Below are 44,118 nucleotides of genomic sequence, written 5' to 3'. Positions count from 1 at the left end.
CTTCCTCCTTGTACAGGCGGTAGACACGCTTGTGATTGACCCGCCAGCCTTCGCGGCGCAGTAGGACGAAGATGCGCCAGAACCCATAGCGCACCCGGCTGCTGGCGATCTCATGCATGCGGGCCTTCAGAGGCATATCCATCATGCGGGGTTTAGGCTTTTGATACCACCCGGAGCGGCACTGCTGGCACACCGCGCAGGCTCGAACGATGCTCATGCGGTACGACTCGATCAGGTGCCCAATGCGTTTCTGTTCGGCCTGACTGGCACGCCGATCAACCGTGCCGACCGCAACACCTTCTATGCCTTTGGCGCCGAGGAAGACGAGAAAGGCTACATGAGCCGGTACGGCTTTGAGGAGTCAATCCGCGACGGGGCCACGCTAAAGCTGCACTTCGAGCCCAGACTGATTGACCTGCACATCGACAAGGCGGCGCTTGATGCCGCGTACAAAGACCTGACCGGCGGCCTCTCTGATCTGGACAAGGATAACCTCGCCAAGACCGCCGCCAAGATGGCCGTGTTGGTGAAGACGCTCGAGCGCATCCGCAAGATCTGCGAGGACATCGTCGAGCACTTCCAGACCAAGGTGGAGCCCAACGGCTTTAAGGGGCAGATTGTCACCTTCGACCGGGAATCCTGTCTGCTATTCAAGGCCGAGTTGGACAAGCTGCTGCCGCCCGAGGCCACGGACATCGTCATGTCGGTGCAGGCGGCGGACAAGAAGGAACATCCAGAGTACGCGCAGCCGTCCAGCGGCCACGGCAAGCTGATCTGGCATTCGCTGGGCGCCAAGACGATCGAGCTGATCCACCAGAACGTGCATGTCGATGCCGTGCGGGACGATCTCGACACCCTGGTGCTGGACGCCGACCTGCTGGAGGCCGTTCTCTCGAACCCCGACCCAAAGGAGGCTAAGGAGATCGAGATCAAGCTCAAGCGCAGGCTGCGCGGGCACGGCGGCCACCCCAAATTCAAGAAGCTGTCGGAACGGCTTGATGCGCTGAAGGACCGCTTCGAGTCCGGTCAGATCAACAGCGTCGAGTTTCTGAAACAGCTGCTGGAGATCGCCAAGGAGACCCTGCAAGCTGAGAAGGAGGTCCCGCCCGAAGAGGACGAGGATCGCGGCAAGGCCGCGCTCACCGAGCTATTCAACGAGGTCAAAACTTCTGAGACGCCCATCATGGTTGAACGCGTGGTCACGGACATCGACGAGATTGTGCGCCTCGTCCGATTCCCAGGCTGGCAAGGCACCAAGGCCGGTGAGCGTGAGGTCAAGAAGGCCCTACGAAAGGCTCTCTTCAAATACAAGCTGCACGCGGATGGGGAGCTGTTTGAGAACGCTTATAGCTACATTCGACAGTATTACTGAGATGATAGGAAATGCAGCACAGATTCTAAATCTCATGTGGGTATGGTGAAAAGGGAGAATGACACCACTGTGTGTCACATTGCAGCATGTGTCCTAACGCATTGTTTACATAATATTTGACGCTGTGAAAACGCAAGATGACCACTGTTTCAACGTATTGATGACAGGAGCATCACAAGTTGATTCCATGATTTTGCCCCGTTATCAACAATATTTGAAGATGGACGCGGCGACGATTTCTCCTGTCCCCACGGCAGTTCACACATTCTTTGTGCTGCTGTGCCAGAGCACAAAGAATGTGGCCGCTGCGCTGGATTTCGGTAGAAATCAGAGGCTGCGGCTTGGAGACAATCGAATGACAGATGCGTCCATCCTCTCTAATTGGCATCGAGTTGCGGCCACGTGCCGCGCATGGTGTCGCCAAGCAAAAAATATCCAACAGCGTGTTGGACATTTTGTGTTCGTGGCTACTATGTATGCCGACACAAAATATCCATCAAAGGAGCCCATCCATACGTTCCAGCGAAGTTGACACCAATATGCTCAAGGCGGCGGTCTACGATCAGATCGATCCGAAAATCACGCCTGTGTTTGAGGAACTATTGGTGCAGGAGCGTAAGCTCCCCATCAAAACCAGTCCCCCTGCTGCTACCATAACCACACCCAAGCAACACCACCCCCGTCATGAAACTCGCCACCTGGAACGTCAACTCCCTCAATGTCCGGCTGGGACACGTGATCGCCTGGCTGCAGGCCAACCCGGTCGACGTGCTCTGCCTGCAGGAACTGAAGCTGCCGGACGAGAAATTTCCCCACGAGGCGCTGGCTCAGATCGGCTACTACGCCTGCTGGGCGGGGCAAAAGACCTACAACGGGGTGGCGATCCTGAGCCGTTCGCCGCTGCAGGCGGTGCAACGCAACATCCCGGGATACGACGACCCACAGCAACGGATCATCGCCGCCACACTTCCGGGGCCGGACGGGGCACCGCTGCGGGTGATCAGCGCCTACTGCCCGAATGGCCAGATGGTGGGCAGCGATAAATACGCCTACAAGCTGGACTGGTTCAACGCGCTGCAGGACTGGCTGCAGGCCGAGATGACACAACATCCGGACCTGGTGATCCTGGGGGACTACAACGTGGCCCCGACGGATGCAGACGTCTACGACCCCGAGGCCTGGGTGGGTTCCATCCTGGTATCGGAACCCGAACGGGATGCGTTTCACGGGTTGCTGCACCTGGGGCTGCAGGATACCTTCCGTCTGTTCGACCAGGCGCCGAAATCCTTCAGCTGGTGGGATTACCGCCAGATGAGTTTCCGCCGCAACGCGGGCGTGCGCATCGACCACATCCTGGCGTCTACCGATCTTTCGGGTCAATGCACGGCCTGCGTGATCGACAAGATTCCGCGCGGTTGGGAAAAGCCGTCGGATCACGCACCGGTGGTGGCGGATTTCATCGCCCGGTAAGCCGCTCGTCCGGGATGAAAGACCCCCTGAGCGGTGTCTATAATGTTGCATTGAACAAATCCACGAACCTCATGTCATTGGATAGCCGCCTGATTGCCCTGCTGGACCGGGGCATGGTGCTCGACATCACGATCGAGGACCTGCCCTTCCGGGTCTACGTGGCGCAGCGCGACGCCGACGTGCAACAGGTCGCCGATCTGGTCCCGGCTGAACAGTTCCAGGGGCCGGGCGAAGTCCACGTCGCTGCCATCCATGACAGTGACGATGCGGCCCAGCAGGTCCAGGACGTGCTCTTCAACCTGAACCCGGGCGACGCGCTGGTGTTTCTGTGCACGGGCCTACGGGCCTACGCCGAGACGCTGGCGGTGTTTGGTCAGACTCCCCAGCCAGAGGCCCATTCCTGATGACCACGGACGCTGTGCCGCACGCCGGCAATATCTTCATGGTGGTAGCCCCCAGCGGGGCCGGAAAATCCACTCTGGTGAACGCGCTGCTGGAACACGACGCCAGCCTGATGCTGTCGATTTCCTGCACGACGCGTCCGCCGCGTCCGGGCGAGCGCGACCAGGTCAATTATCGATTCGTATCTGTGGATGCCTTCCAGGCGCTGCGCGAGCGCGGCGACATGCTGGAATGGGCGGAAGTCCACGGCAATTTCTACGGTACACCGCGCGACCGAGTGGCGCAGGCCGTCCAGGGCGGCCAGGACATCATCCTGGAAATCGACTGGCAAGGCGCCCGCCAGGTGCGGCAGCATTATCCGCAAGCCGTCGGCATCTTCATCCTGCCGCCGTCGATCGAGGCACTGGCAGCCCGGCTGAAAAAACGCGGGCAGGATTCACCCCAGGTCATCGCGCGCCGGCTGCTGGCGGCGGGCGGCGAGATGGCCCATGCCTCGGATTGCGAATATGTTATTATTAATCAAGAATTTAGCGCTGCGCTGACGCAGTTGCAGCACATCGTTGCCGCTGTGCGACTGCGTTATACCGCTCAATCGATCCGACATGCCGATCTTTTCATGCAGCTTGGCATCCGGAAGCCCATCTCAACCGTTTCCTGATCAGGTAACCCCATGGCACGCATTACCGTAGAAGACTGCCTCAAGCGAGTCCCCAACCGATTCGACCTGACCCTGGTGGCCACATATCGCGCCCGCGAACTGGCCCAGGGTCATGAAGCCCGCATCCAGAGCCACAATAAACCGACGGTGACCGCACTGCGCGAGATCGCCCAGGGCCAAGTCGGCGTGGAGATGCTGCGCAAGGTCCCGACCTGATCTGGGGGGGCCATGGCGTTTCCAGGTCTTCGGGGTGCATCTTCCGGACTGCTGGCCGTCCTGCGCAAGGGCCCCCGGCTGCACCGGCGCAGATCGCACCCGGCGCCTGCCGCTCCCATTGAAACGCCGTTTGTTCCCATCGCCTCGCTGGCGGGGCTGAACAAGATCATCTCGGGTTACCTGTCCCCACAGGACGTGGCGCGTGTCCGCGAGGCCTATCGCTTCGCCGACAACGCTCACCTGGGGCAATTCCGCGAAAGCGGCGAACCCTACATCTCACACCCCATCGCGGTGGCCGAGATCTGTGCGGGCTGGAAGCTGGACGCCGACTCGCTCATGGCAGCGCTGCTGCACGATGTCATCGAAGACCAGCACGTTCCCAAGCAGGACCTCGCCGAAAAATTCGGCGGCGAGGTCGCCGACATCGTCGACGGGCTGACCAAGCTGGAACGGCTGGAGTACGCGACCAAGGCAGAACAACAGGCGGAATCGTTCCGCAAGATGCTGCTGGCCATGGCGCGCGACGTGCGCGTCATCCTGATCAAGCTGGCCGACCGTCTGCACAACATGCGCACACTTGAGGCCGTCAACCCCGAAAAGCGCGGGCGCGTGGCGCGCGAGACGCTGGACATCTACACGCCGATTGCACACCGGCTGGGCCTGAATGCGCTGTTCCGCGAACTGCAGGACCGCTGCTTCAAGGCAATCTTCCCCAACCGCTACACGGTGCTCTACAAGGCCATGATGGCCGCACGCGGCAATCGGCGCGAGGTGATCTCGCGCATCGCCGAGGCGGTGCGTGCCGCGCTGCCGGCGGCCGGCATCGACGCGGAGGTCTCGGGCCGGGAAAAATCGCTCTACAGCATCTACAAGAAGATGGTGGAGCAAAAGAAATCGTTTTCGGACGTGCTGGATATCTACGGTTTTCGGGTCGTGGTCCACACGCTGCCGGAATGCTATCTGGCCATGGGGACACTGCACCAGCTCTACCGGCCGGTCCCGGGCAAGTTCAAGGATTACATCGCGATCCCCAAGATCAATGGCTATCAATCGTTGCATACGACGCTGATCGGACCCTACGGCACGCCGGTGGAATTCCAGTTCCGCACCCGCGACATGGATCACATGGCCGAAGAAGGCGTGGCCTCGCATTGGCTGTACAAGGAAGACGGCACCTCGCTGAACGACCTGCAAAAGCGCACGCACCAGTGGCTGCAGTCGTTGCTCGACATCCAGAGCCAGACGGGGGATTCGGGTGAATTCCTGGAACACGTGAAGGTCGACCTGTTCCCCGACGCGGTGTATGTGTTCACCCCCCAAGGAAAGATCCTGTCGCTGCCACGCGGCGCCACGCCGGTGGACTTCGCCTACGCCATCCATACGGACGTGGGAAACCATGCGGTCGCCAGCAAGATCAACGGGGATTTCTCACCGCTGCGAGCCGAGCTGCACAGCGGCGATGCGGTGGAAATCATCACGTCCACCGCATCACGCCCCAGCGCCCAGTGGCTGAACTACGTCCGGACCGGCCGCGCACGGTCGGAAATCCGCCACTACCTGCGCACCGAACGCTACGAGGAATCAGTTGCTTTCGGGCGCCGGCTGCTGAACCAGGCCTTCGATCAGCTTGGCATCGTCTACCCCGCCGACGACGACCCGCAATGGGACCGGATGTCCAAGGGCTCTGCGGGCGCATCGCGGACCGAAATCCTGGCCGACATCGGCCTGGGCAAACGCCTGGCCGCCATCGTGGCCCGGCGCTTCTCGCCGGAAAACGACATGCTGGAAACCACCGCCATGGCGGTGGATGAATACAACTCGGCGACCAGCGCGCCGGTCGTGATCCACGGCAACGAGGGACAGGCGGTCCAGCTCGCGCCCTGCTGCGGGCCCTTACCCGGCGACGCCATCATCGGCGGAATTCGCCTGGGGCACGGCCTGGTGGTGCACATGGCGGACTGCCCCGTGGCCCAGCGCCAGCGGGCCAAGGAACCAGAACGCTGGATCCCTGTGGTGTGGGACACGACCACCGCCCGCCACCTGACCACGCGGCTGGATCTGACGGTGCTGAACGAGCGCGGGGTGCTGGGTCGATTGGCCGCTGAAATCACCGAGGCCGACTCCAACATCGTGCAACTCACCATGCCCGACGAGGCCTCCGCGACGGCGCTATTGCACGTGACCGTTCAGGTCGACAGCCGCAAGCACCTGGCCCAGGTGATCCGCAGCATCCGCCACGTTCCCCAAGTCCAGAAGATCACACGGGGTAAGTCCGTCTGAAAATAGCCCCTGCGGGCTATTTTCTGTGCGGACTTACCGGAACCGCTTGCAAGCGGTTCCGTGGGCCCACCACCACGGCTACATGTCCAGATGGCCCGGGCTATTTTCTGTGCGGACTTACCGGAACCGCCTGCAAGCGGTTCCGTGGGTCCACCACCACGGCTACATGTCCAGATGGCCCGGGCCATCTTCGGTGTGAACTTGCCAGAACCACTTGAAAGCGATTCCGCAGGCGTAGGCCATCAGCTCCCCGTACTCCCCTCGATCAGCTTGTGACCCTCGTCCGTGATGCGGACCTTCAGCTGGCTGCGCAAATCGGCCAGCAGCGCCTGCTCTTCGGCGGCCCCCCAGACCTGCGCCAATTGTGCGCCCAGCCCGTTCAGGGCCGGCTTGTCGGTCGTGCCCGGCTGTATATGGTCCACCCGGACGATGGAATAGGCCGTCGGCAACGCTACGCCGTCGTACATCGGCAGCTTGAAGCCAGACACCGAGAAAGCCGCGTCCAGGATGGGCTTGCCCAGGCCTTTGGGGTCCATGCGGCTGACCGTGACCGCCGGCTGAAAGCCCTCAGCTGATGCCTCGTTCTGCAAGCTGGCGAGCGATTTCTTGCCCGCAGCCACGGCGGCCGCCAGCGACCGCTCGTTGAGCAGCTCGGTGCGGATATGGGCATCGACCTGCGCCAGCGCCGGCACATGCGAGGGCGTGAGCTTGTCGACGCGTACCACGACCATCGTGTCGGGCGAGATCTCGATCACGCCCGAATTCTGCTTGTCGTTCAGTACCTGAGCGCTGAACAGGGCCTGGCGCACCCGCGCATCGCCCAGAACAGCCGCGTCCTTGCTGGCCGAAGCCGACTGCGGCCCAGCCTCGTCAGCGGCCAGCAGACGGTCACGCGCGATACCGCTGGCGTGGCGCACCTGCAGACCCAGTTGCTTGGCCGCCGGATCCAGGCTGCTGGCATTGTCATAGACCAGGCTGGTGAGCTTGGTGGCCATGTCGGCAAACCGGTCGGCAGCAAGCTGGCGATGGACTTCGTCTTCAACCCTGGGTCGGGCTTCCGCGAATGTCTCGCCCTTCTCGGGCTGAGCCTCGTTGACAAAGAAAATATGGTAGCCATCGGGGCCCTTGACCGGGTCGGAAATCTCGCCCTGCTTGAGCCCGAAGACGACCTGCTCCATGGCAAGTGGCAGCGTCCCACGCTGGATCCAGCCCAGCTTGCCGCCCTCGCGGGCCGTCCCGGCATCCTGCGATTCTTTGCTGGCGAGATCAGCGAACCGGGAAGGCTCGGCCTTCGCCCGGCGATCGATGTCCTGGGCCTTCGCAAGCGCCGCCTTGACGATCTCGTCGGTCGCGCCCGACGGCACCTTGATCAGAATATGGCTCAGGTTCACGCGGGCCGGCACGACGTAGCGGGACTTGTTCTGCTCGTAGTAGCCTTTCAGCTGCGACTCGGTGATGGCGGGCACGCTGGCCATTGCCGCAGCCTCGTCCAGAACCAGGTAGTCGGCAGCGACCTCGTCGGGCAGACGCAATTCTTTCTGGTGGCCGTCGTACCAGGTCTTGACGTCATCGGGCGTGATCTTCACGTCCGAACGATAGTCCGAAGCCTGAAAGACCCTGAGGGCGATGGTGCGCTCCTCGGTCAAGGCACGCTTCAGATAGTCCAGCACCGGCGTGGGCAGGCTGACCGAGCTGCCCACTGGGCCAAGCACCGTGGTCAGCGCCAATTCCGCCCGCTGTCCGGCTTCGAAATCACGCGGGCTCAGGCCAGATTGCGCCAGCACCTGGTGGTAGCGGTCCGGAGAGAACTGCCCCTCTACTTGAAGCTGGGGCATGGAGGAAATCGCCCGCCGCAACGTGCTGTCCGACACGCTGAAGTGCTCGCGGGCCGCCACGGCCATCTGCACCTTGCGATCAACGAGCTGACCCAGCAGGGCCTGGCGCGCCTGGGGGTTGTCGAGCAACGCCGGGTCAAACCGCCCCTGGCTGCTTTCCTGCATCTGCTGGAGCTGATTGCGTTGCGCCTGTGTGAATTCTTCCTTGGTCACCGACAGGCGGCCCACCTGGACGACATCGGGGTCCGACGTGACAAAGGAATAGCCGCTGACGCCCAAAAACACGAAGGACGGCACGACAAAAATCAGAAGCAGCAACTGCATCAAGCGGTTGTGCGTGCGGATGAATTCGAACATAAGCGGATCACCTGCTGAGGATCGCAGCCGCAAGCCGCGGCCACCAGCCGGCGACCTTCATCGCCCGGGCTGGCCGAAATTTTTAGTAGCGTGAAATGGAACGCAGTTTAACACTGTGGCGCCGTGCCCATGCAAAACCGCCGCCAGGCGCGCAACGCACTAAAATGCAGGCTGACTTCCAACGGATCCGGGCCACTGGCCAGGATGAACCCCATGTCATCACGACAAGCCGCCTGGCCCTGGCCCGCTTTCATCGCCCATCGGGGCGGTGGAACCTTTGCGCCGGAAAACACGCTGGCCTCGATGCGCATGGGTGCGCGGAAGGGCTTTCGCATGGTGGAATTCGACGTCAAGCTGAGCCAGGACGGCGTCCTGTTCCTGATGCACGACGATACGGTGGACCGCACCTCGAACGGCCACGGATCGGCCTCGGACCTGAGCTGGAAGGCGATTTCGGAACTGGATTTCAGCGGATCGCACGGGCCGGACTTCGCCGGAGAACCTGCGCCCACCCTGCACGCAGTCGCCCGCTGCACACGCGCGCTGGGCGTACACAGCAACATCGAAATCAAGCCCACCACGGGCTTCGATACCGAGACGGGCCGGGCCGTCGCCTTGGCCGCCGCGGCACTCTGGCAGGGGGCCACCCTGCCACCGCTGCTGTCGTCATTCTCCGAGACCGCGCTGGAAGCAGCCCGCAGCGCAGCGCCGGACCTGCCGCGCGCCCTGCTCATCGGGGGCCCGGTGCCCGCCGACTGGCAGGCGCGCATGCGTGGCCTGGGGTGCCTGGGCGTGAACATCGACACCAAGCATGCCGACCGGGCCGTGGTCGAAGACATCCTCGGCAACGGGGCCACACTGGCCGTCTGGACCGTCAATGATGCGCGCCGCGCGCGAGAGCTCTTCGATTGGGGCTGCCAGGCCGTCTTCACGGACGCGCTGGACGATGTGCGTGCGGACGCTTCGGGCCTGACTGGCTGAGCCCGCATGTTCAGCTACCGACACGCCTTTCACGCCGGCAACCACGCAGACGTGCTGAAGCACGCCATCCTGGTGCAGATTCTGGATTACTACAATCGCAAGGACACTCCCTACTGGGTGGTGGATACCCACGCGGGCGGCGGGCTATACGCACTGAATGGAGAATGGGCCGGTACGACCGACGAAGTCAGCACCGGGCTGGATCGCCTGCTCGGCGAGGCTTCACCACCGGAACTGATTGCCCGCTACCTGCAGGCGATTGCGGACTTCAACCCCAGCGGCCGCGTGGATGTCTACCCCGGCTCGCCGTGTCTGGCGCTTCATGCCATGCGAGCACAGGACCGCCTGCGGCTCTTCGAGCTGCACCCTACCGAAAGTCAGGTGCTGGCCGACGCCCTGGCGCACCAGGGGCGCGCAGCGCAGCGCCAGATCCAGATTGCACAGGAAGACGGCTTTCACGGTCTGCTGCGGCTGCTGCCGCCCCCGCCGCGCCGGGGCGTGATCCTCATCGACCCCTCGTACGAGGACAAACAGGATTACCGCCACGTCCTGCAGGCGCTGCGCGAAGGCCTGCAACGATTCTCCCAGGGGTGCTACCTCATCTGGTACCCCCAGGTACAGCGCTTGCAGGCGCATGAAATGGTCCGCTCGTTGGAACGCTTCCCGGTCCAATGGTTGCACGCCAGCCTGACGGTGTGCAAGCCCGCCGCGGAAGGGCTGGGCATGCATGGGAGCGGCATGTTCATCGTCAACCCGCCCTGGACGCTGCGGCCCGAACTGGAGGCCGCCCTGCCATGGCTGGCGAAAAGACTGGGCCAGGACGATCACGCACGGTTTACGCTGACCTGGAGCAGCGATTCAGTCGCCCGCCCCGCGAATACCACCGCAGCCAGCCAGCGGCCAGAGCGTCAGAACCGCTCGCCCTCGCGCAAGTAACGCCACTGTCCGACGGGCAGGTCGCCCAGGACCACGCGGCCCATGCGCACGCGCTTCAGGCCCACAACCTTCAGGCCGACCTGCTCGCACATGCGGCGGATCTGCCGCTTGCGGCCCTCGTGCAGGACGAAATGCAGCTGGTCGTGATTGAGCCAGTCCACCTGCGCCTGGCGCAGTTCGTGGCCATCCAGGGACAGGCCATGATTGAGCAGCGCCAGCCCGCGCGGGGTGAGACTGCCTTCGACCCGCACCAGGTATTCCTTTTCAATCGACGAATCCTCGCCGATGAGCTGGCGGGCCACGCGCCCGTCCTGGGTCAGCACCAGCAGACCTTGGGAATCGATGTCCAGGCGCCCTGCCGGCGCCAGGCCGCGCAGCTGGGACGGGTCGAAGGCGCGGCCGGCCGACTGCGGGTGATATAGGGTCTGCCCCTGAATCAACGAGGCCGCGACCCGGTAGCCGCGATCAGTCTGGTGCGACGCGTAGCCCACGGGCTTGTTCAGGATGAGCGTGACTTTGTCGGTCTGGCGACGCGCCGCCTGGCGCTCCAGCGTGATGCGGGCACTGGGCAGCGCCTTGGTGCCAAGCTCCTGGACGATCTGGCCATCCACCCGCACCCAGCCGCGCTCGATGTAAGCGTCGGCCTCACGGCGGGAGCACAGACCGCGCTGGGCCATGAGTTTCGAAATACGGACGGGTTCCAGCGACTGGGATGCCGGGTTCGTCCGCGGACGAGGTTGCACTGGACGAGACACTACAGGGCATCCGGGCCGGTTTCGCCTGTGCGGATGCGGATTGCCTGCAGCACCGGCGTGACGAAGATCTTGCCGTCGCCGATTTTACCTGTGCGGGCCGCCCGGATGATGGCTTCGATCATGATCTCGGTGCGATCCGCCGGCACCACCAGGTCGATGCGGATTTTGGGCAGGAAATCCACCACATATTCCGCACCCCGATACAATTCGGTGTGGCCCTTCTGGCGGCCAAAACCCTTGACCTCCGTCACCGTCAGGCCGTTGGCCCCCAGTTCGGACAGAGCTTCGCGGACCTCGTCGAGCTTGAACGGTTTGACGATGGCAGTGATCTGCTGCATGTCGGGCTGGGCCATGGTGTGCTGGTTCCGCTGAAAGCTTTTAATATAGCGCAGGTCCGGACGGCCCATTGGGCCGCTCCTTTATAATTTCGCCACTATGTCCCAAACACCTCCCTCCCACAATCAGTTCGACAACAAATCCCAGGCCTGGTCCGCGCGTTTTTCCGAGCCGGTCTCCGATCTGGTCAAACGCTACACGGCGTCCGTAGGCTTTGACCAGCGCATGGCGGCCTTCGACATCCAGGGATCTCTGGCACACGCAGACATGCTGGCCGCCGTCGGGGTCATCAGTGGCGACGACCTGGCGGCCATCCAGCGCGGCATGGCACAGATCCAGGACGAAATCGAACAGGGCCATTTCACTTGGTCGCTGGATCTGGAAGACGTACACCTGAACATCGAGAAGCGGCTGGTGGAGCTGATCGGCGACGCCGGCAAGCGGCTGCACACAGGCCGCTCACGCAACGATCAGGTCGCCACCGACATCCGCCTGTGGCTGCGCCACCAGATCGATTTGTGCACCGGGCTGCTGCAGGCGCTGCGCCGGCGGTTGGCCGAGCTGGCGCTGGAACACGCCGACACCATTCTGCCCGGATTCACGCATCTGCAGGTCGCCCAGCCCGTCACCTTCGGCCACCACCTGCTCGCCTACGCGGAAATGTTCGGGCGCGATGCCGAACGGATGGCCGACTGCCGCCACCGCGTCAACCGCCTGCCGCTGGGCGCGGCCGCGCTGGCCGGGACCAGCTACCCCATCGATCGCGAACGCGTGGCGCGCACGCTGGGTTTCGACGGCGTGTGCCGCAACTCGCTGGATGCCGTCTCGGACCGCGATTTCGCCATCGAATTCTGCGCCGATTCGGCGCTCATCATGATGCACGTTTCGCGGATGTCCGAGGAACTCGTCCTGTGGATGAACCCACGCGTGGGCTTCATCGATCTGGCCGACCGTTTCTGCACTGGCAGCTCCATCATGCCGCAGAAAAAGAACCCCGACGTGCCAGAACTCGCCCGCGGCAAAACCGGGCGGGTTTACGGGCACCTGATGGCGCTGCTCACGCTGATGAAGGGCCAGCCGCTGGCCTACAACAAGGACAACCAGGAAGACAAGGAAGGCCTGTTCGACACAGCCGACACCATCCGCGACACGCTGACCATCTTCGCGGACATGATGGGCGGCATCCGGGTCAGGCCCGATGCCATGCGCGCGGCCGCGCTGCAGGGCTATGCGACGGCCACGGATCTGGCCGACTACCTGGTGAAGCGTGGCTTGCCCTTCCGCGATGCGCACGAGACGGTGGCGCTGGCCGTCCGGTCCTGCGAGCAGCGCGGCTGCGACCTGGCGGATCTGTCGCTGGCCGAGCTGCAGGCCTTCCACCCGGACATCGCTGCCGACGTCTTCCAGGTCCTGACGCTGGAAGGCTCCGTCGCCGCCCGCAAGCACATCGGTGGCACGGCACCAGAGCGCGTGCGCATCGAAGCGCAGCGCATCCTGGACGAGACGCACTAAGGCTCGAAGACCGCTATCGACTCCACGTGCGCGGTGTGAGGGAACATGTTGACGGCCCCAGCGGCCTTCAGGGTCCAGCCGCCCACGTGATGCAGCAGCCCTGCATCGCGGGCCAGCGTGGCGGGATTGCAGGACACATACACCACCCGGCGCGGTCGCTCGTCCGGCGCCAGCTCAGCCAGCGCCTGGGCGACAGCCAGGGCACCCTCGCGTGGCGGATCGATCAACATGCGGTCGAAATGACCCAGGCCACGCAGCCAGCCGGCATCCACCTCGAACAGGTTGAGCTCAGCGAAGGAAGTCCGGTCTCCCAGGCCCTGGCGCTCCGCGTCTTCGCGGGCCCGCGCGACCAGCGTGGGGCTGCCTTCGATGCCCACGACCTCGTGCGCCCGGGTGGCCAGCGGCAGGCTGAAGTTCCCCAAGCCGCAGAACAGATCAGCAACCCGGTCGTCGGGCTGTACATCCAGCAGGGTCAGGGCCCACGCAATCAGCGCCCGGTTGATGTCCGGATTGACCTGGGTGAAGTCGGTCGGGCGGTAATGCATGCGCAAGCCATAGGCGGGCAGCGCATAGGCCAGCGCATCGCGCTGTGCGGGATCCAGCGGATGGGCGGAATCCGGACCCTGTGGCTGCAACCACCAGACAATGTCGTGCTGCAGGCCAAAGGCGCGCAGACGCTCGATGTCCGTGCCGGTCAGCGGCTCCAGATGCCGGAGGCAGAACACGGTCGCTTCATCGCCAACCGCCACTTCGATCTGCGGCATCCGGTCCGGCCGCGACAGGCTCTCGATCAGGCGGCGCAGCGGCATGAGCAGCGCCGAGACGTGCGGCGGCAGCACCAGACACTGATGAATGTCGGCCACATAGCTGCTCGCGCGCTCGCGGAAGCCCACCAGAACGCCGCCCTTTTTGGGTACCATGCGCACCGACAGGCGCGCCCGGTGCCGGTAGCCCGTCACAGGCCCCTGCAGCGCAGGAAGGATCTGGCAAGGCGGGACCTTGGCGATATGTTCCAGCGCGTCCTCCAGTGCCCGCTGCTTGATGGCCATCTGGGCCACGGGATCCAGATGCTGCATCGCGCAGCCGCCACAGACGCCGAAGTGCGGACAGGGTGGCACCGTGCGCTGCGCCGAGGCGCGCAGCACGCGCTCGGTGACGGCCTTGTCGTAGGAAGGCTTGCGCCGGGTGAGCCGCGCCACAACCCGCTCGCCCGGCAGTGCACCCTCGACGAACACGACCTTGCCGTCGTGGTGAGCAATGCCCTGTCCTTGCAGATCCAGCGACTCGATGTCCAGAGTAACCAGTTTGGGATCACTCATGACGCCAGGCAGCCAGGAATTCCTTCCAGTGAGGGGCGTCGATCGCCACGAGCGTATCCCGGACCAGGGACAGCTCGGACTGGTAAGCGGCCTGGTCCAGCTCGCCCTTGATCAGGCGATACCGGCAATACAGCAGCCAGGTATTGACCACGTCGGTTTCGCAATAATTGCGCACATGTTCGCGGTCTCCGGCATGCCAGGTCTTCCAGACCTGGTCGCCATGAATGTCGAGCTTGCCGGGGAAGCCGCACAGCTTCGCAAGCTGGTCCAGCGGCGCATTGGCGCGCCCGTTGAACTTCGCCAGCACGTCCATCAGGTCCACATGGCGCGTATGGTAGCGGTTCAGATAATTGTTGAAACGGAAGTCGCGATCGTCTTCGCCCGTATCCCAGTAGCGCGGCGCCGCAACGCCGTGAATCAGGCTGCGGTAGTGCAGGACCGGCAGATCGAAACCCGACCCATTCCAGCTCACCAGCGTGGGGGTGTAGTGGCCGATGGTCTTGAAAAACCCGGAAATCAGCGCTTCTTCGGGGTCGTCGGCCTGGCCCAGCGTGCGCACACGAAAGCCCTGGTCGTCGCGGAACACGCAGCCGACCACGGCGATCTTCTGCAAGTGCAGCGGCAGGAAATCATTGCCGTGGGTCTCGCGCCGCTCGGCCAGGGCCGCCTCGATGACAGTCTCGTCGTCCTTCCCCTGCCATTCCGGATTGAGACGGCGCAGGCCGTCCGCGTCCGGGATGGTCTCCAGATCAAAGACCAGCGTGGGAATCATCGCGGTGGCAGGTAGGACAAGGGATTGACCGGCGTACCACGGCGGCGGATCTCAAAGTGAAGGCGTGGTGACGTCGTATCGGTCTGGCCGATGGTGGCGATCTTCGCACCCTTTTTCACGGTTGCCCCCGTCTTCACCAGCAGCGTGTGATTGTGCGCATAGGCCGTGATGAAGCCATTGGTGTGCCCCAGCAGAATCAGGTTGCCCAGGCCCCGCACGCCATTGCCGGCGTACATGACCTTCCCATCGGCGGCCGCCAGAACCGGCGAACCGGTGTTGCCTTCGATGTCGATGCCCTTGGTGCTGGTGTTGAAGCCCTGGATGATCTTGCCCGTCGCGGGCCAGCCCCAGGAGATCAAATTCGCGTCGCTGGCATGGGAGGCGGAGGTGGAGGCCGGCTCTGATGCGGCGGCGTGGTTGCCCTCGCTGGCGCTGGCGGCGGGCAGGCTTGGAGGAGTCACGGGTACCGGCGTGGCGACAGCGGCCGATGCACTTCCCGAGGAGGCCGGGGCGCCGCCCTCCAGACGCAGGGTCTGGCCAATCGAAAGCTGGCTGGGGTTCGTGATGTTGTTCAGTTCGGACAGCCGTGCCACCGACAGGCCGTGCTCCTGGGCGATCTTGTAGAGCGTATCACCCGCCCGCACGGTGTAGGTGCCATGAGCTGCGGCCGAGGCGCTGGCCGGCGACGTACCGCTGGACTGGTCGCTGACGGGCGCGCGGGAAGAGCGCGACGCGCAGCCCGCAAGCACGGCGGTGGACAGCAAGACAGCCAACAGCAGAATGCGCCCAACGCGGCGATGGGTGTAAATGAACGGGCCTTCTGTCACCAGCGTCCCAACGAGCATGTGGTTCTCCTACTTAGAGCTGCGTGCCGGGACGCAGCGGTACGAATCGGACATCCTGAAGCTCCACGCGCTGCCAGGAAGCCTGGGAGGTACGCTCGATCAGGATCAGTCTCTGGTGCGTCGAGCCTTCGGGCGCGATCAGGCGCGCGCCGATCGCCAACTGATGCAACAAAGCTTCTGGGATTTTAACGCCCGCAGCCGCGACGACAATGCCATCGAACGGCGCATGGTGTTCCAGCCCCAACATGCCGTCGCCAAAGGTCAGCCGCACGCGGGTTTTGAAGCGCCCCTGGGCCAGGTTCATGCGGGCCTGCTCGTACAGGCCGCGAACCCTTTCGATGGCAAAGACCTCCCGCACGAACTGGGCCAGCACGGCGGCCTGGTAGCCGCAGCCCGCGCCAATCTCCAGAACACGCTGGGGGTTGCGGCCCACAGACATCAGCGACAGCATATGCGCCACAACCCAGGGCTGCGAGATCGTCTGTCCATAGCCGATGGGCAGCGCGGCATCTTCGTAGGCTCGGCTGGCCAGCCCCTGGTCTACGAACAGGTGGCGGGGCACCGCCTGCATCGCCGCCAGCACACGTTCGTCGTCGATACCCTGCTCGCGCAGCCGGCTCACCATCTGCGCCCGCAAGCGTTCGGAGTTCAGACCAAGGTTCATGGCCAGCGCAGCCGTCGGACGGCCGGCGGCCTCGGGCAGAACGAAGGGCTTGGGCCCGTGGATGCGTGTATTGCTGTTGGCAGGCGAATACCCGGGTCCCGGCGAGGATCCCCAGACCGTTGCCCGGGGCCGCCGCTTCGGGTCCAGCGGGTGGCGCGGCTTGTCCGATCCCATCAGGCATCCATCCAGCGCGACACGGCCGCCGTCTGAGTGTGATCGGTCAGATCCAGATTCAGGGGGGTCATGGACACGGCACGCGCCTCAATCGCGCCAAAGTCGGTTTCCGGCCCGCCATCCAGGGCATGCCCGACCGGACCGATCCAGTAAACCGCATCACCATACGGAGTGGTGCTACGGATCACCGGCTCCGCAGGGTGCCGCCGGCCCAGCCGCGTGGTCCGGAAGCCGGTCAGATCGCGATAGGGAACCGCGGGAATATTGACATTCAGAAGCAGCGGCCCCACCCAGGGGCGGGCACGGAAGCGGTCAACCAGCTCGCGCGCAACCTGCACCGCGCAGTCCAGATGCTTCCAATCCCGCTGCACCAGCGAAAACGCCATCGACGGAATGCCGAAGAGATAGCCCTCGGTGGCAGCGGCGACCGTGCCGGAATACAGAGTATCTTCGCCCATGTTGGCGCCATTGTTGATGCCCGACACCAGCAGGTCGGGGCGGAAATCCAGCAGCCCATGCAAGGCCACATGCACGCAATCCGACGGAGTGCCATTAATGTAATGGAAGCCATTGGGCGCCTGACGCACATAGAGCGGCCGGCGCAACGTCAGCGAATTCGAGGCCCCGCTGCTATTGGTCTCAGGCGCCACGACGGTGACCTCACCCAGCGGCCGCAAGGCGGCCGCCAGAGCCTCGATCCCAGCCGCGGTGTAACCGTCATCATTGGACACCAGGATGCGCATACCCCAATTTTCACCATTCGAACCCAGATGATGCGAATTGTACCCGGCGAATCAAGCGCCTTGCGGGCGATGCTATAGAATGTCCCCCAACCTCCCGATCCTTGCTCACCCATGCTGCAGTCATTCCCGTTCGCTGGCATCGTGCTTGCCCTGCTCGTTGGCTATCTCCTGGGTTCCATCCCCTTCGCGGTGGTGATCAGCCGCCTGATGGGGCTGAGCGACCCGCGCACTTTCGGCTCCGGCAACCCGGGTGCCACCAACGTCCTGCGCAGCGGCAACAAGCTTGCAGCCGTGCTGACGCTGATCGGTGACACGGCCAAGGGCTGGGTGGCGGTGGCGCTGGCCGCATGGGCCGTTTCCGCAAATTACCTGCCGCCCTCGGCCATCCCGCTGGCCGGCCTGGGCGCCTTCCTGGGCCACCTGTACCCGCTGTTCCTGAAGTTCCGCGGCGGCAAGGGCGTGGCGACCTCGCTGGGGGTGCTGCTGGGGCTGCAGCCGTGGCTTGCACTGGCCACCGTGACTACATGGCTGATCGTGGCCGTCGCCATGCGCTACTCATCGTTGGCGGCGATCATGGCTGCAATTTTCGCGCCCTTTTACTATATTCTCGGGGGCGACGTAGCCTGGCGGGTGGACCCAGTCACCGCCACGGTCATCACCGCCATCAGCGTGCTGATCCTGACACGCCACAGGGCCAACATCACACGGCTGCTGGCCGGCAAAGAAAGCCGCATCGGCGCAAAAAAGCAGGCCCAACCGGGACATTCCGCGAAGAAGCACTGAAGTCGCGCTGCGGCGGTATCCAGCCGTCAGGCGATGCAGACGTCCTGCAGGTCCCAGCGTGGGCGAACTCCGAACTCGGGTCGCTTGAAGTCCTGCAGATCTACCAGCCCCGCGCGCACCCGCTGCACGGCCGCCCAGGCGATCATCGCGCCATTGTCGGTGCACAGCGACAGCGGCGGGAAATAGACCCGCCCGCCCATCGCGGCCAGCGCGGTCTGCAGGCGGCTTCGCAGGCGCTGATTCGCCCCCACCCCGCCGGCCACCACCAGTGTCCTGAGCCCAGTCTGGCGCAGCGCCTGGAGGGCCTTGGTGGCCAGCACATCCACAATGGCCGCTTCGGTCGCGGCCGCCAGATCGGCCCGCGCCGCAGGATCGGCCGCACGGCCCGAGGCATCTAGCGCCCGCATCCGTGTAAGCACTGCCGTCTTCAGGCCGCTGAAGCTGAAATCCAGGTTGCCGCTATGCAACATGGGGCGCGGCAGATCATAGGCAGCCGGATTGCCCGATTGTGCCAGGCGCGAAAGCTCAGGCCCGCCAGGGTAGCTCAGGCCCAGGAGCTTCGCGCTCTTGTCGAACGCCTCGCCGGCTGCGTCGTCCAGCGTCTCGCCCAGCAGCTCGTAGCGCCCGACGCCGGCGACGCGCATGAGCTGCGTATGCCCGCCCGACACCAGCAAGGCGACGAAGGGAAAGTCGGGCGCCTCGTCAGCCAGTTGCGGAGACAGCAAATGGCCCTCGAGGTGATGAATGGGAATGGCTGGCAACCCCAGGGACCAGGCAAAGGATTTGGCGAAACTGGCCCCGACCAGAAGCGCGCCCGCCAGTCCCGGCCCCGCTGTGTAGGCGACGGCCCCCAGATCGCCGGGCTTTACCCCGGCCTGCGCCATGACCTCGCGGGTCAGCGGGACGATGCGCCGGATGTGGTCGCGCGAAGCCAGTTCAGGGACCACCCCACCATATTCGCGGTGCATGGCAATCTGGCTGTGCAAAGCGTGTGCAATCAGTCCGCGATCGGTGCCCGCAATCGCCACACCGGTCTCATCGCAGGAGCTTTCAAAACCAATAATCAACATGTCGTGATAGTGAATATCAGAGCGCCATAACATGGTGTTTCTCAGTATACGGCCGTTCACAAAAGGGTTTTAGAATGAGGCGGTTTCAAAACCGGCTAGCCACTGCGGCCAACACCCACAAAGGACCCATCAACATGTTCGAACAGCTTTTCAAGCTCACGGAACACGGCACCACGGCCCGCACCGAATTACTGGCCGGTGTGACGACATTCCTGACGATGTCCTACATCATCTTCGTCAATCCGGATATTCTCGGCAATACAGGCATGGACAAAGGCGCGCTGTTTGTGGCGACCTGTGTCGCTGCCGCCATCGGTTGCCTGATCATGGCCTTCGTCGCGAACTGGCCCATCGGACTGGCGCCCAGCATGGGGCTGAACGCGTACTTCGCATTCACTGTGGTCCTGGGCATGCACTTCACATGGCAACAGGCACTGGGTTGTGTCTTCATCTCAGGCGTGGTGTTCGTGATCATTACCGTCACCGGCATCCGGGAGTGGCTGATCGACGGCATTGCGCTTTCGTTGCGATCAGGAGTCGTGGCGGGCATCGGGATGTTCCTGGGGATCATCGCGCTGGTCACGTCCGGCATCGTGGTGGCCAATAAGGCCACCGTGGTCGGCTTGGGCGACCTGACCAACATCAAGACGTTCTACGCCATCCTGGGATTCTTCATCATCACCGCACTGGACGCGATGCGCGTACGCGGCGCCATCCTGCTGGGGATTCTGGCGATCACGCTGCTGTCGGTGATTACGGGACAGGTGCAGTTCGCAGGCATCGTGTCGCTGCCGCCCAGCATCGCACCGGGCTTCTTCAAGCTCGATATCATGGGGGCGTTGAGCCAAGGCTTCTTCCACGTCATCATCGTGTTCGTGCTGGTCGAAATTTTCGATGCCACAGGCACCATGATCGGGATTGCGACGCGCGCAGGTCTGGTGACGCCAGAAAACCCGGGCCGGCTGGGCCGCGCCCTGCTGGCTGACAGCACCGCCATCCTGGCCAGTTCCGTACTGGGCACCAGCAGCACCACGGCCTACATCGAAAGTGCCTCGGGTGTACAGGCGGGCGGACGCACCGGGATGACCGCTGTGGTCATCGCCGTGCTGTTCCTGCTGGCCCTGTTCTTCTCTCCCATCGCGGCGATCGTGCCCTCCTACGCCACCGCGCCAGCTCTGCTGTATGTGGCCTGCCTGATGCTGCGCGAACTGGTGAACGTCAAGTGGGACGACATCACGGAATCGGTGCCGGCGGCCATCGCGGCGATCTCCATGCCGCTGACCTACTCCATCGCCAACGGCCTGGCCTTCGGCTTCATCAGCTACGTCGCGATCAAGGCGCTGTCCGGCCGCTTCCGCGATATCCACCCGGCTGCGCTGCTGGTGGCCATCCTGTTCGTCATCAAGTTCGTCTTCTTCCCGGACTGACACTACTCCCCCGCCCCGACCGTACCAGCGGCAGGGGCGGCCGGGACAGGTATTGACGGACAGCGTACACTGATGTGATGGGGCGGCTCTTGCGCCGTTCTTTGATTTGTGGAGCCGCCATGAGCGTTATTGAACTCACCCAAGCCACCTTCCAGGCCGCCACCCAGTCCGAAAAGCAGCCCATCATCATCGACTTCTGGGCCCCATGGTGCGGGCCCTGCCGGCATTTCGCCCCGACCTTTCACGCGGCGGCCGAAAAGCACCAGGACGTGACCTTCGCCTCGGTCAACACCGAAGAACAGCAGGAACTCGCGATGGGACTACGCATCCGTTCCATCCCGACGCTGATGGTGTTCCGAGAAAATGTCCTGCTGTTCCAGCAGGCCGGCGCATTGGGCGCAGCGCAGCTCGAGGATCTCATCACTCAGGTGAAGGCGGTGGACATGACCAAGGTCCACGCCGAGATCGCAGCCCAGGAAAAGACCTCCGCGACCGCACACTGATTCACGGTAGCGGATCAGCCCGGAAAAGACGCCTTGGCGGGTTCCCCCGCCAAGGCGTCTTTTCATAGCAGCAGGGAACCAGGGGACCGGCAAACCTGGGAGGCCCCAGGACGATCGCCGGCTGGGCGTCAGTCCTCGATACCCTGGGAGCTCAGGTATTCCTCGTAGGTACCAGGGTAGTCGTTGAGTCGGCCATCCGGCAGGATTTCGATGACGCGCGTGGCCACACCCGACACGAACTGCCGGTCGTGCGACACGAACACCAGTGTGCCCTGGTACTGTTCCAGCGCATACTGCAGTGACTCGATGGACTCCATGTCCAAGTGGTTGGTGGGCTCATCGAGCAGCATTACGTTGTGGCGTCCCAGCATCAGGCGGCCGAAGCTCATGCGGTTCTTCTCGCCGCCCGACAGCACCCGCACCGCCTTGGTGATCTCGTCGCCCGAAAACAGCAGACGCCCCAGCACGGACCGGATAGACTGGTCTTCATCACCTGGCTGGCGATAATCGGTCAGCCAGTCGAACAGGTCGCGGTCCGAATCGAACTGGTCGGACACATCCTGGGCCATGTATCCCACATCGGCGTTTTCCGACCAGCGGACCTGGCCCCCATCAGCCGGCAAATTGCCCGCCAGCATGCGCAGCAACGTGGTCTTGCCCACCCCGTTCGCACCGATGATGGCGACCTTCTGGCCCGCCTCCACCATGGCATTCAGCCCCCGGATGATCGGGCGGTCATAGGACTTGGACAGATCCTCGATATGCACGGCCTGCCGGTGCAGGATCTTGTTGACTTCGAAACGGATGTACGGGTTCTGGCGCGAGGAAGGCTTGACCTGGACGGTCTCGGACTTGATGCGGTCGATCTGCTTCAGGCGCGAGGTCGCCTGGCGCGACTTGGACTTGTTGGCGGCAAAACGGCGCACGAAATCCTGGAGTTCCGCCACGCGTTCCTTGGCACGCGCGTTGGCCGCAACCTGGCGCGCACGGGCCTGAGTGGAGGCCAGCATGTACTCGTCGTAATTCCCAGGATAGACCTGCAGACTGCCGTAATCCAGGTCCGCCATATGGGTGCACACGGCGTTCAGGAAGTGGCGATCGTGGCTGATGATGATCATGGTGCTGTCGTACCGGTTGAGCACCGTCTCGAGCCACCGGATCGTATTGATGTCCAGATTGTTGGTGGGCTCATCCAGCAGCAGCACGTCCGGATTCGAGAACAGCGCCTGCGCGAGCAGCACACGCAGCTTCCAGCCCGGCGCAATCTCACGCATGGGTAGCTGGTGCTGCTCAACGGGGATCTCGAGCCCCAGCAACAGCTCGCCGGCGCGCGCCTCGGCCGTGTAACCGTCGTATTCGGCAAAGCGCCCCTCGAGTTCGGCCGCCCGCATGTAATCGTCCTCGGACGCCTCGAGATTGGCATAAATGGCATCACGCTCGGTCATCGCCTGCCACATTTCGCGATGGCCCATCATCACCACGTCCAGGACGCGCTGATCCTCGAAGGCGAACTGATCCTGGCGCAGCTTGCCCAGCCGCAGCCCGGGCTCCAGCGATACTGAACCGGCCGTCGACTCCAGGTCCCCGCCGATGATCTTCATCAGGGTCGACTTACCCGACCCATTGGCGCCGATGAGACCATAGCGGTTGCCATCGCCGAATTTGACGCTGACGTTCTCAAAGAGCGGCTTGGTGCCGAACTGAATGGTGAGGTTGCTGGTGGAAATCACAGGAAGGCGCTTGAAAAGATTGAAAAATAACCTGCTATTCTAACAGGTGAATGCTTTCGTCCCCGAATCAGAGCCCGTGGCAAGGCACTCATCCGTTTGACCTGACACAAGGTTTTCTTTCCCGAATTCCCGTAGACTATCGAGCATCGGCGGGCCGACTCGCCACAAGGCACTAACGGCCCCTGGTCAACCTCTCCTGGAGTCGCCGCTCATGTACAAGCGAATTCTGGTGCCACTCGATGGCTCACGCTTTTCGGAAGAAATCATTCCTTATGCGGCAGGCCTGGCCGCCGTTCACGACACTGATTTGACGTTCCTGCGTGTGGTCAACACCGCGTCCCGCAAGGACGAGGCCGCAGCCTATGTGGAACAGCTCGCCAGCGCCTGGAATGCGCGTAGTCTGTGCGTGCTGGCGCCGGGCGACGTTGCACAGGCCGTGCTCAAGGAGTCTGACCACAAGCCGATCACGCTGCTGGCCATGACCTCACGTGGTCATTCAGGCCTCGCGGAAGCCCTGCTGGGCAGCGTGGCTCAACGCGTCATGCGCGACGCGGGAGGTCCCGTGCTGATGTATCACCCAAACGGCAGGCACGACCCTGGTCATCTACCCGTGCAAGTCAACCACGTGATGCTGGCGCTCGATGGCGGGACGCCCTCGGAAACGATGGCAGGAGATGCGGCAAGATTCGCGCAATGGATCAACGCCGATCTCGAGGTCGTGAGTGTGATCGGATCACCCACCGCCGCCGAGATCGGCGAGGCCTCAACGGGCGAAATGACGTCGCTCGAATCCAGCTACGTCCGCTCCAGAGCGCACCAGCTTGGCAAACAATACGGCGTGGAGGTCAACTGGGACACGCTGCATGGCGACCCGGCCAAGGCCATCACCGAACACGTGGGCAGCCGCCACGACATCATTCTGGCCATGACCACACGTCGGCAGGACGCGCTGGAAGCCGCTGTCCTGGGGAGTGTCACGGCCAGCTGCCTGCGCACCGCCGGCGTTCCTGTCCTGATGCGCCTGCCATGAAACATCAACCCCGGTGTGCCCCTGCCACCGGCAGGCGCACACCGGGACGCCCACTCAGTTGGACATGAACCGGTCGATGCCGGTTCGGTCCAACAACGAGCGCGTGACGCCCCCAAACGCCCATTCCCGCAGGCGTCCATGGCCGTAGGCGCCCGAGACGACGAAATCGGCACCCGTCACAGCCAGGAACTCGGTGAGTTTTTCGTCCTCATCCGCACTCTCGATGACCTTGGAATGCGCCTGTATCCCATGTCCGGAAAGCAGCGCCACCACGTCGTCGGCGCCCTGTGTCACGAATGAATCCACTTCCTCAGCAATAGTCACAACGGTGACTTCGCTGGCGCACGACAGCAGCGGGATCGCATCGGCCACTGCCCGCCGGGCCTCGCGCGTGTCCTTCCAGGCAACGACGGCCCTGCCAAGAGGGACATGATCCGTTCCGTAGGCGAGCACGAAGACCGGCCGACCGGCCTGCAGGATGACGGACCCAGGGTCGGCCGCTCGCCAAGTGCTACCGGTGGAGGCCCCTCTGGGTGCGCACATGACCACCAGGTCAGCCACCCGTGCCGTTTTTGACAGCATGCTGGTGGGGAGTGACAAGGCCTCGCGCCACTCGGACTCCACATCACCCGCAGTCAACCGGTCGAATGTCGCGTGCAGCTCGCCGAAGCGGGTCTTGAGTTGAGCCCGCATCTGGTCCCATACATCCACCACGGCGGGATCGGTTTCCGGGTAGGTCACGGGCATCGGAGCGTCAGCCGCACAAAGGCCGATTACCTTGGCCCGAAAGCGCCGGGCGAGATCGCACGCAGCCTGGATCGTGGGTTCGGCAGGATCATCGACGCCGATGTTGACGAGAATGGTTTTGAAGCTCATGAGAGCACCTCTTCGCCTGCTGGCGGTGGACGCTGGAATCGGCTCCCCTGCTCACGGGTGGCGACTACCGTCGGTGCGACTCACCGCTTCGCACCCCTATTGCCGGAGAGGCTTTTCACAGCATGCCTGAAATCCACGGAAAATTCTTGAGGATTCGCAAAATTTGGCGGATTCCAGTTGATCTGACGCAAGAAATTGCACCAGCCGGCTGCCGGGATCTCAGTGGTTCAGGATCTGGCCCAGGAAACTGCGGGCCTTGGGATGCTGGGGCGAATTAAAGAACACATCGGGCGGCGCCTGCTCGACGATCTGCCCGTCCGCCATGAAAATCACTCGATCGGCCACGCTACGGGCGAAGCCCATCTCGTGGGTCACGCACAGCATCGTGATGCCGTCATGCGCGAGCGAGATCATGGTGTCCAGCACTTCCTTCACCATTTCCGGATCCAGCGCAGAGGTCGGCTCATCGAACAGCATGATCTCGGGCTTCATGCACAGGGCGCGGGCGATGGCCACGCGCTGTTGCTGGCCACCCGAGAGCTGGCTGGGGAATTTCCGGGCCTGCTCAGGGATCCGCACGCGCGTCAGGTAGTGCATGGCAATCTCTTCGGCCTGTGCGCGCTTCAGCTTCTGGGTCCGCACGGGCGACAGTATGCAGTTCTCCAGCACGGTGAGGTGCGGAAACAGGTTGAACTGCTGGAACACCATGCCCACATGCTCACGAATCCGCGTGGCGTTCTGTCTGCTGGCCGTGATGTCGATGCCGGCCACCACGATATGCCCATTCTGGATGCTCTCGAGCCCGTTGATGCAGCGGATCAGGGTGGATTTCCCCGAGCCGGACGGGCCGCAGATGACGATTCGCTCGCCCGTTTTCACGCTCAGATCGATGCCCTTGAGCACCTGAAACTGGTCGTACCATTTTTCGACGCCGGAGAAGGCGATTATCGTTTTGTCATCCATCTTTTGACTCAGTGCCGGAAGGCGTGCGCGCCAGGGGCGCACACGCCGGTTGACGTCCTTACTGGGCAGCCTTCACGACCGACTGCGGCAGTGGTGTGCCAAGGCTCTTCTTGAACAGCTTGTCGAACTCGCCATTTGCAACGTTCGTCTTGACGAACTGGTTCATGACCTTCAGCAGCTCGGGGCGATCCTTCCTCATGGTAATCGCCATCACTTGCTCATTGACGACGTAGAGGACCTTGTACTTGCCCGGGAAGCGTTTCTGCACGTCCGCGGCGATCACGGACGAGGTGCCCACGGCATCGATCTGCCCGACCAGCATGGCCTGAAGCGCGGAGGCGTCATCGTCGAAGCGGCGCAGCTTCGTACCCTCGGGAGCGACCTTGGACACCCCGATGTCGGTGGTGCTGGCGCGCGGCACACCGATCTTGAATTTCGGGAAGTCGGCCGGCCCTGACAGCTTCAGGTTGGCCGGTCCTAGCAGGACCATGCTGGCAGCGGAATAGGGAATCGAAAATTGCACCTGCTTTTCCCGCTCGGGCGTGATGGCCAGCGAAGCGACGAGCACGTCGGCCTTGTCGGTCAACAGGAATGGAATCCGGTTCGGTCCGGTCATGATGACATATTGAAGCTTGAGCCCCAGATCCTTGGCCAGCAGCTGCGCCACGTCGGCATCATAGCCGGCAGGTTGATTCTGGGCATTGGACCCGGCATAAGGCGGCCAGTCCACCAGCACGCCGACTTTGATCGTGCCACGATCCTTGACGGTCTGCCAGTAGTTGTCGGCGGCAAAGGACGCGCTCGCGGAAACCACCAGCAGCGACCCCACGACCGGGACCAGAAAACGGTTGAGTACCCGACTCAGGGACAAACCACGCATGAACAATCTCCTTCAAAAATCATTGTTGGAATGGGACAGCAAAAAGTGACGCTTTACCGGAGTGACGCCGACAGGCGCCGCTCCAGCTTGCGCGACCACCGGGACAACGGCCAACACAGGCAGAAATACAGAAAGGCCACCAGCGTGAAGATCGGCAGCGGCGCAAACGTCGCGTTGTTGATGATCTGGCCCGTGCGCGTAAGCTCCGTGAAACCGATGATCGCGGTCAGCGAGGTGCCCTTGATGATCTGGACCATGAAACCCACCGTAGGCGGCACGGCGATCTTCAGTGCCTGCGGCAGAACCACATACCGCATCCGATCGTAGTTGCTCAGGTTCAGCGCGTGCGAGGCCTCTGTCTGGCCGCCGGGCACCGCCTGGATGCAGCCGCGCCAGATGTCGCCCAGAAACGCGCTGGTATTGAGGATCAGCGCGACGCCCGCCGCCAGCCAGGGGTTGACTTCGAGGCCTATGACCGGAAAACCGAAGAAAATCAGGAACAGCTGCATGAGCAGCGGCGTGCCCTGGAAGACGATGATGAAGCCCCGCGCGGGGCCATGCAGCCAGCGGGACCGCGCTGCGCGAGACAACGCGATGATGAGCCCGCCGATCGAGCCACCCACCAGTGCCATGAGAGCCAGGGCCACCGTCCAACGCACCGCCTCCACGATGGACCAGACATCGACAATCGAGAAACTGCGCATGTCAGCGGCCCTCCGGAAAGTACAGGAAACGCTTCCAGGCGAGCTTGAACAGGCCCATGAAGGAAAGCGACAGCAGGAAGTAGATGGCCGTCACCACGATGTAGATCTCAAAGCTGCGGAACGTTTCCGACTGGATGTTGGCGGCCACGGAGGCCAGGTCATCGGCCGAAATGGTCGACACGATACTGGATGTCAGCATCAACAGGATGAACTGGCTGGACAGGGCTGGAAATATGGTCTTCAAGGCCGGCCGCAGCACGATGTACAGAAAGACCTGGTATCGCTTCAGATTCAGCGCCAGGCCCGCTTCGACCTGGCCCTTCGGAATGGCCTCGACGCCCGCGCGCAGGATTTCCGTGGCAAACGCCCCCAGGTTGACGAACATGGTCACCAGGGCGGCTGTTGCCGCCGACATCTGCAGGCCCATGGTCGGCAGCGCGAAATAGAAGAAGAACAGCTGAATCAGGAACGGCGTGTTTCGGATGGCCTCTATGTAGGCATCGATCGCCCAGTGCAGCGCGCGCGGACCATTGCTTTTGCCCCAAGAACAGAACACGGCAATCAACAGACCGATCACCATGGCGCCCATGGAAAGTTCGATCGTCTTGAGCATGCCATCGAGCAGCAGCGGCCAGGACTCCAGCACAACGCCGAATTGAAAGTGATAGACCATGTCTTGCGTTCGGAATGAAGCCTGATGCAGTCGCGGGCGGGTTGCCCGCAGCCGCACCAGTGAAAGACCGGAGGACCCGGCCCGGTATCAAATGCTAGTCGAGCAATGCCGCATCCCAGGCGCAGACGCGCTGGTTCTGCTCACCCAGCCCCTGGATGCCCAGCTTGACCGTGTCACCGTCCTTCAGGTAGACCGGAGGCTTCTGGCCCAGGCCGACACCGGGCGGCGTGCCGGTCGAAATGATGTCGCCAGGCTCCAGCGTGACAAAGTGGCTCAGGTACTCGACCAGCGTCGCCACGCCAAAAATCATGGTCCGCGTGTTGCCGCTCTGGTAGCGCTTGCCGCTGACTTCCAGCCACATGTCCAGATTCTGCGGATCGGGAATTTCATCGGTGGTCACCAGCCAGGGACCCACCGGGCCAAAGGTATCACACCCCTTGCCCTTGTCCCAGGTCCCGCCCATTTCGATCTGGTACTGGCGCTCGGACACGTCGTTGATGACGCAATACCCGGCGACGTGAGACAGTGCATCTTCTTTGGAAACATACCGCGCACGACTGCCGATCACGACCCCCAGTTCAACCTCCCAGTCGGTCTTCACCGACCCGCGGGGCATGACGATGGCGTCATTGGCTCCCGTGGGGCGCGACCACTTGTTGAACAGGATGGGTTCCTTGGGGATCTCGGCGCCCGTTTCCTTGGCGTGATCGGTGTAGTTCAGGCCAATGCAGATGAACTTGCCGGGGTTGGACAGCGGCACACCCATCCGCCCCGGGTTGGCCACTAGCGGCAATTTTTGCAGATCGATGGCGCGTAATGCCGCCAGACCCGCAGGAGAAAGCTTGTCGGCCGACAGATCGTCCACAATGGCGCTCAGGTCGCGCACTTTGCCCTGCGCATCCAGCGCACCGGGCTTTTCCTGGCCTTGCGGCCCAAAACGAAGCAATTTCACGGAGTTTCCTTTGGTCAGGCGGAATCAGTTGGACCAGCCGCCATCGATGAGCTGGGTGGTCCCGGTGGTGTAGGCGGATTCGTCACTAGCCAGATACAGGGCCAGATAGGCAATTTCTTCGGGCGTGCCCAGACGTCCGATGGGCTGGCGCGCCACGAACGCCGAATGCACGGCGTCCACGCTCTGGTGCTGGGCCTGGGCCTGGGCTGCGATGCGTTCCTTGAGCGACGGTGATTCCACCGTGCCCGGGCAAATGGCATTGCAGCGAATGCCGCGTCCGACGAAATCAGCGGCGATCGACTTGGTCAGACCAATCACGGCGGCCTTGGTCGTGCCATACACGAAGCGGTTCGGCACGCCCTTCACGCTGGAGGCCAGGGACGCCATGTTCACGATCGAGCCGTGGCCGCGCTCCAGCATCCCGGGCAGTACGGCCCTGATGACTTCATACATGGAGGTGACGTTCAGTGCGAAGGAAAAATCCCAGGACTTGCGGCTGCATTCCAGAATGTTGCCGCCGTCCACGAAACCGGCGCAATTGAACAGCACGTCGATCGTGCCGATCTCCTTCACGATTGCCTGAATCGCCGCCGCGTCGGTCACGTCCAGCCGACGGGTTTCGCAACCCTCGAGGCCTTGCAAGGCCGCCTCATTGATATCGGTGGCGAACACGCGCGCGCCTTCCTGGGCGAACTTCAGCGCGGTCGCCCGTCCGATCCCGTTGGCCGCTGCCGTGACCAGCGCCGTTTTGCCTTGCAGACGTCCTGCCATGATGTTTTCCTCAAAAATGATCAACCCATCCAGCCCGCTGCACGGACCACGTCGGATCCGGCACCACCAGATAAATTCTAGATATAAAATTGATTTTTATATAAGAAAGATCATCATAGCTATATCACCACCGTCACACAATGAAGGCTCCCTTCCAGTACCTAAGTATTTACCCTTAAGTTAGCTGTTCTAATGTCATAAATCATGTAAATATATCGCATGCAATATCATGTTTTCATATTTAAAACCACAAGCCTGAAATGACTGGCCAGAATCCTCAATCTCCAGACGACATGAACCCGGAACCGCCCCTCCCGCAATCCGCCGCGCCTGAAGAGAAAAAGGCGCGATATGCCGCGCCCGCGCTGGAAAAGGGACTCGACATCCTTGAGCTCCTCAGCGACACCACCGACGGCTATACGCTGAATCAGCTCGCCCAGAAGCTGGGGAAAGGCGTCAGTCAGATCTTCCGCATGGTCGTCACGCTGGAACGGCGGGGATACATCCAGGCGGACGACAACGACCGCTATACACTGACGCTGCAGCTATTCCAGCTGGCTCACCAGCATCCCCCGGTCAAGCGGCTTTCGCAGGTCGCACTACCCTTTCTGCACGAGCTGGCGCAACGCACCCAGCAATCCTGCCACCTGGCCGTCTACGAACAGGGCCGCGTCGTGGTGCTCGCCCAGGTGGATAGCCCCGAACGCTGGTCTTTCGGCCTGAAGACGGGGTCGCTGATGGGGCTGACCGACACGTCCTCCGGGCATATTCTCCTCGCCTACCGTAACGAAATCGAGCGGGCCCGCATGCTCAACAGTCACGCCACGGTGGACGGAGAGCTGCGCATGGACCCGGGTCAGCTCCTGTCGATGCTGGCCGACGTACGCTCACATGGGTATTCGCTCATGCGCAGCATCCAGATCAACGGCGTGACCAACATCGCCTTCCCGGTCTATGGTCCCGGCCGACAGGTCGTCGCTGCCATCAACATCCCGCACATCGCGCGCATCGACGGCGCCTCTCGACCCACGATTGACCAGGTCAAGGACGCCCAGGCAGAGATCTGCGAAAGGTTGTCGCGACAACTGGGAAGTGGCAGCAGCGTGTAGGCGCCACGACCCCGCAATCGGCCGTCAGGCCTGGTGCGTATGCTCCTGCAGCACCAGATGTGCCATGCCGTTCTCGGTGGCGATCCCGACCCTCCGGCCCACCGGCAGAGTCGCCTTCACCCTGACGTGGCCAAACGGCAGCCCAGTCACCACAGGGACGCGTACCGCCTTGCGCAGCCAGGCGACGACGGACGCCAGATCGTAGCCGTTGTCGTGCGGCGCCAGCCGGTAATCCGTGAATTGGCCCAGCACAATGGCATGCTGCTTCTCCAGTACCCCCGCATGCCAGAGCTGCGTGAGCATGCGCTCGATGCGGAACGGGTGTTCGGCCACATCCTCGAGAACCAGAATGCCGCCCCGTACGTCCGGTAGATACGGAGTGCCCGCCAGCGACGCCACCATGGCCAGATTGCCACCCCACAGGATGCCCCGGGCATCCACGGGATCGGCGTCCGCGGATTCGAAGCTCAGAATCTCAAGTTCGCCGGACAAGGTTTCCAGAAACAGGTCCTGCGTCAGATCATCGACCTTCTTTCCGCCAAAATCGAACAAGGCCATCGGGCCGATCAGGCTTCCTGCCCCGGTGCGCGCCAGCAGCGCCAGGCTGAAGGCGGTGAAATCGCTCTGGCCGATGAAGGTCTTGCCGCTGTCCGCCACCGCCTGCCAGTCGATGAAGGGCAGCAAGCGGCTCAACCCATAGCCACCCCGCGTAGCCATCACCACCGGATGCGGCTGCTTGAGGGCCCGCACGATACTCGCCAGCCGCTGCTTGTCGGTGCCCGCAAAACGCTCATGCACCGCCTTCGCCGCACGGTCCACACCCACATGGAACCCCAGGCCGCGCAGACGCTTGACGGCCAGCGCCAGCACGGCGGGGTCAGGAACGGCGCCCGAGGGCGAAATCAGATAAATACCGGAGGGCCGGCCGTGGGCATGCGGCGCACCGCCATGGCCGGGATCGCGACCGTGGTCGTCATCTCCATCATGATCATGCACGGGGCCTGAAAGGCGGGACTTCTGGGTGCTCATATCGGTGGAATCCTGCAAGGAAGAGACTGAAAGCGGCGCACGGCGACGCGCCCGAAAAAACGCACGCAGCAGCTCGCCGCAGGCCGGGGCAAGAACCCCCGCCCGGACCCGAGCATGATGGTTGAGCCGCGGCTGCTGCGTGAGGTCCACGACACCGCCACAGGCGCCGGTCTTGGGGTCGGCAGCGCCATAGACGATTTCCGCCACTCGCGCATGGAACATGGCCCCGAGACACATGGCGCAAGGTTCCAGCGTCACGTAGAGTCGAGCTCCGGTGAGTCTGTGATTGAACTGGCCCAGCGCCGCCGCCCGCAGAGCGACCACCTCGGCGTGCGCCGTGGGATCGTGATCGACGATGGTGCGGTTGTGGCCTACGGCCAGCAGCCTCCCATGGGCATCCAGCACCACGGCCCCAACCGGCACCTCGCCCAGCGCCGCAGCCTGGCGCGCCTGCTCCAGCGCCAACGTCATCGCGGCATCATCATCCAGGACGGTCATGCCGGTCCCCTCAGCCGCGTCCACACCATTGGCCGGGGCGGTCCGAAGCCATGCACGCGCTTCAGCCACGGTAGGTCCTGGCATTGAGCACGATCTTCATGGCCAGACTCTCCACGGCCTCTTCCAGCCATTGGTAGAGCTCGGCATCCTCGTCGAAGCGCGCCTGATTCAGATTGGAGACGCGGCCTTCCTGGATGAATCCCCAGGCACGACTGCGCTTTTCCCGGTGGCGGGGGTCCCACACCCCGAACGCCACCCCGCCCGAGCGGCGGATCAGTGAGAAGCACGGGATGTCGGTGTAGCCGTCCCCCACGAAGATCATCTGTTCGAACGGAACCCGCAATTTGTCCGCATCAACCTTGCGGTTCACCTCAAACGGCTTGTTGCGCGAGTCCGGGCCGATGATGCCCTTCTGGATATGAAACAGGTAGCGTGTCTTGTCCGTGAAGCTGACCACCCGGCGCGGGAAATCGATGGCGCCATCCGCACCGTAATGAAATTCCGAGGCCCAGATATCGGTGAACTGAGACGCAATGGGCGTACTGCGCAGCACGTCGCCCAGACCGCTGGAAATCAGGTAGAACTCCAGCTGCACCGTGGGGTGCGCCTGATGCAGCCGCGAGCGCAGGCGATCGAAGAGCGAAGCCACGCCTTCGTGCAGCGGCAGCCGCCGTCCCCAGTCCTGCAGACGCTCACGGGTGACGGAACCATGCTCCCCGGATTGCGAGAGTTGCAGCATGCGATACAGATAGGCCGGGACAGGGTCCCAGTCCTCGTGATCCAGCAAAGGCCCCACTCGGTCGCGCCAGAACTGGGAAGCATCCACGCCCAGATCCTGCAGAAAACCCGACGTGCTGTCAGGCGCCAGCGTGTCGTCAAAATCGAATACCAGCGCAATGACATCAGCCATATCGCCCTTCCCCTTGATTCAACCCAGACGTGCCAGAGCCTGCAAGGCCCCCGGCAGCGCGGACGGCAAGTCCTCGGCCAGCAGCCCCAGCCCCAGCTGATCCGCCGCCAGACCGTGCAGCCAGACCGCCGCACAGGCGGCTTCAAACGTCGGCATGCCCGCCGCAACCAGGCCCGTCACCATGCCTGCCAGCACGTCGCCGGCACCCGCGGTCGCAAGCGTGGGCGGTGCATTGTCGTTGATGACGCACCGCCCATCCGGCGCCGCCACCACCGTATCGGCGCCCTTGAGCAACACGACCGCACCGCTGGCACGCGCGGCCCCTGCCGCTCGCTGCAGTTTATCGCCTTCAAGCTCGAACAAGCGCGCAAATTCACCTTCGTGCGGGGTCAACACGCAGCCTCCATGCAGGGCGCGCAACAGCAACTCGGGCTGGCTGGCGAACACGGTCAACGCGTCAGCATCCAGTACACATGGACGCCCCGTCGCCAGCAAGGCGAGCACCTGCGAGCGCGCGGCGGGCGAACGACCCAGGCCGGGACCAATCAGAAGCGCGTTGCGCCTGGAATCGTCCAGCGCGGCTGACACGTCGCCATCGACCGGCAGTGCCTCGACCATGACTGACGTCAATGCCCCTGCCTGAATCGCCCAGGCGCCGGCTGGCACCGCCAGCGTGACCAGTCCCGCGCCCAACCGGGCCGCTGCCAGGCAGGCGAGGCGGCTCGCTCCCAGCATGGTCCCGCCGCCCACCACCAGCGCATGACCGCGGCGGTACTTGTGGCCGGCCGCATCGGGCCACGGGAACCGTTCCCACCAGAGATCCGGGCCATTCACCCAGAAACGCGGCGCAATGGTCGCCAGTACCGAGGCCTGGATGCCGATGTCGGCGCAGACCAGTTCGCCGCACAGCAGGCGCCCGGGCAGAAGCACGTGGCCCGGTTTGCGCCGGAAGAACGTCACCGTAAGGTCTGCACGGATGGCAGCCCCCATGACCCGGCCACTGGCCCCATCCAGTCCGCTGGGGACATCGATGGCACACACCAGGGCGAGGCTGGCATTGACCGCCTCGACCAGGGTGCGCAGGCCACCTTCCAGCGGCCGGCTGAGGCCCGCCCCCAGCAGGCCATCCACGATCAGCCCGGCGCCTGCCAACATTTCCGGCTGAGCGCGCTCCACTGAACCCTGCCAGGTGCTGGCCGCCCAGGCCGCATCTCCCCGCAGGCGATCCCGCTCACCCCACAGAGCAACACGAACTGGCCAGCCGGCCTCCTGCAGGAGACGGGCCACGACCCATCCGTCGCCCCCATTGTTGCCGGGACCGCACAACACCACGGCCGGGACCGGCGACCAACGCGCCTGGATGGCATGTGCCACCGTGGCACCCGCCGCCGCCATCAGGCTGGCACCGGGAATCCCTGCGTCGATGGTCAGACGATCCGCCACCGCCATCTGGGCAGGCGTCAGGAGCACAAGATCCGACACCTGTCCGCCCCGCTCGTTCATGACACGTTCCTCCATGCTCTCTGGCCCTTCAAGCATCGGGGTCCCAGATCCCGCCGGCACGATGCGTCGCATGACGCACAGCCTCCGCCAACAAGTCGGGCGAACCCGGCAACACCAGCACCAGGGACCCACGCGCCCGCGTCACTCCGGTATACAACAACTCGCGTGTGAGCAGGGGCCCCGGCCGGTCGGGAAGCACCAGGACCACCTGATCAAATTCGGACCCCTGCGACTTGTGCACCGTCAGCGCGTATACCGTCTCGATCTCCGGAAGCCGTGCCGGGGAAACCCAGCGTACCGGGTTACCTCCCGACCCAGCGAAGGCCACCCGCAACATGTACCGGCCGGCCCGCCGCCGATCAGGCAAGTTCAGCGTGATACCAATGTCGCCGTTGGCCAGCCCCAGACCCGGCTGATTGCGCGTGACCAGAACCGGGCGCCCCGGGTACCAGGGCCCGGCATCCGGGGCGATGCAGCCACGCGCCCGCAGACGAGACTCGATCAGCTGGTTCAGGCCCTGAACCCCCCAGGGCCCGGCGCGCAAGGCGCACAGCACCTGAAAGCGGGCCTGACAGGCCAGGACGGCGCCCGCCCACCGATCCAGCTCCGGCTGCTCGGCACCCGGCGGGGGCCTGGCATCCCGCAAGACGGCAAACCATGACGGATAGCCCGACGGCCCCAGCACACCAGCGTCCTCAAGCCAATCCACTGATCGCTTTCCACCACCGGCCGCCTGAAGCGGCAGGAACCGCAAACCCGGCAATGGATGCTGCAGCAGCCCCGCAACGGCCGCCGTGTCCTGTGCATTCACAGCTGCCGCAAGGCGCCCAATGCCGCTTTCCGAATCGAACCGATGGCTCTGGCGCAGCATCACGACGCCCTGATCCAGCGGCGTGCCATCCACATCCTGCCACTGCACACCAGGCGCCTGACCGCAAAAAGTGCGCAGACGCTCGCAGTGATCAGGCCTGTAGTGACCATCCAACGCACGCGCGCATAGTTCTCCCAGCACCGCGCCCGCCTCGACCGACGCCAACTGGTCGCGGTCTCCCAGCAGGACCAGCCGGGCGTGATCCGGCAGCGCGGCGAGGACGGCATCGGTCATTTCGATATCCATCATGGATGCCTCATCAACGACCAACACATCCAGATCAAGCGGATGCTCGGCGTGATAGGTCAGGCGGCGCGTATCCGGGCGGCTGCCCAGCAGCCGGTGCAGGGTGACAACCTGGGCTGGAACCCGGTCCAGGGCGCTTTGCAAGCCCGCATCGGCGCCCTCCCGAAGATAGCCAAGTGCTCCCGCGATGGATTCATTCAGCCGAGAGGCAGCCTTGCCGGTCGGGGCGGCCAGGCAAATGCGCAGGCCGCGCGAGAGGCCTCGAGCCTGCGCCAGGCCCTGCAAGACGGCCAGCAACTGGACCACGGTCGTCGTCTTGCCCGTGCCTGGTCCACCGGTGATGATGGAAAAACCGTGCAACAACGCGTTGGCGCAGGCGATCTTCTGCCAGTTCGGATCGTCAACGCCACCGCCGGGCGCAAACACCCGATCCAGCCAGCGCCGCGCCAGCGCTGCGTCGCCCGATTCCGCCGTCACGATGGAAAGCCGCCGCGTGATGCCCACGCGAATGCGCGTGGCCGCCCGCCAGTAGCGCGCCAGATACAGCCGGTGGGCGTGCCGCACCAGAGGATCGTCGCCGGTGCCGTCTCCCACGAACGGGGCGAACGCCAGCACCGAGCGGCAAGCATCTTCGTCCGCGGGCAGCCAGGCCGGCCGATCAGGGTCCGTCTCGGCCCGCCAGGCCTCGGGAAGCGCAGTCCGCCAGTGGCGGCAGAGGTCGGCCAAATCCAGGCACGGATGGCCCTGAGCCAGGCGGGCACTGCACAGGACAGCCAGCCGCAGGGCGGCTTCAGGCGCCTGCGGCGCCTGCCGAACCAGGAACCGGCCCAAGGCCAAATCCAGATCGCGCACGCCCTGGGCCGCCGGATAGGCCAGCCACGTGGGCAGCGGCCCGGCGACAGATTCGGCAGATACCCCTTCCACAGGCCCATCACCCACCGCCATTCTCCTCGTGGTTTCCGTCATCTCCGCCCCCGAACAACACATCCAGTGCATCAATCAGGGATTTCGGCGGATGTTGCGCCAGCAGCCCCTGGCCAGGGGTCTCCTGCCCGCGCAGGAACAGATAGACGGCGCCGCCCATATCGCGGTCATAGTCGTAGCCCGGCAGGCGGGCCTTCAACTGGCGGTGCAAGGCCAGTACATACATGAGCATCTGGACGTCGTAACGCGCAGCACACATGGCACGGGCCAGCGCATCCGGACCATACCCGGATACCCGGGAGCCCAGATCATTGGACTTGTAATCGACCAGGTAATATCGATCATCGGCCTGCAGCACCAGATCGATGTAGCCCTTGAACATGCCGTTCAGGTGGGCCGACGCAAGCGGCGGCCGGTCCATCCCCGGGAAGAACTGCGCCGTGATCAGCGCATCCATCCTGGCCACATCCACACCCACCACCGGCAGCCAGAATTCCATCTCGGGCAGGCACGCCTGGACATGATCGAAGCGCAACACCGGACCGTTCGCGAGCGCCAGCCGCCAGTCCGCGCTCGCAAGACCCAGCAGCCATTGGTGCAGCGCGTCGATGTGCATCTCCCAGCCTCGGACCTTGCAGCGGCGCGCAATCAGGTCGCGCGCATCGTCCAGGTGGCGGAACTCACGGCGCCCGGCCCATTCCAGCAGACCATGGAGGAACGTACCCGCTTCGCTGCCGCGCGGAAAATCGCGCAACGGACCCGACAGGTCCTCATCGATGGACGCTTCCGGCACAACGATGGCGGCGGCTGGCGCCAAGCGGTTCTCGCGCAGCACATCCTCAGAGGGCGACTGCGGGGCTGGCCACAAGGCCCGATTGTCGTCATGCGCCGCGTCCGGCCGATGCAAGGCGGAATAGCTGGCGATCCACCAGGGCTGCGCCACCACCGGACCGGCCAGCTGCCGCGCCGGCCCCAACGGTTGCAGCTCGTTTTCCTGAAACCGATGCCATTCGCCGTACCCATCCAACTGGTCCCACGCCACAGATCCCATCGTATTGCCGGCCAGATCCTCCCAAGCAGACCGCAGGTCTTCGCCCAGCACATGACCGATGCCGCTGTCCACCAGCGCCTTCAATGGGCCCAGCACGACCCAGGCGGCATGGCACGCGCGCGTGAGCGCCACATACAGTTTGCGAACTTCTTCCCCCAGACGCTCGAGCGCCTGCTGCCGAATCTGATCGTCATCGGGCTCCATGACCCAGACGGAATGCCCGCCCTGCATGAGGCGGGCCGGGTTTCGGTCGCGGCGCACCGACGGAGCTACGCAGACGAACGGCAGAAAGACCAGCGGATACTCCAGGCCTTTGGATTTATGCACCGTCACCACCCGCACCAGACCCTCGTCGCTTTCGAGCCGAAGCCGGCGCGCATCCTCGTCCGTGGTGGACTGACGCTGTTGATCGAGGAACCGCAACACCGCCTGTTCGCCGTCCAGATGCCCCGATGCCTGCTGGAGAAGTTCGGCAAGATGCAGGCAATCGGTCAACTGGCGTTCGCCATCGGCACCTTCGGCCAGCAGCCGGGCTGCGACGCCGAAATCCTGGAGCAGCGCGCGCAGCATGGGCAGCACGCCGCGCTGGCGCCAGCACCGATGATAGGTCTGAAAGCGCGCGACCTGTTCATCCCAGGCGTTCTCATCCTCGACCAACTCGGCCAGGCGCACCAGCGACAAGCCAAGCAAGGGGGTGGCCAGGGCTGCCCGCACCGCCCGCTCGTCCTCGGGCTGAGCGCAGGCCTGAAGACAGACGAAGAGTTCCAGTGACAGCGGCGAATCGTAGACGGAATCACGCTCCGACAAATAGACGCTGCGCAGGCCAGCCTGGCCCAGCGCCGCGCGGATCTGGCGCGCTTCGGCGTGGCTGTTGACCAGAACGGCGACGTCGGCGGGCCGCACGGCGCGGAAACCATGTTCGACCTCGTCAAACCCGGCCCGACCCGCGCGTCCCAGAGCCAGGATCGACGCAATCCGCCCGGCACACAGAGTGGCAGCCTGCTCGCGGTAACTCCCCACCGCCAGCGCCTCACCAGGCGCCTGCGGCGCCACCCAGATCGCGTTCAGAGCGACGCCGGCACAACCTTCCACCCGCCAGGCATCGCCGCGCCCCTGGGATTGGACGGGCTCGAACGCGATGGTCTCATCCCGCAGACCGGTCAGGAAGGGTGACTCTCCCCGGTGCTGGAAACACCGGTTGACCGCGTCCACCATGGCGTGCGATGCGCGGAAATTCCGGCCCAGAGTATGGACCCGGCTCGCGCAGTCGCGGGCGGCGCGCAGGTAAGTATGGACGTCGGCGCCACGGAAGCCATAGATCGACTGCTTGGGATCGCCGATGAGGATCAGTGCCGTCTCCGGGTCGTTGCGTGCCACATCGTAAATCCGGTCGAAGATCCTGTACTGAAGGGGATCGGTATCCTGAAACTCATCGATCAGCACGATGGGAAACTGGCGGCGCAGGGTCTGTGCGAGGAACCGGCTTCGATCGCCCTCGAGCGCCTGGGCCAGGCTCGTGAGCAGGCCATCGAAACCCATTTGCGCGCTCGACGCCAGCGCCTGCTGCAAGCGCAGGGCCATCCAGCCAGCGGCATGCTGCAGCAAGGGCGCACGGGCCGATGGCAGGTTCGCCAGATCATCCTTCAACCCGGCCAGCGCCGCGCTGAGCGGATGAGCCGGTGCCGGGCCGTCGCCCGACCACCAACCCGCAATGCCTTCCGGTACCAGGCGTTCCCAGCCCGTCTTGAGATCCAAAACTTCCTGGGCCGGATCCGTGGCCCAGCTTTGCAGCGTTCCCACCCATCGCTGGACGTGCGCCGAGTTGTAGTGCTTCAGGCCGCCCCGAATGCTCTCCAGCCAATTCCCAAGCTCGTCAGCGCCCTGTTCCCAAGGCTGCTTCAGGGCTCGCAGTCGCCCGCTGCGGCGAGCAGCCGCCTGCTCGCAGACCTGTGCCAACGGAACGTCCGGCGCAGGCGGTGCCTCCAGCGTCAGCAGCGGCGCCAACTCCAGCAGCTTGCCGGGCTCCGGCCACACGGAAAGGGCCTGCTCCAGCCCGGCAGCATCCAGTGCCGCGACCTGGCTGCGCCAATAGTCCCAGGCGACCTGACGGACCGGTTCACGGAGGTCCGTCTGCAAGTCCTGCTCAAACAGACTTCCGCTGTCGAACGCATGCTCGCGCAGGACACGCGCGCACCAGGCGTGAATGGTAAAGATCGACGCCTCGTCCATGGACTCCGCCGCCAGACCCAGCAAACGGGCGGCGTTTGGCCACTCATGGGGCGGATACTGCGCCCGCAAGCCGGCCAGAAAGACATCGCCACCAGCAGCATCCGGCGCATCAGCGCCCTCTGGCACAGCAAACGCATCCGCCGCCTGCGACAGACGCGCACGAATGCGGTCCCGCAACTCGCGCGCTGCTGCCTCGGTAAAGGTCAGCACCAGAATATCGGCCGGCAGGTGCGCGGGCTGTCCGCCGTGGCCCAGCACCAGCCGGACGTACAGGGCAGCGATGGTCCAGGTTTTTCCGGTACCGGCACTGGCCTCGATCAGGTGGCTGCCATGCAGTTCGAACTGCAGTGGGTCCACAGAATGGATGGTCGGCATCAGCGCTTCCCTCCGGGGGCGCCCGACACCGCTGCGCTCAACGACCCATAAAGGGTCCTCGCCCACTCGAAGAACGAACCACCGGCCACCAGGGACTCGAAGTCCGGATAACAGCGTCTGAGATAGAGATCGTCGCTCAGACGCGTCTCGTAGGCGTCCCGAATCGGTGCCCAGCCCTTGTCCTCCGGCCCGGAAGGCTCTCCCGTGCGCAGCCACAGGCTGGCGGCGTGCGCCTCGACCGGCAGAGCGCTGCAAAGGCCCAGACGCCAGGCGGACCACAGGTCGGACCACAGTGATTGCCAGGTCTGCCCTTTACCGGGTGGATCCGCCGCTGCCCAGGTCACCCGTCCCTTTGGGCTGATGAGCATGGTCGTGACCGGGCGCCCGTGAGCATGGGCACAGACGTGCTCCAGCCAGGCGCCCAGCATGGGGGTGAGGCGATAGTGACCCTTTTGATCCACCAGATCGCTGGCGACCAGACGGATCCGACCCCAGTCTCCCGTCGAATTGCGGCGCCAGCCCGACAGCGTGTCGGCAAAGACGAGTTCAGGTTCGCCCGGTGCCAAAGGCAGGCAGCTCTCCACCCGGAGTGCCTGGTCCACCACCTGCGGCCAATCAGCGCATGCCTGGGAAAAGCCTGCCAGCGGCTCCTCCAGCACCTCGCGCAGCCGGCGGATGGCACGATCACCCAGCGGTCCCTCCAGAAGATCGCCTTGACGCTGCAGGCGGTCCAGATCCTGGTCCAGCACTGCGGACACGTCGGCTGCACCCATAGCACCAGGCGAGCGCTGCACGCCGTCCAGCAGCGTCTGCCGGATCTTCCATTCCTGCAGACCATCCAGGGAATAGGGCTCGGATTCATCGGTGAGCGACGCATCCATCTCGAACCGGACCCGCAGGCGTTGCTGCAGAAATGCCTTGACCGGATGACGCAGGAACCGCGTCAGGACGGCCAAATCCAGTGACGACTCCGACGGCCGGGGCTCCAGCTCAGTCACCCCCGAGACAGCCGGCGCTTGCCGGTCGCGCCATTCTGCCGCATAGGTGAAGAGCGCCTGCGGGCCTGACGCCGTGCCCGCCTCGAAATAACGGCGGCTGAAGGGCTGCAGCGGATGTACGCACGTCAGGGCCTGCGACACCGCGCCGCCTGTCCGACATCGCCAACCGCCATCCAGGTGCTCCATGAGCTGCGACACCAGCACCGATGGCGCTTGTTCGGCATTATCGTGAATGTCACGACCCACCCAGGACACGTAGAACTGGTCTCGGGCCGACAGCAGCGCCTCCAGAAACAAGTACCGGTCATCCTCCCGGCGGGAGCGATCTCCGGCCCGCGGATGGCTCGCCATCAGATCGAAATCCGCTGGAACCCGCGTTCTCGGGAAGGCGCCGTCCTGCAGGCCCAGCAGGCAGACGCGGCGAAATGGAACCGCTCGCATGGGCATGAGGGTCGCAAACGTCACGGCACCGGCAAAGAACCGCTGCGACAGGCCCTGCTGGTCAAGCAGGCCCAGACAATGTTCGGCCACGATGCTCAGCGGCAGCGCCTCTACCAGTCCTGTCTGTTCGCAGACCTGTAGCCAATCCTGCAGGCATTCGCGAAAGCGCAGCAGGGTATGGGCGTCTTCGTCGGCCACGGGGCTGAAGAAATCGTTCAACAGCGCCTGGAAACGGGCCACCCAGGCATCCGGTGGCGCCGGCTCGCGCAACAGTTCCCAATAATGGCCGATGCGTTCGACGAGATGCGCCAGCGACCCCAGCGCAACCGCCTGCAGACCGCCCGGCTCGTCGTAAGGCGCAATGTCCCGCCAGGGGCCCGCATCCGGACCCACCGCGTAACCCAGCAGCATGCGCTCCAGACCGAAGGCCCAGGTATAGCGATGCGCGGCGGAAGGCGCCTGTCCCAAGCCGAAGCCCGCCCGCTGCTGCGCGTCCAGACCCCAGCGGACGTTGGACTCACGCGCCCACCGCTGCAACAGCGGCAGATCCTCGGCATCGATCCCGAACCGGTTGCGCAGCGCCGGTACATCCAGCCACTCCAGAACCTCCTCCAAGCCCAGCCGCAGGCGCGGCAGCGACAGCAGCTGTTCGAGCACGATGACCAACGGGTCGGCATGACGCTGCCCGCGATCGGCCAATGCAAAAGGAATATGGCGCCAGTCCTGACTATCATGCAGGCCGAAGACGGCCTGGACATGCGGGGCGTAGGCCTCGATATCCGGCACCATCACGATCACATCGCGCGGTTGCAGGCTCGGGTCTGCCGCGAAACCGGCCAATAACTGATCGTGCAGAATCTCCACCTCGCGCTGGGCGCTGTGCGCAACGTGAAAGCGCACCGAAGCATCGCCCAGAGGGTCGACCTCCGGCCAGCGCTCCCGCGTTTCGGTCAATGGCCGAAGGTCGCGGATGTCGTCCTGAATTTGCTCGAGCAGTGTGGCGCCCGGCAAGGCTTCGAATGAATCGATGCGGTGATGCAGCGCTGCCAGCGCCTGCCCGCTGCGCACGCGCGGTCCGGGATCATCAAAATCGTCCAGCAGGCGGATGAAATCCCTTCCCTGCCGCCCCCAGGAAGCGAGCAGCGGCTGGGTCTGCTGGTGCAGAGTGGCCTCGTCAGGGATCTGCGGCAGCCCTGGCCGGCGCTGCTGACGGCGAAACCGCGCGCGCAACACGTCACGTCCCCCCTGGATGTCCGCCCAATAATGGGCACACGGGTTGTTCACGCACATCAGGATCTGCACCCAACGTGCCAGCGCAGCCAGGGCTTCCAGCGTCTGGCGCGGCATGGACGAGATGCCGAATACCAGCACGCGGCGCGGCAGCCCCACCGGTCGCTCCCCATCGGGGAGCGACCGCGCGCGGGCCATGAATGCCTCGTGGATGGCGGCCCGGCCCTGTGGGGCATCCGACGAGCCCAGATCGTCGAGCAGCGCACGCCACAGCCCAGCCTGCCAGAGACTCTCCGCATCCAGGGGTTGCGCGTCACCGGCAGCATCTGGCAGCACGGCGTGACCCTGGCTCCAGGCCTGCAGCCAATCGGCACGATAGACCTGGTACTGATCGAACAAATCGGCCAGCCGCCCCGCCAACTGGTAGCGTTTGCGGGTGCCCTCGTCATCCGACAGGAACCGCTGCAGCGGCTCATATCCCGGCTGGTCCGCCAGGCCGGGCAGCAACCGCATCAGGCGCCAGGTGAGCGGCTCTTTGTCGAGCGGGGAGTCGGCCGGAACGAACGCATCGCCCAGGACCGCCCGATAGGCCTGCCACATGAAACGCGACGGCAGCAGAAATTCAAGCGCCGCAGCGACCCCATAACCCGTTTCAGTTTCCGCCAACGCCAGACGCAACCATTGGGCAATCCCATTGCTATGCACCAGCAGGCAT

General features: G+C 64.0%; 38 protein-coding genes and 2 pseudogenes (1 of these 40 cut by a window edge). 14 read left to right on the top strand and 26 right to left on the bottom strand.

The genetic code is table 11. The features are described from left to right. Nucleotides 1-130: pseudogene (locus EPN31_RS13730) on the bottom strand (IS3 family transposase); the annotation flags it as partial. A 105-nt stretch (nucleotides 131-235) separates the two neighbouring features. On the opposite strand from EPN31_RS13730, the gene EPN31_RS13725 reads away from it, so the two are divergent. After that, nucleotides 236-1,372 (top strand): hypothetical protein, encoded by a 1,137-nt coding sequence (locus EPN31_RS13725; protein ID WP_291774165.1) that lies wholly within the window; start codon nucleotides 236-238, stop codon nucleotides 1,370-1,372. Between the two features lie 172 nt (nucleotides 1,373-1,544). On the opposite strand, the gene EPN31_RS13720 is transcribed toward EPN31_RS13725, so the two are convergent. Beyond that, on the bottom strand, nucleotides 1,545-1,826 hold the full coding sequence (locus tag EPN31_RS13720; protein ID WP_291774163.1) for a hypothetical protein: 282 nt from the start codon (nucleotides 1,824-1,826) through the stop codon (nucleotides 1,545-1,547). A gap of 230 nt (nucleotides 1,827-2,056) precedes the next feature. On the opposite strand from EPN31_RS13720, the gene xth reads away from it, so the two are divergent. The 5 genes from xth (at nucleotide 2,057) to EPN31_RS13695 (ending at nucleotide 6,398) form a co-directional block, all read left to right on the top strand. Continuing rightward, a complete protein-coding gene (xth, locus tag EPN31_RS13715; RefSeq protein ID WP_291774161.1) occupies nucleotides 2,057-2,842 on the top strand; it encodes an exodeoxyribonuclease III in 786 nt (261 codons plus the stop codon). 71 nt (nucleotides 2,843-2,913) lie between these two features. Beyond that, nucleotides 2,914-3,246, top strand: a complete 333-nt coding sequence (locus EPN31_RS13710) for a hypothetical protein (RefSeq protein ID WP_291774159.1) — start codon at nucleotides 2,914-2,916, stop codon at nucleotides 3,244-3,246. Next, nucleotides 3,246-3,902 carry a guanylate kinase gene (gene gmk / locus EPN31_RS13705; RefSeq protein ID WP_291774157.1) on the top strand — a complete coding sequence of 219 codons (657 nt, stop codon included), beginning with the start codon at nucleotides 3,246-3,248 and terminating at the stop codon, nucleotides 3,900-3,902. The genes EPN31_RS13710 and gmk overlap by 1 nt, the downstream gene beginning before the upstream one ends. Nucleotides 3,903-3,914: 12 nt before the next feature. Beyond that, nucleotides 3,915-4,118, top strand: coding sequence for a DNA-directed RNA polymerase subunit omega (gene rpoZ, locus EPN31_RS13700; RefSeq protein ID WP_291774155.1), 204 nt, complete (start codon nucleotides 3,915-3,917; stop codon nucleotides 4,116-4,118). 12 nt (nucleotides 4,119-4,130) lie between these two features. Then, nucleotides 4,131-6,398: a bifunctional (p)ppGpp synthetase/guanosine-3',5'-bis(diphosphate) 3'-pyrophosphohydrolase gene (locus EPN31_RS13695; RefSeq protein WP_291774151.1), complete on the top strand. Its 2,268-nt coding sequence runs from the start codon at nucleotides 4,131-4,133 to the stop codon at nucleotides 6,396-6,398. A gap of 242 nt (nucleotides 6,399-6,640) precedes the next feature. Here the strand turns inward: EPN31_RS13695 and EPN31_RS13690 are convergent, their stop codons facing one another. Beyond that, nucleotides 6,641-8,590 carry a SurA N-terminal domain-containing protein gene (locus tag EPN31_RS13690; protein WP_291774150.1) on the bottom strand — a complete coding sequence of 650 codons (1,950 nt, stop codon included), beginning with the start codon at nucleotides 8,588-8,590 and terminating at the stop codon, nucleotides 6,641-6,643. A gap of 213 nt (nucleotides 8,591-8,803) precedes the next feature. Here EPN31_RS13690 and ugpQ point away from each other — a divergent pair, with 213 nt between their 5' ends. Both ugpQ and EPN31_RS13680 read left to right on the top strand, forming a co-directional pair. Beyond that, a complete protein-coding gene (ugpQ, locus tag EPN31_RS13685; RefSeq protein ID WP_291774148.1) occupies nucleotides 8,804-9,571 on the top strand; it encodes a glycerophosphodiester phosphodiesterase in 768 nt (255 codons plus the stop codon). 6 nt (nucleotides 9,572-9,577) lie between these two features. Beyond that, a complete protein-coding gene (locus EPN31_RS13680) occupies nucleotides 9,578-10,507 on the top strand; it encodes a 23S rRNA (adenine(2030)-N(6))-methyltransferase RlmJ (RefSeq protein ID WP_291774147.1) in 930 nt (309 codons plus the stop codon). Here the strand turns inward: EPN31_RS13680 and EPN31_RS13675 are convergent. Together EPN31_RS13675 and EPN31_RS13670 are read right to left on the bottom strand one after the other, a co-directional pair. After that, nucleotides 10,480-11,211: a pseudouridine synthase gene (locus EPN31_RS13675; RefSeq protein WP_291774185.1), complete on the bottom strand. Its 732-nt coding sequence runs from the start codon at nucleotides 11,209-11,211 to the stop codon at nucleotides 10,480-10,482. The two genes, EPN31_RS13680 and EPN31_RS13675, sit on opposite strands and share 28 nt — an antisense overlap. 50 nt (nucleotides 11,212-11,261) lie before the next feature. Then, the gene (locus EPN31_RS13670) at nucleotides 11,262-11,600 is read right to left on the bottom strand and encodes a P-II family nitrogen regulator (RefSeq protein ID WP_291774182.1); all 339 of its coding nucleotides are present in this window, start codon (nucleotides 11,598-11,600) and stop codon (nucleotides 11,262-11,264) included. A 97-nt stretch (nucleotides 11,601-11,697) separates the two neighbouring features. On the opposite strand from EPN31_RS13670, the gene argH reads away from it, so the two are divergent. Continuing rightward, nucleotides 11,698-13,110, top strand: a complete 1,413-nt coding sequence (argH, locus tag EPN31_RS13665; protein WP_291774144.1) for an argininosuccinate lyase — start codon at nucleotides 11,698-11,700, stop codon at nucleotides 13,108-13,110. Here the strand turns inward: argH and rlmD are convergent. From rlmD to surE, 5 genes are read right to left on the bottom strand one after another with little or no spacing between them, the layout of a single operon-like run. Continuing rightward, complete coding sequence (rlmD, locus tag EPN31_RS13660; protein ID WP_291774142.1) at nucleotides 13,107-14,429, bottom strand: 23S rRNA (uracil(1939)-C(5))-methyltransferase RlmD; 1,323 nt, start codon at nucleotides 14,427-14,429, stop codon at nucleotides 13,107-13,109. The two genes, argH and rlmD, sit on opposite strands and share 4 nt — an antisense overlap. After that, nucleotides 14,422-15,201 (bottom strand): 3'-5' exonuclease, encoded by a 780-nt coding sequence (locus EPN31_RS13655; protein ID WP_291774139.1) that lies wholly within the window; start codon nucleotides 15,199-15,201, stop codon nucleotides 14,422-14,424. The genes rlmD and EPN31_RS13655 overlap by 8 nt, the downstream gene beginning before the upstream one ends. Next, on the bottom strand, nucleotides 15,198-16,046 hold the full coding sequence (locus tag EPN31_RS13650) for a peptidoglycan DD-metalloendopeptidase family protein (RefSeq protein ID WP_291774137.1): 849 nt from the start codon (nucleotides 16,044-16,046) through the stop codon (nucleotides 15,198-15,200). The genes EPN31_RS13655 and EPN31_RS13650 overlap by 4 nt, the downstream gene beginning before the upstream one ends. A gap of 13 nt (nucleotides 16,047-16,059) precedes the next feature. Then, complete coding sequence (locus tag EPN31_RS13645) at nucleotides 16,060-16,884, bottom strand: protein-L-isoaspartate(D-aspartate) O-methyltransferase (RefSeq protein WP_291774134.1); 825 nt, start codon at nucleotides 16,882-16,884, stop codon at nucleotides 16,060-16,062. After that, nucleotides 16,884-17,627: a 5'/3'-nucleotidase SurE gene (gene surE, locus EPN31_RS13640; RefSeq protein ID WP_291774131.1), complete on the bottom strand. Its 744-nt coding sequence runs from the start codon at nucleotides 17,625-17,627 to the stop codon at nucleotides 16,884-16,886. The genes EPN31_RS13645 and surE overlap by 1 nt, the downstream gene beginning before the upstream one ends. A 111-nt stretch (nucleotides 17,628-17,738) precedes the next feature. Here surE and plsY point away from each other — a divergent pair, with 111 nt between their 5' ends. After that, on the top strand, nucleotides 17,739-18,410 hold the full coding sequence (gene plsY / locus EPN31_RS13635) for a glycerol-3-phosphate 1-O-acyltransferase PlsY (RefSeq protein ID WP_291774129.1): 672 nt from the start codon (nucleotides 17,739-17,741) through the stop codon (nucleotides 18,408-18,410). 26 nt (nucleotides 18,411-18,436) lie between these two features. Here plsY and tsaD read toward each other — a convergent pair whose 3' ends face one another. Continuing rightward, on the bottom strand, nucleotides 18,437-19,480 hold the full coding sequence (tsaD, locus tag EPN31_RS13630; RefSeq protein ID WP_291774178.1) for a tRNA (adenosine(37)-N6)-threonylcarbamoyltransferase complex transferase subunit TsaD: 1,044 nt from the start codon (nucleotides 19,478-19,480) through the stop codon (nucleotides 18,437-18,439). A 134-nt stretch (nucleotides 19,481-19,614) separates the two neighbouring features. Here tsaD and EPN31_RS13625 point away from each other — a divergent pair, with 134 nt between their 5' ends. Together EPN31_RS13625 and trxA are read left to right on the top strand one after the other, a co-directional pair. Further along, nucleotides 19,615-20,907: an NCS2 family permease gene (locus tag EPN31_RS13625; RefSeq protein WP_291774128.1), complete on the top strand. Its 1,293-nt coding sequence runs from the start codon at nucleotides 19,615-19,617 to the stop codon at nucleotides 20,905-20,907. Nucleotides 20,908-21,026: 119 nt separating this feature from the next. Continuing rightward, nucleotides 21,027-21,410 (top strand): thioredoxin, encoded by a 384-nt coding sequence (trxA, locus tag EPN31_RS13620; protein WP_291774126.1) that lies wholly within the window; start codon nucleotides 21,027-21,029, stop codon nucleotides 21,408-21,410. A gap of 128 nt (nucleotides 21,411-21,538) precedes the next feature. Here the strand turns inward: trxA and EPN31_RS13615 are convergent, their stop codons facing one another. Continuing rightward, nucleotides 21,539-23,140: an ABC-F family ATPase gene (locus EPN31_RS13615; protein WP_291774124.1), complete on the bottom strand. Its 1,602-nt coding sequence runs from the start codon at nucleotides 23,138-23,140 to the stop codon at nucleotides 21,539-21,541. 211 nt (nucleotides 23,141-23,351) lie between these two features. Between EPN31_RS13615 and EPN31_RS13610 the strand changes: the two genes are divergently transcribed. Continuing rightward, nucleotides 23,352-24,170 (top strand): universal stress protein, encoded by an 819-nt coding sequence (locus tag EPN31_RS13610; RefSeq protein ID WP_291774122.1) that lies wholly within the window; start codon nucleotides 23,352-23,354, stop codon nucleotides 24,168-24,170. A gap of 54 nt (nucleotides 24,171-24,224) precedes the next feature. On the opposite strand, the gene EPN31_RS13605 is transcribed toward EPN31_RS13610, so the two are convergent. The 7 genes from EPN31_RS13605 to EPN31_RS13575 all read right to left on the bottom strand — a co-directional run bounded on the left by EPN31_RS13605 (nucleotide 24,225) and on the right by EPN31_RS13575 (nucleotide 29,989). Next, nucleotides 24,225-25,046 (bottom strand): universal stress protein, encoded by an 822-nt coding sequence (locus EPN31_RS13605; protein ID WP_291774120.1) that lies wholly within the window; start codon nucleotides 25,044-25,046, stop codon nucleotides 24,225-24,227. A 219-nt stretch (nucleotides 25,047-25,265) separates the two neighbouring features. Beyond that, nucleotides 25,266-26,009, bottom strand: coding sequence for an amino acid ABC transporter ATP-binding protein (locus EPN31_RS13600; RefSeq protein ID WP_291774118.1), 744 nt, complete (start codon nucleotides 26,007-26,009; stop codon nucleotides 25,266-25,268). A gap of 58 nt (nucleotides 26,010-26,067) precedes the next feature. Then, entirely contained in the window at nucleotides 26,068-26,889 is an 822-nt protein-coding gene (locus EPN31_RS13595; RefSeq protein ID WP_291774115.1) for a transporter substrate-binding domain-containing protein, read from the bottom strand. Between the two features lie 53 nt (nucleotides 26,890-26,942). Continuing rightward, nucleotides 26,943-27,593, bottom strand: coding sequence for an amino acid ABC transporter permease (locus tag EPN31_RS13590; protein ID WP_291774113.1), 651 nt, complete (start codon nucleotides 27,591-27,593; stop codon nucleotides 26,943-26,945). A gap of 1 nt (nucleotide 27,594) precedes the next feature. After that, a complete protein-coding gene (locus EPN31_RS13585; protein ID WP_291774111.1) occupies nucleotides 27,595-28,266 on the bottom strand; it encodes an amino acid ABC transporter permease in 672 nt (223 codons plus the stop codon). Nucleotides 28,267-28,360: 94 nt separating this feature from the next. After that, complete coding sequence (locus tag EPN31_RS13580; protein ID WP_291774109.1) at nucleotides 28,361-29,218, bottom strand: fumarylacetoacetate hydrolase family protein; 858 nt, start codon at nucleotides 29,216-29,218, stop codon at nucleotides 28,361-28,363. A 24-nt stretch (nucleotides 29,219-29,242) separates the two neighbouring features. Further along, the gene (locus EPN31_RS13575; RefSeq protein WP_291774106.1) at nucleotides 29,243-29,989 is read right to left on the bottom strand and encodes an SDR family oxidoreductase; all 747 of its coding nucleotides are present in this window, start codon (nucleotides 29,987-29,989) and stop codon (nucleotides 29,243-29,245) included. Nucleotides 29,990-30,282: 293 nt separating this feature from the next. On the opposite strand from EPN31_RS13575, the gene EPN31_RS13570 reads away from it, so the two are divergent. Then, nucleotides 30,283-31,098 carry an IclR family transcriptional regulator gene (locus tag EPN31_RS13570; RefSeq protein ID WP_291774105.1) on the top strand — a complete coding sequence of 272 codons (816 nt, stop codon included), beginning with the start codon at nucleotides 30,283-30,285 and terminating at the stop codon, nucleotides 31,096-31,098. Nucleotides 31,099-31,122: 24 nt separating this feature from the next. Here EPN31_RS13570 and EPN31_RS13565 read toward each other — a convergent pair whose 3' ends face one another. The 7 genes and pseudogenes from EPN31_RS13565 to recC all read right to left on the bottom strand — a co-directional run. Further along, nucleotides 31,123-32,127: an LD-carboxypeptidase gene (locus tag EPN31_RS13565; RefSeq protein ID WP_291774176.1), complete on the bottom strand. Its 1,005-nt coding sequence runs from the start codon at nucleotides 32,125-32,127 to the stop codon at nucleotides 31,123-31,125. Between the two features lie 51 nt (nucleotides 32,128-32,178). Beyond that, nucleotides 32,179-32,625: pseudogene (gene tadA / locus EPN31_RS13560) on the bottom strand (tRNA adenosine(34) deaminase TadA); the annotation flags it as partial. Nucleotides 32,626-32,686: 61 nt separating this feature from the next. After that, complete coding sequence (locus EPN31_RS13555; protein WP_291774103.1) at nucleotides 32,687-33,535, bottom strand: HAD family hydrolase; 849 nt, start codon at nucleotides 33,533-33,535, stop codon at nucleotides 32,687-32,689. A gap of 18 nt (nucleotides 33,536-33,553) precedes the next feature. After that, the gene (locus tag EPN31_RS13550; protein WP_291774102.1) at nucleotides 33,554-35,038 is read right to left on the bottom strand and encodes an NAD(P)H-hydrate dehydratase; all 1,485 of its coding nucleotides are present in this window, start codon (nucleotides 35,036-35,038) and stop codon (nucleotides 33,554-33,556) included. 28 nt (nucleotides 35,039-35,066) lie between these two features. Further along, nucleotides 35,067-37,121 carry an exodeoxyribonuclease V subunit alpha gene (gene recD / locus EPN31_RS13545; protein WP_291774099.1) on the bottom strand — a complete coding sequence of 685 codons (2,055 nt, stop codon included), beginning with the start codon at nucleotides 37,119-37,121 and terminating at the stop codon, nucleotides 35,067-35,069. Beyond that, nucleotides 37,087-40,734 (bottom strand): exodeoxyribonuclease V subunit beta, encoded by a 3,648-nt coding sequence (gene recB, locus EPN31_RS13540; protein ID WP_291774097.1) that lies wholly within the window; start codon nucleotides 40,732-40,734, stop codon nucleotides 37,087-37,089. Before recB ends, recD begins: the two co-directional genes overlap by 35 nt. Beyond that, on the bottom strand, nucleotides 40,734-44,118 hold the 3' portion of the coding sequence (gene recC / locus EPN31_RS13535) for an exodeoxyribonuclease V subunit gamma (protein WP_291774095.1). The gene runs 110 nt beyond the window's last position; only the last 3,385 of its 3,495 coding nucleotides appear in the window; its start codon lies beyond the right edge, outside the window; it ends in the stop codon at nucleotides 40,734-40,736. Before recC ends, recB begins: the two co-directional genes overlap by 1 nt.

Origin of the sequence: Castellaniella sp. (genome assembly GCF_004321985.1) — a bacterium.
Taxonomy (GTDB): Bacteria; Pseudomonadota; Gammaproteobacteria; order Burkholderiales; family Burkholderiaceae_B; genus Castellaniella.
Note: the sequence above shows the minus strand (reverse complement) of the source record. Positions and strands in the feature narration are given on the sequence as shown.

What these genes read in the sequence shown, in the direction of transcription:
- EPN31_RS13720 (WP_291774163.1), bottom strand. Translation starts at nt 1,826, where the DNA reads ATGTCCAACACGCTGTTGGATATTTTTTGCTTGGCGACACCATGCGCG.
- xth (WP_291774161.1), top strand. Translation starts at nt 2,057, where the DNA reads ATGAAACTCGCCACCTGGAACGTCAACTCCCTCAATGTCCGGCTGGGA.
- EPN31_RS13710 (WP_291774159.1), top strand. Translation starts at nt 2,914, where the DNA reads ATGTCATTGGATAGCCGCCTGATTGCCCTGCTGGACCGGGGCATGGTG.
- gmk (WP_291774157.1), top strand. Translation starts at nt 3,246, where the DNA reads ATGACCACGGACGCTGTGCCGCACGCCGGCAATATCTTCATGGTGGTA.
- rpoZ (WP_291774155.1), top strand. Translation starts at nt 3,915, where the DNA reads ATGGCACGCATTACCGTAGAAGACTGCCTCAAGCGAGTCCCCAACCGA.
- EPN31_RS13695 (WP_291774151.1), top strand. Translation starts at nt 4,131, where the DNA reads ATGGCGTTTCCAGGTCTTCGGGGTGCATCTTCCGGACTGCTGGCCGTC.
- EPN31_RS13690 (WP_291774150.1), bottom strand. Translation starts at nt 8,590, where the DNA reads ATGTTCGAATTCATCCGCACGCACAACCGCTTGATGCAGTTGCTGCTT.
- ugpQ (WP_291774148.1), top strand. Translation starts at nt 8,804, where the DNA reads ATGTCATCACGACAAGCCGCCTGGCCCTGGCCCGCTTTCATCGCCCAT.
- EPN31_RS13680 (WP_291774147.1), top strand. Translation starts at nt 9,578, where the DNA reads ATGTTCAGCTACCGACACGCCTTTCACGCCGGCAACCACGCAGACGTG.
- EPN31_RS13670 (WP_291774182.1), bottom strand. Translation starts at nt 11,600, where the DNA reads ATGCAGCAGATCACTGCCATCGTCAAACCGTTCAAGCTCGACGAGGTC.
- argH (WP_291774144.1), top strand. Translation starts at nt 11,698, where the DNA reads ATGTCCCAAACACCTCCCTCCCACAATCAGTTCGACAACAAATCCCAG.
- rlmD (WP_291774142.1), bottom strand. Translation starts at nt 14,429, where the DNA reads ATGAGTGATCCCAAACTGGTTACTCTGGACATCGAGTCGCTGGATCTG.
- EPN31_RS13655 (WP_291774139.1), bottom strand. Translation starts at nt 15,201, where the DNA reads ATGATTCCCACGCTGGTCTTTGATCTGGAGACCATCCCGGACGCGGAC.
- EPN31_RS13650 (WP_291774137.1), bottom strand. Translation starts at nt 16,046, where the DNA reads ATGCTCGTTGGGACGCTGGTGACAGAAGGCCCGTTCATTTACACCCAT.
- EPN31_RS13645 (WP_291774134.1), bottom strand. Translation starts at nt 16,884, where the DNA reads ATGGGATCGGACAAGCCGCGCCACCCGCTGGACCCGAAGCGGCGGCCC.
- surE (WP_291774131.1), bottom strand. Translation starts at nt 17,627, where the DNA reads ATGCGCATCCTGGTGTCCAATGATGACGGTTACACCGCGGCTGGGATC.
- plsY (WP_291774129.1), top strand. Translation starts at nt 17,739, where the DNA reads ATGCTGCAGTCATTCCCGTTCGCTGGCATCGTGCTTGCCCTGCTCGTT.
- tsaD (WP_291774178.1), bottom strand. Translation starts at nt 19,480, where the DNA reads ATGTTGATTATTGGTTTTGAAAGCTCCTGCGATGAGACCGGTGTGGCG.
- EPN31_RS13625 (WP_291774128.1), top strand. Translation starts at nt 19,615, where the DNA reads ATGTTCGAACAGCTTTTCAAGCTCACGGAACACGGCACCACGGCCCGC.
- trxA (WP_291774126.1), top strand. Translation starts at nt 21,027, where the DNA reads ATGAGCGTTATTGAACTCACCCAAGCCACCTTCCAGGCCGCCACCCAG.
- EPN31_RS13610 (WP_291774122.1), top strand. Translation starts at nt 23,352, where the DNA reads ATGTACAAGCGAATTCTGGTGCCACTCGATGGCTCACGCTTTTCGGAA.
- EPN31_RS13605 (WP_291774120.1), bottom strand. Translation starts at nt 25,046, where the DNA reads ATGAGCTTCAAAACCATTCTCGTCAACATCGGCGTCGATGATCCTGCC.
- EPN31_RS13600 (WP_291774118.1), bottom strand. Translation starts at nt 26,009, where the DNA reads ATGGATGACAAAACGATAATCGCCTTCTCCGGCGTCGAAAAATGGTAC.
- EPN31_RS13595 (WP_291774115.1), bottom strand. Translation starts at nt 26,889, where the DNA reads ATGCGTGGTTTGTCCCTGAGTCGGGTACTCAACCGTTTTCTGGTCCCG.
- EPN31_RS13590 (WP_291774113.1), bottom strand. Translation starts at nt 27,593, where the DNA reads ATGCGCAGTTTCTCGATTGTCGATGTCTGGTCCATCGTGGAGGCGGTG.
- EPN31_RS13585 (WP_291774111.1), bottom strand. Translation starts at nt 28,266, where the DNA reads ATGGTCTATCACTTTCAATTCGGCGTTGTGCTGGAGTCCTGGCCGCTG.
- EPN31_RS13575 (WP_291774106.1), bottom strand. Translation starts at nt 29,989, where the DNA reads ATGGCAGGACGTCTGCAAGGCAAAACGGCGCTGGTCACGGCAGCGGCC.
- EPN31_RS13570 (WP_291774105.1), top strand. Translation starts at nt 30,283, where the DNA reads ATGAACCCGGAACCGCCCCTCCCGCAATCCGCCGCGCCTGAAGAGAAA.
- EPN31_RS13565 (WP_291774176.1), bottom strand. Translation starts at nt 32,127, where the DNA reads ATGAGCACCCAGAAGTCCCGCCTTTCAGGCCCCGTGCATGATCATGAT.
- EPN31_RS13555 (WP_291774103.1), bottom strand. Translation starts at nt 33,535, where the DNA reads ATGGCTGATGTCATTGCGCTGGTATTCGATTTTGACGACACGCTGGCG.
- EPN31_RS13550 (WP_291774102.1), bottom strand. Translation starts at nt 35,038, where the DNA reads ATGAACGAGCGGGGCGGACAGGTGTCGGATCTTGTGCTCCTGACGCCT.
- recD (WP_291774099.1), bottom strand. Translation starts at nt 37,121, where the DNA reads ATGACGGAAACCACGAGGAGAATGGCGGTGGGTGATGGGCCTGTGGAA.
- recB (WP_291774097.1), bottom strand. Translation starts at nt 40,734, where the DNA reads ATGCCGACCATCCATTCTGTGGACCCACTGCAGTTCGAACTGCATGGC.